Annotated in this window: 37 protein-coding genes (1 of these 37 running past the window's edge); 25 read left to right on the top strand and 12 right to left on the bottom strand. The window is 68.5% G+C overall.

The window, feature by feature from the left end:
* Positions 1-734 carry the 5' portion of a multidrug effflux MFS transporter gene (locus ABZT17_RS10385; RefSeq protein ID WP_356346291.1) on the bottom strand. It extends 565 nt beyond the left edge of the window, so only the first 734 of its 1,299 coding nucleotides appear in the window; its start codon is at positions 732-734; its stop codon lies off the left edge, out of view.
* Between the two features lie 88 nt (positions 735-822).
* Here ABZT17_RS10385 and ABZT17_RS10380 point away from each other — a divergent pair, with 88 nt between their 5' ends.
* Entirely contained in the window at positions 823-1,854 is a 1,032-nt protein-coding gene (locus tag ABZT17_RS10380) for a Gfo/Idh/MocA family oxidoreductase (protein WP_356346289.1), read from the top strand.
* Here the strand turns inward: ABZT17_RS10380 and ABZT17_RS10375 are convergent.
* Positions 1,841-3,484, bottom strand: a complete 1,644-nt coding sequence (locus ABZT17_RS10375; RefSeq protein ID WP_356346287.1) for an alkaline phosphatase D family protein — start codon at positions 3,482-3,484, stop codon at positions 1,841-1,843. The two genes, ABZT17_RS10380 and ABZT17_RS10375, sit on opposite strands and share 14 nt — an antisense overlap.
* Before the next feature lie 202 nt (positions 3,485-3,686).
* Here ABZT17_RS10375 and ABZT17_RS10370 point away from each other — a divergent pair, with 202 nt between their 5' ends.
* Positions 3,687-4,442 (top strand): SDR family oxidoreductase, encoded by a 756-nt coding sequence (locus ABZT17_RS10370; RefSeq protein WP_356346285.1) that lies wholly within the window; start codon positions 3,687-3,689, stop codon positions 4,440-4,442.
* Positions 4,443-4,697: 255 nt separating this feature from the next.
* Here ABZT17_RS10370 and ABZT17_RS10365 read toward each other — a convergent pair whose 3' ends face one another.
* Positions 4,698-5,837 carry a serine hydrolase gene (locus tag ABZT17_RS10365; RefSeq protein WP_356346282.1) on the bottom strand — a complete coding sequence of 380 codons (1,140 nt, stop codon included), beginning with the start codon at positions 5,835-5,837 and terminating at the stop codon, positions 4,698-4,700.
* Between the two features lie 200 nt (positions 5,838-6,037).
* Between ABZT17_RS10365 and ABZT17_RS10360 the strand changes: the two genes are divergently transcribed.
* Together ABZT17_RS10360 and ABZT17_RS10355 are read left to right on the top strand one after the other, a co-directional pair.
* Positions 6,038-7,525, top strand: coding sequence for an ABC transporter permease (locus ABZT17_RS10360; RefSeq protein ID WP_356346280.1), 1,488 nt, complete (start codon positions 6,038-6,040; stop codon positions 7,523-7,525).
* 114 nt (positions 7,526-7,639) lie between these two features.
* Positions 7,640-8,332, top strand: coding sequence for an ABC transporter ATP-binding protein (locus ABZT17_RS10355; protein WP_356346278.1), 693 nt, complete (start codon positions 7,640-7,642; stop codon positions 8,330-8,332).
* Positions 8,333-8,412: 80 nt separating this feature from the next.
* Here the strand turns inward: ABZT17_RS10355 and ABZT17_RS10350 are convergent, their stop codons facing one another.
* Positions 8,413-8,739 (bottom strand): nuclear transport factor 2 family protein, encoded by a 327-nt coding sequence (locus ABZT17_RS10350; protein ID WP_356346276.1) that lies wholly within the window; start codon positions 8,737-8,739, stop codon positions 8,413-8,415.
* A gap of 203 nt (positions 8,740-8,942) precedes the next feature.
* Between ABZT17_RS10350 and ABZT17_RS10345 the strand changes: the two genes are divergently transcribed.
* From ABZT17_RS10345 to ABZT17_RS10320, 6 genes are all read left to right on the top strand, one after another.
* Positions 8,943-9,509, top strand: coding sequence for a DoxX family membrane protein (locus tag ABZT17_RS10345; protein ID WP_356346274.1), 567 nt, complete (start codon positions 8,943-8,945; stop codon positions 9,507-9,509).
* A gap of 78 nt (positions 9,510-9,587) precedes the next feature.
* Complete coding sequence (locus tag ABZT17_RS10340; RefSeq protein ID WP_356346272.1) at positions 9,588-10,007, top strand: MazG-like family protein; 420 nt, start codon at positions 9,588-9,590, stop codon at positions 10,005-10,007.
* A 77-nt stretch (positions 10,008-10,084) separates the two neighbouring features.
* Positions 10,085-11,017 (top strand): PaaX family transcriptional regulator C-terminal domain-containing protein, encoded by a 933-nt coding sequence (locus tag ABZT17_RS10335; protein WP_356346270.1) that lies wholly within the window; start codon positions 10,085-10,087, stop codon positions 11,015-11,017.
* A gap of 199 nt (positions 11,018-11,216) precedes the next feature.
* Positions 11,217-12,821 (top strand): MFS transporter, encoded by a 1,605-nt coding sequence (locus ABZT17_RS10330; protein WP_356346268.1) that lies wholly within the window; start codon positions 11,217-11,219, stop codon positions 12,819-12,821.
* A 270-nt stretch (positions 12,822-13,091) separates the two neighbouring features.
* Positions 13,092-13,850, top strand: coding sequence for a DUF4232 domain-containing protein (locus tag ABZT17_RS10325; RefSeq protein WP_356346266.1), 759 nt, complete (start codon positions 13,092-13,094; stop codon positions 13,848-13,850).
* 315 nt (positions 13,851-14,165) lie between these two features.
* Entirely contained in the window at positions 14,166-14,855 is a 690-nt protein-coding gene (locus ABZT17_RS10320; RefSeq protein ID WP_356346446.1) for a DUF4142 domain-containing protein, read from the top strand.
* A gap of 263 nt (positions 14,856-15,118) precedes the next feature.
* Here ABZT17_RS10320 and ABZT17_RS10315 read toward each other — a convergent pair whose 3' ends face one another.
* Positions 15,119-18,187: an AAA domain-containing protein gene (locus ABZT17_RS10315; RefSeq protein ID WP_356346264.1), complete on the bottom strand. Its 3,069-nt coding sequence runs from the start codon at positions 18,185-18,187 to the stop codon at positions 15,119-15,121.
* A gap of 110 nt (positions 18,188-18,297) precedes the next feature.
* Positions 18,298-21,939: a BREX-2 system adenine-specific DNA-methyltransferase PglX gene (gene pglX, locus ABZT17_RS10310; protein WP_356346262.1), complete on the bottom strand. Its 3,642-nt coding sequence runs from the start codon at positions 21,937-21,939 to the stop codon at positions 18,298-18,300.
* A gap of 142 nt (positions 21,940-22,081) precedes the next feature.
* Here pglX (ABZT17_RS10310) and ABZT17_RS10305 point away from each other — a divergent pair, with 142 nt between their 5' ends.
* Both ABZT17_RS10305 and ABZT17_RS10300 read left to right on the top strand, forming a co-directional pair.
* Positions 22,082-23,491, top strand: a complete 1,410-nt coding sequence (locus ABZT17_RS10305; protein ID WP_356346260.1) for an AAA family ATPase — start codon at positions 22,082-22,084, stop codon at positions 23,489-23,491.
* The gene (locus tag ABZT17_RS10300; RefSeq protein ID WP_356346258.1) at positions 23,488-24,123 is read left to right on the top strand and encodes a hypothetical protein; all 636 of its coding nucleotides are present in this window, start codon (positions 23,488-23,490) and stop codon (positions 24,121-24,123) included. The genes ABZT17_RS10305 and ABZT17_RS10300 overlap by 4 nt, the downstream gene beginning before the upstream one ends.
* A gap of 23 nt (positions 24,124-24,146) precedes the next feature.
* On the opposite strand, the gene ABZT17_RS10295 is transcribed toward ABZT17_RS10300, so the two are convergent.
* Entirely contained in the window at positions 24,147-25,196 is a 1,050-nt protein-coding gene (locus ABZT17_RS10295; protein ID WP_356346256.1) for a hypothetical protein, read from the bottom strand.
* Between the two features lie 259 nt (positions 25,197-25,455).
* Between ABZT17_RS10295 and pglW the strand changes: the two genes are divergently transcribed.
* Entirely contained in the window at positions 25,456-30,159 is a 4,704-nt protein-coding gene (gene pglW, locus ABZT17_RS10290; RefSeq protein ID WP_356346254.1) for a BREX system serine/threonine kinase PglW, read from the top strand.
* Positions 30,160-30,227: 68 nt separating this feature from the next.
* Positions 30,228-33,914: a BREX-2 system adenine-specific DNA-methyltransferase PglX gene (gene pglX, locus ABZT17_RS10285; RefSeq protein WP_356346252.1), complete on the top strand. Its 3,687-nt coding sequence runs from the start codon at positions 30,228-30,230 to the stop codon at positions 33,912-33,914.
* A gap of 68 nt (positions 33,915-33,982) precedes the next feature.
* Here the strand turns inward: pglX (ABZT17_RS10285) and ABZT17_RS10280 are convergent, their stop codons facing one another.
* Positions 33,983-34,438, bottom strand: a complete 456-nt coding sequence (locus ABZT17_RS10280) for an ATP-binding protein (protein WP_356346250.1) — start codon at positions 34,436-34,438, stop codon at positions 33,983-33,985.
* Between the two features lie 186 nt (positions 34,439-34,624).
* Between ABZT17_RS10280 and ABZT17_RS10275 the strand changes: the two genes are divergently transcribed.
* The 4 genes from ABZT17_RS10275 to pglZ all read left to right on the top strand — a co-directional run bounded on the left by ABZT17_RS10275 (position 34,625) and on the right by pglZ (position 42,908).
* On the top strand, positions 34,625-35,497 hold the full coding sequence (locus tag ABZT17_RS10275) for a helix-turn-helix transcriptional regulator (RefSeq protein WP_356346248.1): 873 nt from the start codon (positions 34,625-34,627) through the stop codon (positions 35,495-35,497).
* Positions 35,494-35,697: a DUF397 domain-containing protein gene (locus ABZT17_RS10270; RefSeq protein ID WP_356346246.1), complete on the top strand. Its 204-nt coding sequence runs from the start codon at positions 35,494-35,496 to the stop codon at positions 35,695-35,697. Before ABZT17_RS10275 ends, ABZT17_RS10270 begins: the two co-directional genes overlap by 4 nt.
* A 169-nt stretch (positions 35,698-35,866) precedes the next feature.
* On the top strand, positions 35,867-39,835 hold the full coding sequence (locus ABZT17_RS10265; RefSeq protein ID WP_356346244.1) for a phage resistance protein: 3,969 nt from the start codon (positions 35,867-35,869) through the stop codon (positions 39,833-39,835).
* 67 nt (positions 39,836-39,902) lie between these two features.
* Positions 39,903-42,908 (top strand): BREX-2 system phosphatase PglZ, encoded by a 3,006-nt coding sequence (pglZ, locus tag ABZT17_RS10260; protein WP_356346242.1) that lies wholly within the window; start codon positions 39,903-39,905, stop codon positions 42,906-42,908.
* 69 nt (positions 42,909-42,977) lie between these two features.
* On the opposite strand, the gene ABZT17_RS10255 is transcribed toward pglZ, so the two are convergent.
* Both ABZT17_RS10255 and ABZT17_RS10250 read right to left on the bottom strand, forming a co-directional pair.
* On the bottom strand, positions 42,978-44,000 hold the full coding sequence (locus tag ABZT17_RS10255; protein ID WP_356346240.1) for a CBS domain-containing protein: 1,023 nt from the start codon (positions 43,998-44,000) through the stop codon (positions 42,978-42,980).
* Between the two features lie 17 nt (positions 44,001-44,017).
* A complete protein-coding gene (locus ABZT17_RS10250; protein WP_356346237.1) occupies positions 44,018-45,832 on the bottom strand; it encodes a DUF262 domain-containing protein in 1,815 nt (604 codons plus the stop codon).
* 211 nt (positions 45,833-46,043) lie between these two features.
* Here ABZT17_RS10250 and brxD point away from each other — a divergent pair, with 211 nt between their 5' ends.
* Positions 46,044-47,378 (top strand): BREX system ATP-binding protein BrxD, encoded by a 1,335-nt coding sequence (gene brxD, locus ABZT17_RS10245; protein ID WP_356346235.1) that lies wholly within the window; start codon positions 46,044-46,046, stop codon positions 47,376-47,378.
* Positions 47,379-47,401: 23 nt separating this feature from the next.
* The gene (locus ABZT17_RS10240; protein WP_356346233.1) at positions 47,402-49,540 is read left to right on the top strand and encodes a DEAD/DEAH box helicase; all 2,139 of its coding nucleotides are present in this window, start codon (positions 47,402-47,404) and stop codon (positions 49,538-49,540) included.
* Here the strand turns inward: ABZT17_RS10240 and ABZT17_RS10235 are convergent.
* Positions 49,515-51,023 (bottom strand): HNH endonuclease, encoded by a 1,509-nt coding sequence (locus ABZT17_RS10235; RefSeq protein WP_356346231.1) that lies wholly within the window; start codon positions 51,021-51,023, stop codon positions 49,515-49,517. The two genes, ABZT17_RS10240 and ABZT17_RS10235, sit on opposite strands and share 26 nt — an antisense overlap.
* Before the next feature lie 138 nt (positions 51,024-51,161).
* Positions 51,162-51,359, bottom strand: coding sequence for a DUF2399 domain-containing protein (locus ABZT17_RS10230; RefSeq protein WP_356346229.1), 198 nt, complete (start codon positions 51,357-51,359; stop codon positions 51,162-51,164).
* Positions 51,360-52,393: 1,034 nt separating this feature from the next.
* Between ABZT17_RS10230 and ABZT17_RS10225 the strand changes: the two genes are divergently transcribed.
* From ABZT17_RS10225 to ABZT17_RS10205, 5 genes are all read left to right on the top strand, one after another.
* Complete coding sequence (locus ABZT17_RS10225; RefSeq protein ID WP_356346227.1) at positions 52,394-53,728, top strand: transcriptional regulator; 1,335 nt, start codon at positions 52,394-52,396, stop codon at positions 53,726-53,728.
* Entirely contained in the window at positions 53,710-54,294 is a 585-nt protein-coding gene (locus ABZT17_RS10220) for a helix-turn-helix domain containing protein (protein WP_104786621.1), read from the top strand. Before ABZT17_RS10225 ends, ABZT17_RS10220 begins: the two co-directional genes overlap by 19 nt.
* Positions 54,295-54,472: 178 nt before the next feature.
* Positions 54,473-55,186, top strand: a complete 714-nt coding sequence (locus tag ABZT17_RS10215) for a ParA family protein (protein ID WP_086800016.1) — start codon at positions 54,473-54,475, stop codon at positions 55,184-55,186.
* The gene (locus tag ABZT17_RS10210) at positions 55,183-56,052 is read left to right on the top strand and encodes a hypothetical protein (RefSeq protein ID WP_356346224.1); all 870 of its coding nucleotides are present in this window, start codon (positions 55,183-55,185) and stop codon (positions 56,050-56,052) included. The genes ABZT17_RS10215 and ABZT17_RS10210 overlap by 4 nt, the downstream gene beginning before the upstream one ends.
* Before the next feature lie 135 nt (positions 56,053-56,187).
* The gene (locus ABZT17_RS10205; RefSeq protein WP_356346222.1) at positions 56,188-57,465 is read left to right on the top strand and encodes an IS701 family transposase; all 1,278 of its coding nucleotides are present in this window, start codon (positions 56,188-56,190) and stop codon (positions 57,463-57,465) included.
* Positions 57,466-57,671 lie beyond the last annotated feature (206 nt).

Here is a 57,671-nt window from a genome sequence, read left to right as displayed (position 1 = left end):
CCCGTCAGCATGAACCCGGAGAACGGCAGGTCGGCGAGGAGCCCCCGCATCGAGCGCAGGGCCTCGCCCACGCCACCGGAGTGCCGGTCGGACACCGGCAGCGTCTCGGGCAGTCTGCTCCACACCGCCCCGGCCAGCAGCAGTCCGACGACCGTCAGCACGGCGAAGACGCCCCGCCAGTCCGTCACCCGCAGGATCTGTCCGCCGATCAGCGGCGCCACGATCGGGGCGACCCCGCCGACCAGCATCAGGGTGGAGAAGAAGCGGGCCATGGCCACACCGTCGTAGAGATCGCGTACGACGGCACGCGCGATGACGATCCCGGCCGCGCCCGCGAGGCCCTGCGTCAGCCGGAAGGCGACCAGTAGCTCGACCGTCGGCGCGAAGGCGCACAGGGCGGTGGCGACGACGTACACCGCGAGCCCGGCGAGCAGCGGGCGCCTGCGCCCCCACCGGTCGCTCATCGGGCCGACCACCAGCTGTCCCAGCGCCATGCCGAGCAGACAGGCGGTGAGGGTGAGCTGGACGGTCGCCGCGGGGGCGTGCAGGGAGCGGGTGACCGCCGGCAGTGACGGGAGGTACATGTCCATCGCCAGCGGGGGCGTGGCGGTGAGCCCACCCAGGATGAGGACGACCAGCGGCCCGGTACGGCGCACGGCGGAACTGGCGGCCGGTCCCGTCTCCGGTCCGGCCGCCCGCCGTATGCCAGGTGTCGACGCCCCCTGCTCGGGCATGAGCCCCTCCCTTTCCGCGTGATTCGCCACCTATGCTCTCAGCTCGAACACGGTGCCGGGTGTCACAAGAGCGAGGGTGAGGGCTGCGATGGCTGCGGAGAAGGTGCGGTGGGGGGTGCTCGCGACCGGGGGGATCGCTGCCGCGTTCACGGCGGATCTGGTGGATCTGCCGGACGCGGAGGTCGTGGCGGTGGCCTCGCGGACCGAGGCCTCGGCGAAGGCGTTCGCCGAGCGGTTCGGGATCGGGCGGGCGTACGGGGAGTGGGGTGCGCTGGCCGAGGACGCGGACATCGATGTCGTGTACGTGGCCACCCCGCACTCGGCGCATCGGGCCGCCGCGGGGCTGTGTCTGGAGGCCGGGCGGAACGTGGTGTGCGAGAAGGCGTTCACGCTGAACGCGCGGGAGGCCGAGGAGCTGGTCGCGCTGGCGCGGGGGCGTGGCAGCTTCCTGATGGAAGCGATGTGGATGTACTGCAATCCGCTGGTGCGGCGGCTGAAGGAGCTGGTGGACGGGGGTGCGATCGGCGAGGTGCGCAGTGTGCAGGCCGACTTCGGGCTGGCCGGCCCCTTCCCGCCCAGCCATCGGCTGCGGGACCCGGCACAGGGCGGCGGCGCGCTGCTCGACCTCGGCGTCTACCCGGTCTCCTTCGCCCATCTCCTCCTCGGTGAGCCCTCCGACATCGCCGCGAGAGCAGTGCTCTCAGACGAGAGCGTCGATCTCCAAACCGGAGCACTGCTCTCCTGGGAGAGCGGCGCTCTCGCTTCGGTGCACTGCTCCATCATCGGCGGTACGGCCACCTCGGCGTCCGTCACCGGCTCGCAGGGCCGGATCGACATCCCGTACGGCTTCTTCTTCCCGGACCGCTTCGTGCTGCACCGGGACGGCCGCGACCCCGAGGAGTTCGCCGCCGACCCGGCCGACGGGCCCCGCAACAGCCTCAAGCACGAGGCACGCGAGGTGATGCGCGCGCTGCGGGCCGGCGAGACCGAGTCCCCGCTCGTCCCGCTCGACGGCACCCTCGCCGTGATGCGCACCCTGGACACGATCCGCGAGCAGATCGGCGTCCGCTACCCCGCGGAGGACGCCGAGCCGGTGGGGCGGCAGGTCACACCCGCCTGAGCCCCGGCGCCCCCGCCTCGGTCACGAAGGACGCGGCGGTGGAGATCGGGGCACCGGGCGTGGTGACGTAGGGGACGGTCTTGAAGTCGGCGCGCGCCCGCGCGTCGGTCAGGGAGACCGTCACATAGCCGCGCCGGCCGTCGTAGAACTTCAGGTGGGGGTTGGCGGTGGTGTAGGTGGTCCAGTTCGACGGCTTCTCGGTGCCGTTCTGGCCGCTGGCGATCGAGGTGGCCACGATCTCCGTGCCGAGGGTGCGGGAGGCCGGGTCGTCGAAGTCGTCCTTGATGTCGAAGGCGTACGCGACATGGACGTCGCCGCTGAGCACCATCAGGTTCTCGACGCCGGCCGCCTTGGCGCCGTCCAGGACGCGGCGGCGGGAGGCCGGGTAGCCGTCCCAGGCGTCCATGGAGACCTCGGCGACGGCGTTGAGGTCCATCTTGCGCTGGGAGAAGCAGACCTGTTGCGGGACGACGTTCCAGCGCGCGGTCGAGGTCTTCCAGCCGTCGAGCAGCCAGGCCTCCTGGGCCGCGCCGGTCATGGTCCGCGCGGGATCCTCGGACTCGGGTCCCGGGATGTGCTTGCCGTCGCCGTAGGCCTGGTCGGAGCGGTACTGGCGGGTGTCGAGGACGTCGAACTGGGCGAGCCGGCCCCAGAACAGTCGCCGGTAGAGCCGCGCGTCCGGGCCGACCGGGAGCTGGGGCATGCGCAGGGGCTGGTTCTCCCAGTAGGCGCGGTAGGCGGCGGCGCGGCGGATCAGGAACTGGTCCGGCGGAACGGCGTTCTCGGGGATGGAGCCCGCGTAGTTGTTCTCGGTCTCGTGGTCGTCCCAGGTGACGACGAAGGGGTGCATGGCGTGCGCGGCCTGGAGGTCGGCGTCGGTGCGGTAGAGGGCGTACCGCAGCCGGTAGTCGTCCAGCGTGCCGGTCTCGTGGTCGAAGAGCGCGGGGAGCGTGCGGTCGGTGTACTTGCGGGCACCGCCGGCCGCGTCGACGGCGTACTCGTAGATGTAGTCCCCGAGGTGGAAGACCAGGTCGACGTCGTCCTCGGAGAGATGGCGGTGGGCGGTGAAGTAGCCGTCGGTGTAGGCCTGGCAGGAGACGGCGGCGAAGGTGAGCGCGGGGGCGACGGCGTCGGCCGCCGGGGCGGTGCGGGTACGGCCGGTCGGGCTGAGCCAGGTGCCCGTGCGGAAGCGGTAGTAGTAGACGCGGCCCGCGTCCAGGCCCCGCACCTCCGCGTGCACGGTGTGGTGGAACTCGGGGTGCGCGGTCTCGGTGCCCTTGGCGACGGGCACGGCGAACGACTCGTCCAGGGCCATCTCCCAGTCCACGTCCACCGGTTGGGCGGGCAGTCCGCCGTCGGGCTGGTACGGGGCGGGCGCGAGCCGGGTCCACAGGACCACGGAGTCCGGCAGCGGGTCCCCGGAGGCGACGCCCAGCGTGAACGGAAAGACGTCGATACGGGCCGCGTCGAGCGTGGCGGCGGCCGCTGCGCCGGCGGCGGGCAGGTCCACGGCGAAGGCGAGGGCGGCCGCCGCGGCCGTGAGGGTCAGAAAACGGCGGCGGCCGAGGTGGCGGGCGGCGGCACGGAGTTCCGGGCCCTGCCACTGCGAGCGATATTGAGTGATGGTCACACTTCCTCCCGGGACAGTTCAGGGAGGAAGCGGGCGGGAAGGCGGGGGCGACACGGGTTGCCGAGCCGATGGCACCCGGATGGCGGACGTCGTAACCGGTTACGGGACCTCTCCGCAACCGCACGCCGCAACCGGTCACGGGGATCCCTCCGCCCGAGCGGGGCCGGGAGCGGAGGAGGAGGCTCGCCTACGCTCCTGGGCCATGAAGACGAACTCGAAGGTCGCCGTCGTGACCGGCGCCGGGTCCGGGATCGGGCGGGCCGTCGCCGTGGAGTTGCTGGGTGCCGGGTGGGCGGTGGCGTTGGCGGGGCGACGGCCCGAGACGCTGGCGCGGACGGCGGGACTGGTCGCCGAGGGCGCCAGTGTCGCCGTACGGACCGATGTGTCGAAGCCGGAGGACGTCGCGGCGCTGTTCTCCGCGGCGGTGGAGCGGTTCGGGCGGGTGGATCTGCTGTTCAACAACGCGGGGACGTTCGGGCCCGGCGGGGTGCCGGTGGAGGAGCTGCCGTACGACGCGTGGCGGCATGTGGTGGACACCAACCTGAACGGGGCGTTCCTGTGCGCGCAGGCGGCCTTCCGGCAGATGAAGGAGCAGGACCCGCGGGGCGGACGGATCATCAACAACGGCTCGATCTCCGCCCATACACCCCGGCCGCTGTCGGTCGCCTACACCGCGACCAAGCACGCGCTGACCGGCCTCACCAAGTCGCTCTCCCTGGACGGGCGGCCGTACGGCATCGCGGTCGGGCAGATCGACATCGGCAACGCGGCCACCGATATGACGGCGCGGATGCAGACGGGCGCGTTGCAGGCCAACGGCGAGATCGCGCCGGAACCGGTGATGGATGTCGCCGATGTGGCGCGCACGGTACGGCACATGGCGGAGCTGCCGCTGGCGGCGAATGTGCAGTTCGCGACGGTGTTGGCCACCGCGATGCCGTACATCGGGCGCGGCTGACTCGATTTGCACAAGCGGAATTTGAACATCCGGACCATTGCGGCCGGTCATGAGCCTATGCTCAAATCTCCTACACAAGAGCTTCACACTTGGAGCAGTGAAGTTCCGTGGACCCGCGGGGCCCTTGTGGCCCTTGTGGCCCCGTAGAGCCAAACCGAGGGGGGAGGCGGCAGTCGTTCCACCGCATCGGGTGGGGGTGGATCTCGCGTGGGACCGCGAGGTACGCACCGGTGCGTGGAACGGCTGCCGCGAACGTCAATCCCCTTGCGGGCTCTCGCTCTTGCGCCGTCTGCGCAGCGCCCATCCGCCGGCCGCCAGCAGCGCGACCGTGCCGCCCGCGCCCTCCAGCAGACGCCAGGGCGAGGGGTCGTCAAAGCCTCCGGACCCGGGCGGGCCGGCCGCCGCGGTGGCCCCCTTCCCGGACGGCGTCACCTTCTTCCCGCCCTCGCTGAGCGGCTCGACCAGCGCGCCGACCGCACCCGCCGAACTCCCCTTCCCGAAGCCCCAGTCGAGCAGCGCGGCCGTCTCCTCGTAGACGGCGTTGTAACCGCTCTTGGGATGCATGACCGTCACCAGCAGGGTGCGGCCGCCTCGGGTGGCCGCACCGGTGAAGGTGTTGCCCGCGTTGCTGGTGTAACCGTTCTTGACACCGATCAGGCCGTCGTACGTCTTCACACCCCACGTGCCCGTCAGCAGACGGTCGGTGTTCTGGATCTGGAAGGTCTTCTTGCCGCCGGCCGGGAAGTCCGCGGTCCTCGTGTGGCAGTAGGCGCGGAAGTCGGCGTCCTTCAGACCGTGCCGGGCGAAGAGGGTGAGGTCGTAGGCGGAGGAGAGCTGGCCCTTGTGGTCGAAGCCGTCGGGGCTGACGACATGGGTGTCCAGGGCCTGCAGATCCTCGGCCTTGGCCTGCATCTCGGCGATGGTCTTCGCCATCCCGCCGTTCATGTGGGAGAGGACGTGCACGGCGTCGTTGCCGGAGCGCAGGAAGACGCCCTGCCACAACTGCTCGACGGTGTAGGTGATCCCGGGCTTGATGCCGACCAGGCTGGAGCCCGACGGGACGTCGGCCAGTTCGGCCTCGCTCACCTTGTGACGCTCGGCGCGGTCGAACTTCCTCAGGACCGTGTCGGCGAACAGCATCTTCAGTGTGGACGCGGGCGCGAGACGCTTGTGCGCGTTGAAAGAGGCCAGTACCTCTCCGCTGTCGCAGTCGGCGACCAGCCAGGCGGCGGCGGTGAGCTTCTTGGGCAGATTTGTGCCCTGAATTCCGGCGCGGGCGAGACGTGCGCCACCGACGACGGTGGAAGCGTGTGCGGGAGTCGCCGCGGCAAGCGGAAGCGCCGCGGCGGCCAGACCGAAAGCGGCACGCCGGGAGAGCGGAGGGGAACCGTGCATCCCGCGACCGTAACACCCATTGAACAGGCGTTTCCTGGCAGTAGCCCCTCTCCTGCTTAGGAATTACCTGTCTTACGAAAATTTGAAGGCGTACCCCGCTTTCTCAGCTCTGACACATCCTTTACTCAGTGCGCCTCAAAGGTTTCTCCATAGTTTGTGGCCGCGCCCACAGCGGGCGCCAAGAACCTTCGAGGAACGGGATGTTTGGCATCTATCTCAAGCGCGAACTGGGCCGCAGAAAGAAGGCGGCCCTGGTCATCGCACTGGGTCTGGCGCTCGGAATCGCACTGGTCATCACCGTCAACTCGGTGTCGGCCGGTATGACACAGGCTCAGGGCAAGGTCCTCAAGTCGCTCTACGGGCTCGGCACCGACATGACGGTCACCAAGGCGCAGTCGGCGCCCAAGGCCGGCGGCTCACAGGGCCCGAACTTCAAGTTCGACGCCAAGTCCAGCAGCAAAACGACGCAGAGCTCGGACCGGGTGATGACGCAGGGTGGTCAGGCTCTGGCGTCCTCGCTGGTCGCCAAGGTCGCCGGCCAGCAGGGCGTGTCCGCCGCGGTCGGCGCGCTCACCCTGAACGTGACCAAGGTCGACGGCTCCTTCACCCAGGGCAAGGCGAAGTCGTCCACGTCCGGCTCCGGTTCCGGTTCCGGCTCCCAGCAGGGTGGCCCCGGCGGCAACACCGGGAACAGCGGCGGCGGCCAGTCTCAGGTGCAGGGCGGCGGTGCGTCCTTCAACGTCAACTCCTACTCGGTGGCCGGAATCGACGTCACCAACCAGGAGCTCGGTCCGCTGGCCACCTCGAAGATCACCTCGGGCAAGACGTTCACGGCCTCGCAGACCGGCGCGAAGGTCGCCGTGATCAGCAAGTCGTACGCCAAGTCGAAGAAGTACAAGGTCGGTTCGACCTTCAAGATCTCCGGCACCACGTTCACGGTCATCGGCATCGCGACGCCCGACAGCGGCGAGTCCACCACGGACGTGTTCGTGCCGCTGAAGCTCGCGCAGACGCTGGGCGACTCCAAGAACAAGGTCACCACGATCTACGTCAAGGCGACCGACTCCCAGCAGATCGCGACCGTCAAGAAAACGATCCAGAAGAACATCTCCGGTACGACGGTCACCACCTCCGCCGACCTGGCCTCCACCGTCTCCGGCTCCCTGTCCACCGCCTCCGACCTGGCGACCAGCGTCGGCAAGTGGCTGTCCATCGCGGTGCTGGCCGCGGCCTTCCTGGTGGCGGCGCTGCTGACCTCCTCGGCGGTGTCCCGCCGGGTGCGCGAGTTCGGCACCCTGAAGGCGCTGGGGTGGCCGAGCCGCAGGGTGACCCGGCAGGTCGTCGGCGAGTCCATGGTCAACGGCCTGCTCGGCGGCGCCCTCGGCATCGGTCTGGGCCTCGCGGCGGCCTACGCGGTCACCGCGATCAGCCCCAAGCTGACCGCGCAGCTCGGCTCCTCCGGCGGCGGTGGCCGCATGGGCGGAGGCATGGGCGGCCCCGGTGGCGGCGGCCCCGGACAGCAGTCGGCCTCCAACACCATGGAGATCGCCCTCTCCGCCCCGGTCTCCCTGACCACCATCGCGCTCGCGGTGGGCCTCGCGGTCACCGGCGGTCTGATCGCCGGCGCGATGGGCGGCTGGCGGGCCTCCCGGATGAGGCCGGCGGACGCGCTGCGCAGTGTGTCGTAACCCTTTCCACCCCTTGTAACACCCCTTGAGCCGGGGCGCCGCCTCCGATCCCCCCGGGACGCGGCGCCCCATCCAACCTTTCGCTGTCTCTTGTCACCTTTTGTGGAGAATCCCATGTACAGACTCACCGGCGTCACCAAGCGCTACTCGCGGGGCAAGGAGACGGTGGAGGCGCTGCGTGGCGTCGACCTCACCATCGAGGACGGCGACCAACTCGTCATCCAGGGCCCCACCGGCGGCGGCAAGTCCACCCTGCTGCAGATGATCGGCGGCCTCGACCGGCCGACCGAGGGCAGCGTCGAACTGGACGGCGTCGACCTCGCGCGGGTCGGCGAGGCGAAGCTGACACGGCTGCGGGCCGAGAAGATCGGCATCATCTTCCAGTCCTTCAACCTGATCCCCACCCTGACGGCGCAGGAGAACGTCGAGACGGCGCTGGTCCCGCTGGGAGTGAAGCCGGCCGAGCGGCGCGAGCGGGCCGCCGAGGCGCTGACCTCGGTCGGTCTCGGCGAACGGCTCAGCCATGCGCCGTCCGAGCTGTCCGGTGGGCAGCAGCAGCGGGTCGCCATCGCGCGGGCGCTGGTCAAGAAGCCGAAGGTGCTGCTGGCCGATGAGCCGACCGGCAACCTCGACGAGGGGACCCGTGACGACATCATGGGGCTGCTGGAAGGGCTGTGGCGGGAGTACGGCCTGACGTTCATCATCGTCACCCATGACTCGTCGATCGCCCGACGCGCGCCCCGTCTGGCGACGATCAGGGCGGGGCAGATCACACTGACCGAGCAGCAGCCGTTCGTACAGCGCTAGTTGCGAGGCCGGGGGCGCGGCGCATCCCCAAGGGCTCGAAGGGCTCCAAGGGATTCGCGGGCTCCAAGGGCTTCGCGGAGTCAGGCCTGGCCGGTCTCGAAGCGGGCGATGCGACCGTCCTCGGTCACGTCGAAGCTCCACCGGGTGCGCATCTCGCCCCAGGTGTCGTTGCGGTAGTGGGCGAGGAGGGCACGGCCGCCCTGGGACTCGTTGTCGATGTCCAGGTGGCCGTTGGAGGAGAAGATCTCCCGGTCGATCCAATCGGCGAGGTCACGGTCGGAGCCGTCGTCCGCCATGGTCGCGTCGTCCGTGAGTACGGCCATGAACGCGTCGCGGTCATGGGCGTTGACGGCGGTGACGAAGGCGCGCACGGCCGGGTCGCTGAGTTTGGCTGGCTGAATCGTCATGCCAGCCAGACTCACACCGCTCCCCCGCGTCCGCCACCCGTACGGCTGCGTGGGCAGGCCGGTGGGGTGTGAGGAGTGGGACGGTGGAAACACGGCGGGGGATTGTTGGCGGCGCTTGTTTCGGATGCCTGTTTCTGGTGTCCGTCTCTGTTTCTGGTGTCCGTCTCTGAAGTCTGTTTCTGCTGTCTGTTCCGGGAGTCATCGTGAGTGCATACGACCGACGTGATCTGGGCCTGCTGCTGCTCCGGCTGGGGGCCGGCGGTGTGCTGGCTGCGCACGGTGCGCAGAAGCTGCTCGGCTGGTTCGGTGGCCATGGGATCGAGGGGACCGGCCAGTTCATGGAGTCCATCGGGTACGCGCCGGGCAAGGCGAGTGCGACGGCGGCCGGCCTGGCGGAGATGGGCGGCGGGACGCTGCTGGCGCTGGGCCTCGCCACCCCGGCGGCGGGCGCCTCGGCGGCCGGTGCGATGGCGGGCGCGGCCGCGGTGCACGCCCCCAACGGGTTCTTCAACCAGGAGGGCGGCTACGAGTACGCGGCCACCCTGGGCCTGGCCGCCGCCGGCCTCGCGGTCACCGGCCCCGGCCGGCTCTCCCTCGACCACGCCCTCGGCCATGTCCTCGACCGCGGCTGGATGGTGCCGACCGCGCTCGGGGCCACGGGGCTGGCGACGGCGCTGGTGGTCGGGGCACGGAACCGTCGGCTGCGGAAACCGGAGAAGGAGGGGGCGGCGGACCAGTTCGACGCTCAGGAGGCGTTGTTCGGGGAGTGAGCCTGACTGTCGGAGGGGCGGTTCTGGCTGTCGGGGGGCGGTCGTTCGCGCCGCGGCCGGCTGGGGCAGGCTGCGGCCATGACTGATCAGCCCACCGTTCCCGGAAACGCCGAAAACCCCGGAAACGCCGAAAACCCCGGAAAGCCGGGAAGCCCGGGAAAGCCGGGAAACGCTTCCTCCCTCGATGTCTGGTCCTCCATCGACGCCCTGTGGACCTGGCTCGACGCCAACCGTCCGCTGGACGACCGCGAGGGCTTTCTGCTGCGCGTGCTGAAGCTGTCGGAGGAGGTCGGCGAGGTCGCCGAGGCGGTGATCGGGGCGACCGGCCAAAACCCCCGCAAGGGCGTGACCCACACCTGGGACGACGTCCAGGGCGAACTGTGCGACGTGGTGATCACGGCCCTGGTCGCCCTGCGCACGCTCACCCCGGACGCGCGCGAGGTGTTCACCCGGCATCTGGCAGGGGTCGCCGACCGCTCCCTCGGCCCGTCCCGCTGACGCCCTCCGCCTCCCGCGCCCGCACCTTCCCGCTCCCGCACCCGCACCTTCCCGCTCCCCCGCTCTACCCTTGCCCCGTGACCAGCCCCGACCCCCGCGACCAGGCCTCCGGCGCTCCCCGTCCACAGTCGTTGATGCTGAGCTTCTTCGGGATCCATGCGCTCGGGCGGGACATCGCCGTGTCGGCGAGCAGTCTGATCGAGGTGTTCGGGCAGGCCGCGATCACCGAGGACGCGGTGCGGTCGACGCTGACGCGGATGGTCAAGCGTGGGCTGCTGGAGCGGCACCGCCGGGGGCGCAAGACGTACTTCGGGCCGACCGCGCGGGCGGCCCGGGTGCTGCGGGACGGGCATGACCGGGTCTGGCGGACCGGGGCGGTGAACCGGGACTGGGACGGCACCTGGACGCTGGTCGGATTCTCCCTGCCGGAGGCATGGCGCAGGGAGCGGCACGATCTGCGGTCCCGGCTGGTGTGGAGCGGTTTCGGGCCGCTGCAGAGCGGTCTGTGGGTGGCGCCCGGCGCGGTGGACGTGGCCGGCGTGGTGGCGGGGCTCGGCCTCGACTCATGCCTGAGGGTGTTCCAGGGCGCGACCGTCGTCGCCCCGACCGAGGCCCGTACGGTCCTGCACTCGGCGTTCGACGTCGACTCCATCGGCAAGGGGTACGAGGCGTTCATGACCCGCTGGGGCACGGGCGCCGGGGCGGGCTCGGGCGCCGGGACCCACGCCGAGGTCGGCGCCGGCGAGCCGGACCAGCCGGACCAGCCGGACCAGGCGGACCAGGCGGACCAGGCGGACCAGGCGGGGACGCTCGTACGGCAGCTGCTGTTGCACACCGACTGGCTGGACCAGATCCGCCAGGACCCGCATCTGCCGGCCGAGCACCTGCCCGAGGACTGGCCGGCCGCCGACGCGGAGGCGCTCTTCCGCGAACTGGCCCTCCATTACGAGGAGTTGGCCGAGCGCGAGGCCGCGAGCACGTTGGACATGATCGCCGTAGAGCCGGCTTGATCATGGCTTGAGCATCCGCCGGGGGCCCTCCACGGGACCCTCCACGGGGCCACCACGGGGCCACCACGGGGCCTCCGCGGGACTCCCTTGCTTGCGAATATTGGGCAACCCATTGACCGTCGTCGAAAAACTGCCCTACATTCGCAGCGTTTCTCGGCGCCGCCATCCCCCGACAAACCCGCTCAAAGGGGAGCCCCTCGTGTCCACCGAAACGCATACCGAACCCGACTCCACCGCCGCCGGACCGGCGTCCGGCGGCCTCCCCGTCGGCACCCTGATCGCCGGCTGCTTCGCGGTCTGCCTCGCCCAGATCGCCCTCGCCATGCCGGCCACCCTCAACGGCCTCTTCCAGGAGGACCTGCATCCCGTCGGCTCGCAACTGACTTGGATCTCGGACGCGTTCCTGCTGCCGGTGTCGGTGCTGGAGCTGACGTTCGGCGTCCTCGGCGACCTGTTCGGCCGCAAACGGCTGCTGGTCGGCGGTGGCGGACTGCTGGTGATCGGCGAGGCGTTGGCCGCCGCCAGCACCGGCATCCACATGCTCTGGGTGGGCCAGGCGATCGCGGGCCTCGGCGCCGCGGCCCTGTTCCCGACCTCCCTCGCGATGATCGCCGCGGGAACGCACTCCGCCCGCGACCGCGCCCGTACGATCACCATCTGGGCGGCCGCCCTGTCCAGCGGTGGTTTCGTCGCCCCGGTCCTGGGCGGTATCACCGGCAACTACGGCTCCTGGCGCTGGGCGTTCATCGTCGTCACGGGGCTCGCCCTCGTCAGCACGGTGCTCAGCCAGTTCCTCGCCCAGAACTCCAGTGCGCCGGAAGGCCGTTCACTCGACCTCGCCGGTCAGATCACCATCGGCATCGGCATGTTCGCCCTGCTGTACGCGGTGATCCAGGGCCCGGCGGACGGCTGGACCGCGACACCGGTGGTGATCGCGTACGTCGTCGCGGCGGTCTTCGTCGGCCTGTTCATCGTGGCCGAACTCCGCGCGGATTCCCCGCTGTTGCGGCTGGACCTGTTCAAGAACCGGGCGTTCGCGGTGGCTTCGTTCGTCGCGGTGGTCGGCATGTTCAGCTACCTGGGCACCGCCTACGCCACCAGCATCCGGCTCGGCCCGATCCAGCACCAGAGCCCCCTGCGCGGCTCGTTCGCCTTCATCCTCCTCAACGCCTGGACGCTGCTGCTGATGCCGCTGATCTCCCGGCTCCTGGAGAAGGTCAGCCCGCGCTGGGTGCTCGGCACGGGTCTGGCCCTGATGGCGACGGGCGACTTCATCGCGGCCACCCTCTCCGTCCACGACCGCGCGCTGACCTCGCTGATCCTCCCCATCGGCCTGGTCGGCATCGGCTTCGCCCTGACGGTCTCCTCGATCACCGCGACCGCCGTCAACACGGTCGAGGTGCACTACGCCGGCATGGCCAGCGCCTCCACCAGCCTGCTGCGGGACTTCGGCTTCACGCTGGGCCCGGCGGTGATCGGTGCGATCGCACTGAGCCGGGCCGCCGACGAGTTCACCCAGAAGCTCGCCTCGTCCGGCCTCTCCGCCCAGGCCAAGGCGGCGGCAGCGCAGGTCGCCGCCGAGGGCGGCCCGCTCGCCTCCAACTCGGTCCCCCCGCAGTCTCCGCCCGGCGGCGGCGTACCCATCGCCCTGGAAGCCCTCGGCAACGGCTACGCCATCGGCTACGTCGTCTGCGGCATCGCGGCCCTGGCCTGCTGCCTGCTCAGCGTGATCGCACTGCGCGGCAAGGCAAACGACGACGCGACGGTCGGCATCGAGAAGGAGGAGGCAACGGCGATCGCCTGACCGACCGCCTCCCTGCCACTGACCGCCGTACCACCGCTGACCAGGGGCCCGTACCGCTCCCCGGCGGCCCCACCGCGCGAGGCGGTGCCGACTCCCGACTCCCCGTCCGGCACCGCCTCGCCTCGTTTTCCCGTCCGTCACCGCACCGTCACGGATGATCCGCGTCTGTCACAGCCGACGCACAGCGGAAACCCCCGGCCCGGCAGCCCTGTCTAGATCGACGGGCGCAGGCAAGGACCGGCGCCCGGAAGAGCGACATCGGGGGATCCCATGCAGTACGTGAACAGGAACCGCATCCGCAAGGCCGCACCGGCGATGGCCGTACTCTCGGCGGCGCTGCTGGTGACGGCATGCCAGGCAGGCGGTTCGTCGTCCGCAGGCGACTCCCCCTCGAAGGCACCGACCAGCGCGGCCCCCTCCACGGACACATCGTCCAGCCCGACTTCGACCCCCACCACGACGCCCGTGAAGGCGTCCCCCGCCTCCGACACCCACTCCACGGGCTCCACAGGTTCGTCGTCAGGCTCGGGTACGGGTACGGGTACGGGTACGGGTTCTGGTACTGGTACTGGTACCGGTACGACGCCCAAGACCTGCGCCGCGACCGTCCTGACGGTCACCGCGCACCAGGCCGCCAACCGCCCCGTCGGCACCGGGACCGGCGCGGCGATCGTCGAGTTCACCAACACCTCCAAGCAGACGTGCACCCTGCAGGGCCACCCCACGGTCGCCGGCGCGGGCAACGGCTCCCCGGACCACAACGCCCCGCTGAAGGTGACCCCCACCGGCACCGCCACCCCGGTCAAGCTGGCCCCCGGCGGCAAGGCCCGCGTCAAGCTGACGTTCGTACAGGTGCAGGGCGAGGCGGACGGCTACTGCAAGTCCGGTACGACCCCGGTGACGTACCCCACCCTGGTGATCGGCCTCCCGAGCGCCGGCGCGCACCAAGTCGCCCTGGACGACGGGGTGTTCGCGGAATGCGACAACACGGTGACGGCGACGGCGGTGACGACGGCGCCCCTGTCCTGACGCAGGCTGGGCCACTGGCAAGTTCGACGGGCCGGGAAGAACCAGACGTGCGGGAATGGGCCTGCCTCTTCCCGGCCGCCGCTACATGGTCGACGGTGAGGCCCCCGCCTCCTAGGGCCTAACGGCCCTACTTCCCACTCACGGAACTGACGCCACATCAGACACTCACCACCGACCAATCTCTTTACCAACTCATGGCGAGCACAAGAGGTCCGCGAAAGCCCTGCGATCCGTAAGTACGGTGTGTGCGGGATCCGATGAACCGGATCAGGAGACACGGTGCTCGTTTCACGGAAGGCGGCGGGAACTCTCTTCATAGGTGGTGCGGTCAGCCTCACCCTCGGTTCCCTCCTCTATCCCGCCATGCTCGGAGTTCAGAAGATCAACAGCGCGCCGTCACGGATCGTCGCCCACCCGGCGACCGGCCCGGTGACGGCGGCAGACCGGGATTTCGTGGTCAAGACGCGCGCGGCCGACCTGTGGGAGTACCCCGTCGGCGAGAAGGCGCTGAAGAAGGGGACGACGAAGGCGGTCAGGAGCGCCGGGGAGCAACTGGTGGCCGGGGACGCCGCGCTGGACGCGGCCTGCCGTCAAGTCGCCGACCAGTTGGGCATCACACTGCCCAACCAGCCATCGCCCCAGCAGCAGGGCTTCGAGTCCCGGCTGAACGGCGAGAACGGCAAGCAGTTCGACACCGACATGGCCACCACCCTGCGCACGACGAACGGCCAGTTCCTCACCACGATCGCCGCCATCCGCACCACCACGACAAACTCCCTCGTCCGCGCTCTGGCCGACCGAGCCAACAACACCGTCCTGAACCACATCGCGGCAGTGGAGAAGACCGGCCTGGTCGACTTCACCCAGGTCCTCCCCCAGGAAACCAACTCCCCCAACCTCCCAGCCCAGTCCCTGACCCCACCACCAGCGATCGCAGGCCAGCCGGAGGTTGTCCTCACTCCGCCGGCGAACACCACGGTGTCGCCGAGTCCGACGGTGGGGTGAGGTGAGGCCCTGAAGGAGGACGCAACAGCGAGAGCACCTCCGTGAAGCCGACCCGGTCACGATCGGGCCGGCGTTCAACGAAAGGCGGCAGACGAGTCGGGCTGCACGCCCAGCACAGTGCTCGATCCGTCGACACGTGCTCTGGCCTGCACAGACTCGCTGCGGGACCGAGCGGCTCAAGCGCCTGCCACGGGCACGGCTGGGACAGGCACAGCCCGCCCTCTGCCAGAATCTGTTGGCTTCGGTCCCCCTTGTCATAACAATCAGCGCTTGGGACGCAGCCATCGCTCAAGCTTGTCCCGGGAGGCGCTGTCCGCGTCTACGTACCAGAGCTTGTTGTCCTCATCCCAACTGGCGTTGAGCTGTGACTTGGCCTCGTCCTTGTACCGGTAGGAGACGTTCAGATACAGACGGCCCCACACCACAGCCCCAACCTCGACCCCCTCTTCCTTGCCAGGGTTCTTGCCACCGCGACCCGTCCTCGTGCGCTGCGATTCATTCCGTGGCTGATAGACCGGCCTCTCCATACGCGCCTGCTCCATCACCTTCCGCGCCTGAGCGCACGACTCAGGATCTTCAAGTCTCATCATGAGGTCGGTCGGGCCCATGGCCGCCAGCAAGTTGAGAGAGCCGTGCCAGAGCACGGTGTCGTCCACCATGAAGACCTTCTCATGCATGCGCTCCCGATAAGTGACCGTGCATCCAACGGACTTGAGCTGGTCGACAAGGCTCTGGTGCCGTTCGGCCCCGGCCGGGTCCCGCTGCTCCTGTGGGGAGCGGGTGTGGATCACGATCTCGACGCCTGCTGCGGCTCGCGCCGCGAAGAGCCTCGTCCACTGGCGCACCCGAGTCGGTGACAGCAGGAAGGTGTATATGTCGATGCGGGTTGAGGCTCGTTCGATGTCCCAACGTACGGCACGGTCCACCTGGTCGGCGGGGAAGAAGGCCGGGCGGGTCAGCTCTTCCTGGGGCAGTCTGGCGAGGTCCGCCGCGCTTCTGATCGGGATCAGTTGATCCACGGAGAGGGTCTGGGCGTGCGCCTCCAAGTGATCGAGCATCACCCGCGCCTCGCTGCGCGCGGGCAGCTTCAGGCGCAGGAACTCCACGTCGGCGATCACGACCAGATGGTCCTGGGCACGGCTCAGGGCGACGTTCAGGAGTCGGCACGTCTGCGAGTCGAGTCCCGTCTCCTCGTAGAACCGTCCGAGGCGGTCACCGGAACCCGCCGCGGCGTCCAGCACGACGACGGGTCGCTGGCTGCCCTGGAAGCGGTGCACAGTGGCAACCAGACCCTCGTGTTCGGCTCCAAAGCGCTCAGTGAGGGTCTGCCCGAGGGCCTTGACCTGGTCTTTGTAGGGGGTGATCACCGCGAGACGGTCCGTCGCCCGTTCACCCGGCGGGACGTTCTGCCATTTCCTGCCCGGTAGCACGCCGTCGTACTGGAGTCCTCGTACGAGTTCGTGCACGACTGCGGTGTGCACGGGATTGCTGAGGTGGCTGGGGCCGGGAACTCGGTGTCGTGAGGTGTCGATCATCATGATCGGCGCATCGACGAGGGTGTTGAACGGGATGCGGCTAGTGTCGTCACGGCCGGTGGTCAGCGGGGCGTCGGGATAGGCCACCGCGTTCACGAGGGCACAGATCGACGGCCTCATGCGGTACTGGGTGTTGAGCGCGACGAGCCGAGGCTGCTGGAGGACGGTCCCTGCCGGGCTGACCAGCCCGGCGGCGCGGAAGGCATCCGTGGCCGACCAACGGCGGGCGTGGGCCCTGTCGTCCTCAGACGCTGCTCGGTCCTCGGGCGCCTTGGTGATGGCGGGCAGTTGCCGGAAGTCCCCGGCGACGACGACACGTTTGCCGGCCAGTCCGCCCACATACCAGGCGGACGGCAGATCGACCATGCCCGCTTCGTCGATCACTACGACGTCGGTGCGCTGGAGGAGGGGCCGGGACTGGACCGCCTTGGCCACGGTGGTTCCCACAACCCGGCAGTTCCTGCGTACGGCGTCCGTGATGCGGCGCAGCTCCGCCTCGGCCGCAACGATGCTCTGCTGCACGGCGTCGGCCTGCTTCACCAGGTCCGGGCGGGAGGGCAGTCCGGTGAGTGCGGAGGTGAGCCGTGTGAGGTCCGCCTTGATGCGGGTGATGTCGGCAAGAGCCTTGCCCTGGGCGGACTCTGCCGCCCTCTCGGCGCGCTCCGCCTCGGCAGCCTGCTGGTTGGCCGCCTGGAAGCCCGACACGGCAGCATCAAGCTTGGCCTGCTTCCGCTCGGCGCGCCAACCCGTTGGCTGCCCCATGTCCCTGATGCGAAGCGCGAGTTGCCCGGCCACGATCTGTGCCTGCCCGAATGTCTGACGAGCGCTCTGGGCAGCCTTGCCTGCCTTCTCATAAGCGGTACGGGCCGTGACGAGCCCCTCCTCGAGACCCCGCATCCGGTCGCAGAGCGCGATACCTTCACGGACGGCGGTCAGCGTGGCGCTCCATTCCGTCAACTGGCTTTGCAACTGCGCGGAGAGGCGGGCGGCGATGCGCTCCGGTTCCACGTACTCGCCGTAGCGGTCCCGCAGCGACTCGACGTCGATATCTCCGGCCCGCTGCACCAGACCGGCGCCGAATCCATTCTCCCCGGCCAATAGGTCACAGATCCGCTCGAGCGCCTGGTCGACCGCGACCTTCGTCGGGGCGAGGAAGAGGACGTTGAGTCCCTGCCTGCAGCTGCCTTCGACGATGTGGGCGATCACATCCGTCTTGCCGGTCCCGGGCGGCCCCCACACATAGGTGATCTCGCTGGCGAGGGCCTGCTCCACGGCCTGACGTTGACGCGAATTGAGTTTGAGCGAAGGCCAGTTGGCCACCCAGCGACCGGGATCACCGTCACGCGCGACTTTTGGACTGCCCCGTCCGATCATCCAGCCGGCGCTCTCCAGTCGCACCGGGTGGTTCTCCTCGCCGACCGCGGCCAGCCGTTCCGCCAGGACCCGCCAGGTGGCGGAGTCATCGACTCTGAGCTGTACCTGAGCCGGGCTCGGCCCCAGGTCGACCTGGGTGACGACTCGGAGCTTCTGCTGCGAAAGCGGTGCGGCTTCGGCCGGCGCCCAGGTGCCTCGCGACCGAGAGGCACGGATCAGCAGGGGCTTTCCGTTCAGGGCGACGGGCCAGCGTTTGCACTCGAATTCGTATTCGTACTTCTCCCCCGCCTCGGAGGTCCTGCGTCCCGCACGCAAGGACGCCTTCGGCCCGTTGCCACCGTCGCTGCGCAGCTCCGCCGCGACTTCCAGCCGGGCCGCATGTATCAACTCAGCAACCGGATGGTGCCGTTCGGCCCCCGTCATCCCGTGCTCCCCCCGTTCCCCGTCGGCCAGTACGTGACATGGCCACCTGGCGCGACTTTATGCCGTCATGGAAGGTCAGGATGCTGATCCGGCCAGGCGCGTGCAGGGCATCATGGGCGCTTGATCGTGTGGCGGCGCGGTCGCCAGGAGGTCAAGTCGTTCGTGCTGAGCCCATATGCGTTGAGCAGGTCTTCGAAGTGACGCTGGAGCAACTCGGTTTGACCGGCCTGGCCCACTGAATCCTCCTGGCCCTCCCACCGATGCATGGAGCGGAGCAGTTCCTGTACTCCGGCCAGGAGAGGGGTAATCCGGTGCACAGCCGGATTTGGTTGCCGACCCATGGCACTGATCAGATCCAGCAGAACGCGAACACGATCCGGCTCGCTCCAGCCAGCCCAACCGAGCACCAGACCGTCGCCTTCCTCAACGACATCGGCATAGGAGAGGAAGCGTTCCCTGGGAATGTCCAGCCTGCCTCGGATCGGCCAGTAGGACGCGCGCTGGAAATCGGCGCTCACGTACTTTGGCGGAACGGGAATCCCCAATGCCTCGCCCGTCTCGTCCTCGCGGCGCTGAAGCTCCCAGACCCGCTCCCACTGTGCGCGCTTGCGCAGTCCCGACTCCTTGTACCTCAACGCTGCCGCATACGGGACCTGCTCACCGTCCAGGATCGTGGCCAGCACATCTGCGAGCGTGGCATCGCGCCGTCCCAGGTGGTCGGCCGCGTAGAGCGCGGCTGCGGAGTGGACCTGGGCATCGTCGGCGAGTTGCCCTGCCAGTTCACCGATCGTGCGGGGGCGCGGATACCTCTCGCCGTTGCTCTCCTCGAACCAGAGTCGTTCGTCTTCGCAACGGTCGAGCAGCCACGTGCGCAGTGCTCGCTCCTCGCGCTTCTCCCAGGGCTCTGTCGCCCACCGTCGCTTGTACTCAGTGCGCTCGACGAGAGCGATCGCCTGATGGGACTGGATGGCATCGATTCTGGCCTGTACGACGTCCCGGTAGGCCGCCGGCCAATGATTCGGGATGCCCGTGACTGGTGTGACTTCGTGCCTGTCGAACCAGGACGGCCCCTCGAGCCAGGACGGCGAGGCCGTACCGTCGGCGACCTTGCGTGCCCACACGATCTCGAACGCGCGCTCCCCTGGCCTCAGCTCAGGGAGTGCGAAATCCGGGGAAGTAGTCAGACGGGCTCGCTCATCGGCCGACAGCAGTCCGTACGAGGCGTAGATGTCCCAGTCCAGTTCCTCCTGGAGGGCGACCATCTCATGGCGGGTCTGCGCGTATGCGGCTTGCGCAGCGTCCAGAACCTTCCGGCTGGGCAGGCGCCGACCCGCGAAGAAAGTACTCGGCTGCTGGGCGTCAAGGAGCCTGGCCAGTCTGGTCAGTTCCCGTGAACGGGCTCGGGGAGCGTCGTAGGGAAGCGGAAGCTGGAGAAGGGACTTCGCCGCAAAGCTGTAAGCACGTGCCCATTCCTTGCCCGCCGAGGAGAGGGTCACCCCGGCATTCCCCTTGTCGGGGCTGGTCTGCTTGAGCCAGAAACACGCCGTGGACGAGTTGAGGACTCCGAGGAGACCGACGTGCGCGTCCTCGCTCTCGTCGGCCGCCAGACGCAGTACGGGTGCCGTCCTGCTGAACGCCTCAGCGTCGTCTGCCTGCGCGAAGTGATTGTGCGTGGCCACTGCGGCAAACGTGATCATCGGGCCCTGCTGGCGTTCTGGGAGCCGGCGCCGCCAGGTCCACCAGGGCCAGGCCTGCGAAGATTCCCGCCGTCCGGGGGCCGTGCGGAGGATCTGTCGCATCGTCCAGAGGTGGCGCCCCCACGAGCTGCTCAGGTTCAGGGGAAGCGGTGAACCGTCCCCGTCGTAGGGAGCCAGGACTTCCGTTGCCGCTTCAGCACGCCAGTCCCGCACGACTTCCCCGGTGACAAGGCCGCGGCTCAGTCCGGACGCGTCGGGGTGTCGGTCGAACCACGGCCGGCCGAGATCAAAGACGTCTCGCTCCCCCGGGTCGGAGCCAGCTCCGACCGTCCCGGATACTACGTCGACCAATCGCCGCGGGGATTCCGAGAGCCGGTCCATGAGATCCGCCGCTCCGCCGCCCACCATGGGCCACGGGAATCGGCTGAAGCGGTGGCGGGGTTCATCTTCGACGCTCACCCATTCCGAGGTGCTGCCGGGCTGGTCGATGTGGTCGAGGATCGACTGCCACACAATTCCCTGGTCCGCCTGTTCCGGCAGTGTGGGCTCGCCGTGCACGCTGAACAGCGCCCGGACCGGGGCATCACGCATGGTCGGGTCATTGCGACCGACAAGAATCAGGGTCGGTGTCCCATGGCCCGGCACATAAGCGCCCGATGTGTCGATGACATGCGTCAGTCCGACGTAGGGGAGGAAGTCTTCGATCAGTTTCTCGCCGAAGTCCCGCTTAGTGAAGGAGCTGGACGTGTACTGCCCGACGTAGCCGCCGAGCACTGCTTCATTCTTACGCACAGCCAGCTGGAACATCCGCTCCACGAATGGGAGCGAAAGCGGAAATGCCCCAGTGGCCACATCATAGGACCGCCTATATGCGGCTCGTCTCGTCACGTCACGCACGGAAACATACGGAGGCTCCCCCACCACGACATGATAGGAATTCACTCCGAGAAGGTCGCAGGAGGCCGAGAATTCGGCAACATCTCCGGTCGTATGGAGCAGCTCGTCGGGCGCGCCACGGCCTTCCAGGAGGGCGTCCCCGACCGCCACATTGACCTCCCACCCCGGCATCTGCCTCAGCGGTCGTCGACCACTCGCCTGCACAGCAGCCATCAACAGCCTGAACCTCGCGATGTTCACGGCGAACGGATTCACATCGCAGCCATGGACGGAATTCAGGGCACGGCGGATCAACTCATCGTCCGTGGTCCCGGGGGCAACCGTCCGCCAGGCATTCAGCAGCCGCCCGAAGAGCCCGAGGAGGAACCCTCCCGAGCCGCAAGCCGGGTCGATGGATCGAAAGCCCTTGAGGCCGAAATCCGCAATAGCCGGATCCGCGGTGAGGTCCAGGATGAATTCCTCGATGAATTCCGGAGTCTGGACGAGCGCGTAGGCCTGCCGCGCTCCCTCACTGATGTCCTGATACAGCTCCCCGAGGAAACGGGTGTCGAGTTGCGGATCGGTGAAGTTGAATAGGAGGGAACCGTTCTCGTCTCGCTGCCGCCAGAAGGCGACCAGGCCTGCTGCCGCCCGCGGGGAGGGCGGCAGCTGCCAGAGGGGATTGTGCTCGCGGTCGAAAATGCGGTCCATCACAGGGTGGGACCGCGCCAGCTGCGTGAAGGCCTCGACCAGCCAGTCCCGGTCCTGTGGCTCCTCCCGCTCTGCCAGGCAGGCGCGCTGCCGTTCCTCCGCCTCTGCCAGGCGCCCGCCCGGCCCTGCGATGAACGGCCTGTCGATCAAGTCGTTGTCCTCGCAGTAGCGCACGAACACCGCGCCCAGTACCCAGGCGACCGCGACCTGCGTGATGCGTTCGTCGCGCCAGGCACCATACGTAGTGGCCGTACGACCGGCGGCCCTCTCCTGCTCGTATACGCCCCGCAGCCGGTCGCGATACTGGTCGACGTTGTCGCTGAGCTCGCGGAGATCCGTCTCCAGGATCCTCAGTTGCTTGCGCAGACCGGCCAGGAGCGCCGCTCTGTCCAGCGAGGGCGTCCCCGTATCGGCTCCGTGAGTCGGAGGCACCGCGGCGACCTCTCCTCCGTACATCGACGACTTCACGATCCACTGTCCTGTCGGACACATCCTGCCAGCTCTCGGGCCGGTAGCGCGGCTCCGTGGCCTGTCAGCGGCCCGAAGCGATCCGTCCGCAACCACCTGGCGCTCTATCATTCCTGTGCGCACCGGACCGCCGAGGGGACACATGCTGACACGACTCGAAGTCAGTGGATTCAAGAACCTGCTCGACCTCAACGTCGAGTTCGGTCCCTTCACCTGCATCGCAGGTGAGAACGGCACCGGAAAGTCGAACGTCTTCGACGCGATCCAGTTCCTGAGCCTGCTCACGGACCATTCCATGATCGAGGCCGCCCAGGCCGTCCGCGGGACCCATGGAGCGCTGCATGGCGACGCGCGCGATTTGTTCTGGAACGGCTACTCGGACGGCGAGCACCGGATGGAGTTCGCCGCGGAGATGATCGTCCCGGGTGAGGTCGAGGACGACTTCGGCCGGCTTGCCGAACCGACGGCCACTTTCCTCCGTTACGAGCTTCACCTCGGGTACCAGCCGCCGCAGGGCGGGGAGCGCAGCGGCAGGCTGACCCTGCTCCGCGAGGACCTCAATCAGATCAGGTCGAGCGATGCCCCCTCGCATCTTCGGTTCCCGCACGCCAGAGCCTTTCGAAGCAGCGTCGTCCGCGGTCGCCGGTCCGCCCCCTACATCTCCACGTCTCTCGAGGGGGGCGACCCCGTCATCCGCGTTCACGCCGACGGCGGCCGTAAAGGGCAGCCCCGTCCGGCACCTGGGAGACGAGCGGCCAAGACCCTGCTCTCCTCGATCAATCTGAACGACGACCCGACCATCCTGGCGGCCCGGCGGGAAATGCAGTCGTGGCGGCGACTTGCCCTCGAGCCCTCTGCCCTGCGCACGTCCGACACCTACCGGGACCCCAGCGACATGCAGCCCGACGGCCTGCACCTGCCGCGCAGCCTGGACCGGATCGCGCGAGAGAGGTTTCCGGACGACCCGGCCCGCGTCTACTCCAGGGTCGCGGGGCGCCTGTCGGATCTGTCCGGACTGCACGTCAAGACGCTGGACGTCGAAGCGGACGACACACGCGAGTTGCTGACGATCAAGCTCCATGAGATCGACGGCATGGTGCTCCCTGCGCGCAGCCTGTCGGAGGGAACCCTGCGCTTCCTGGCCCTGTGCGTCCTGCTCGAGGACCCGCAGGCGCACGGTCTGCTGTGCATGGAGGAGCCGGAGAACGGCATCCACCCGGCCAATCTCTCCGCCATGGTGGACCTGGTGCGCGATCTCGCGGTGGACCCGTCCGAACCAGTGGACGAGGACAACCCCTTCCGACAAGTCCTGATCAACACTCACTCCCCGGGTGTCGTGGAGCTCGTGGGCGCGCCCGATCTGCTGATCGCCGACACTGCGAGCATTCCCCGGGGCGTGGGCAAGGCGGCACGTGGCCTGCGATTGCGTCCGCTCGCCGGCACCTGGCGGGCCAGCGGCGCCGAGAAGGGCTACGGCACCAAGGCCGACATCCTCGCGTACCTCACACCTCCGCCGGAGGCCCGGCTGACCCTCGCGGGGAGCGCTTCGTGACGGTGCACGCCCTCTACCTCTGCGAGGGGTCCAGCGACACCGGCCTGAGCGACCACATCAAGGCGATCGGGGCGGAGGTGGGTCGCGAGATTCTTGTGACACTTCCCGAACTGGACCGGCTGCCGGACAAACCAGGCCACTCGGTCAGGGACAAGCTACGAGCTGCACAGCGACTCAGCGATGAGTGGCAGGCGTACGACCTCGTCGTCATCCACCGCGACTCCGACGGCAATCCCCCGGAACAGCGGCGCACTGAGATCGCGGAAGCGGTCGCTGAGGTGTGCCCTGACCTGGTGCACGTGCCCGTGATCCCGGTACGGATGCTGGAGGCGTGGCTGATTCTGGACCACGCGGCGATCCGCGAAGTGGCGGGAAACCCCAACGGCAAGGTGGCGCTGAACCTCCCTGGGCTGACGCGGGCCGAGTCGGCGAGAGACCCCAAGGCACTCCTCAAGCAGGCGATCGCCACCGCCAGCGAGGACAAGGGGCGCCGTCTGGAGAAGCTCCAGAAGCGCTTCCCGGAGAATCGAGCCCGCCTGCTGCAGATGCTGGATCGCGAGGGACCAGTCCAGCAGCTCGCGTCCTGGCAGGCGTTCACTCAGGACCTGCGTCAAGCGTTGGAGAGCCTCTGAAGGGGCCCCGAAACACGTCGCGGTCAGTCAGTCCCCCGGGACAGGCAGCGGACCACATGGGTCATGTGCTGGATGTTTCCCATGGTGTTCCATGTCTGGGCGTTGCCCGTGCCCTGTGCACCGGTGGTGTCGGCGCACTGCGCGTACCAGCGGTCGCCCGTGCTCGCGGCCGAGCCGCGGAAGTCGGGGAATCCGGTGATCCAGCGAGCCGCCTCACGGGTGACTCCGGTCTCGCCCCGTTTCTCGGCCCAGAACCTGGCGAGCAGGAAGGTGCGTTCCGTCGTGTACCGCAGCAGCCCGTAGCGGGACCGGTCGTCGTCGTCCGCCGATCTCAGCAGGTTGCGTGCGGCGAGGATGCCGTAGTCGCCGTAGCGGACGGACTGCGCGTACGGCCGCCGGCTCGCGCGTAACTCGTGCCAGGTGTCCCAGTCCGCTCGCTCGGCCTCGCCCCGGTCCCGGTCGAGCACCCTGTCGACCTCGTTCGGGAAGCCGCCTGCCAGCTGGGAGACGGTGCGCCATGCGGCGAGCGGAACCAGTGTGTCGAGCGCGCGCAGTGCTTCCTTGCCCGCGTCGGGACGGCTGAGCAGAACGGTCTGCAGGTCGAGGAGAAGATCCACTGGCACTCCGGGATCCAGTCGCGCGAGCAGCGCTCCCGTGCGTCCGGCGAGCTCGTCGTTCCAGGTGCCGGGCACCCGTATGCGGATTCCCAGGCCACCACCGCCCTCACCGGCGCATTCCACGGCCACAGCCTGGTGGGATGCCGGAAGGGCCGGGTCGGTGACGGGTCGCAGCGCCGTGTGGCGCCAGTAGAAGGGGAGCAGCTGTCCGTAGGGGGCCTGGTTGAGAGCGGCGTACGGCACGTCAAGCCATGCCGACGTGTATTTGTGGACGCCCGCGACCCGCCTGAGATCCTTCTCCACCGCCTCTTCGAGCTGGCCGGCGTCCTCGCCCTTGACGACCGGGAGCGTCCACAGCGGGGCCATCCGGTCACGGATCCCGGGGGCGAGCTTCTTGACCGCGGCCACCGCATGGGCCCTCGCCGGAAGGACTGGGACGTACAGCGGTCCGGACATGGCGGCCCCCTCCACAGTGCCCCGCGACTGTGCCCCGCGCTGATGTGAATCCAGCGTGACGAGGGAGGAAGGGGCTGAAAAGGGCACGATCCGGCCGCCAGGCCGGAATGCGCATGCTCACCTCAAGGAGAGCGTTCCTGCAGGACAACCGCACGGCCGGTGCACGCCCAGTAACATACGAAGGGCGTTTTCGCCGCCCGAGCACCTTTGGTCGGGGCGGCACGGCAGGAAGCTCAGACGATCAAAGCGGGGATCACGTATGCGGGACGGCCGGTGGGTCACGGTCACCGAATCCCAGTTCGAGCATGAGCGGCGGGGCCTGACGGCCATCCGCGAGCAGCTCGGGGACAGCGGTCCTTGGCGTGCCTGGTCCAATTTCACCTTCACCGCGGGCACCGGTCACGTCCGTGAGGTGGACCTCCTCGTGATCGCGCCGGGCGGGGTGCATCTGATCGAGCTGAAGGACTGGCACGGCTCGGTCGAGTCCCGCAACGGCACCTGGCTGCAGACCCAGCCCGGCGGGCGCCAGATCTCGCACGGCAATCCGCTGCACCTGGCGAACAAGAAGGCCAAGGAGCTCGCCTCTCTGCTGCGCCGGGAGGGCGTGCAGGTGTGGGTGTCGGAGGCGGTGTGCTTCACCGACTCCGCTCTGCGCAATCGCCTGCCCGCACACGATCAGCACGGCCTGTACACCGTGGACCAGCTCCTCCAGATGCTGGAGCGCCCGCCCGTCGACGAGCGTCGGCGTATCGACGCCCCCAAGTCGCGTGCCATCGCGACCGCGCTGGAGCGGATCGGGATCGCGCCCAGTGACGCCGAGTACCGGGTCGGGCCGTATCAGCTGGAGCGGAAGTCGTTCGACTCGGGGCCCACGTGGTCGGACTACCTGGCCCGCCACAGCGACCTCCCTGAAGCGGCCCGAGTTCGGGTCTACCTGCGCGAACGCGGCTCGGATGCCGAGCAGCGCGCCGCGGTGGAGCGGGCGGCGCGACGCGAGGCCGCGGTACTGCGTCGCTTCCGGCACCCCGGCGTCGTACAGCTGAAGCAGTACGACCCGTCGGGGCATCCGGCCGGTCCCGCGCTGATCTTCGACTACGACCCGCGGACGCTGCGGCTGGACGAGTACCTGGCGCAGTACGGCGAGAAGCTCGACGTGCTGAGCAGGATGGCGCTGGTACGTCAGCTCGCCGAGACGGTGCGTTCGGCGCACGGCCGGCGGATCTACCACCGCACGCTCGCGGCACGGGCGATCCATGTGATGCCGCGTCCCCGTGGCCGTGCGGCGGGAGCCGATGCCGAGGAGGCGGGCTGGCTCAACCCGTACATCCAGATCTCGGACTGGCAGGTCGCCGTGCAGCGCGACACCGGTTCGGGCGGGCCGGGCGGCGAGCGGTTCGCGCCCACGACCTTCTCCCGGGCGGGAGCGCATCTCGCGGAGGGCGCGGACCCGTACCTCGCACCCGAACTGACTGCTCCCAAGGCCGACCCCGTCACCCTGGACGTCTACGGCCTGGGCGTCCTCACCTATCTGCTCGCCACCGGCAAGGCCCCGGCCGCCAGCCAGGCCGAACTGCTGGCCCGCTTCGAGGCGGGCGAGGGCCTGCGGCCCAGCGCCATGGTGGACGGTCTGTCGGAGTACATCGACGAACTGGTCCAGGCGGCCACGGCCTACAGCGTCTCCGACCGGCTGACCTCGGTGGACGACTTCCTGGACATGCTGGAGGTCGTCGAGGACACCCTGACCGAGCCGGAGCGCCCGGCAGCGACTCCGGCTCCGGCCGCCGCTCCCGCCTCTGAGCCGGAACCCGCCCCCGAACCCGAGCCCGAGAAGGACCCGCTGGAAGCGGTCGCGGGCGATGTCCTTGCAGGCCGTTGGGAGGTCAGGCGCCGACTGGGCACGGGGTCGACCAGCCGCGCATTCCTCGTACGGGATCTGACGGCCGGCCCGGACGTGCGGTTCTCCAAGTCCCTCGCGGTCCTGAAGGTCGCCGTCTCGGAGCGGGCCGGTGAGGTGCTGGAGGGCGAGGCCGAGGTCATGGGCCGGCTGCGCCCCGACTCGCGGATCATCCGTCTGATCGAGCCCGAGCCGCAGCGCATCGCGGACAAGACGGTCCTGGTCATGGAGTACGTCGGCGACGAGCGCGAGGCCGACCCCGGCGAGTCCGGCGCCTCCCGCACCAGGCGCCGCGAGGAGACCGTCGCCCGGCAGCTGCGGGAGTCCGGCCGACTGACCGTGGACCAGCTGGAAGCCTACGGCGACTACCTCTTCGGTGCCGTCGACTTCCTGGAGGGCGAGGGCGTCTGGCACCGCGACATCAAGCCGGACAACATCGCCATCCGGGTCCGCCCGAACCGCACCCGCGAACTCGTACTGATCGACTTCTCGCTCGCCGGCTACCCGGTGAAGGAGACGGGCGCTGGGACGGACGGCTACCTGGACCCGTTCATCGGGGAACTCACCGAGCGTTCGGTGTACGACGCCCACGCCGAGCGGTACGCGCTCGCCGTCACCCTGCACGAGATGGCCTCGGGCGAGCTGCCGGTCTGGGGCGGCGGCCGGGTCTCGGCACGGCAGACCGACCCGGAGAAGGAGCCGTACCCGGCGATCGCCGTGGACGCCTTCGACCCGGCGGTGAAGGACGGGCTGCTCAAGTTCTTCCAGCAGGCGCTGCACCGGGATGCGACGCACCGCTTCAAGGACCTGAAACCGATGCGGGACGCGTGGAAGCGCGTCTTCCTGGCGCTGGACGAGGCGAAGCCGTCGTCTTCCTCCCGGCGCCAGCGTCCCGAGATCGCCGTCGGCGCGGGCACGGGCGCCGCGCGGGTGGAGCCGGTGATCGAGGCGGCCGAGGAGGAGACCGCCGAGCAGCAGCGCGACCGGCTGGCGAAGCAGGCGGAGCGTGCCACCTCGATCTCGGCGTCAGGTCTCGGCCCGGCCGCCGAGTCGTTCGTGTACGGCCTCGGCGTGAACACGGTCGGCGAACTGCTCGACCACAGCCAGCGCCAGCTCGTCAACGCACCCGGTCTCGGCGCCAAGACCCGCAAGGAGGTCCTGCGCCGGATCAAGCAGTGGCGCCAGCAGCTCGCCGAGCAGCCCGCCGCTCCGCTGACCCCGGAGGGCCGCAAGGACGCCAAGGAGGAGCTGACCCAGGCCGAGGCGGGCGCCGCCCTCGCGATCGCGGCGGGCGGCGGCGCGGCCGGCCTCCCCGACGCCGCCCTGCGCACGGTCAGCCTGGACGCCCTGGCGACGGTCTTCGTACCGGAGTTGAAGAAGGACGAGTCCAACCGCAACGAGTGCGAGATGGTACGGCTGCTGCTGCGCCTGCCCGACGAGCACGGTGAACTCCCCGACATCGGCGTATGGCCGAAGCAGAAGGATGTGGCCACGGCGCTGGGCCTCTCGGCCGGCCGCATCCCGCAGATGCTGAAGACCCAGCGCGGCCGGTGGAAGAAGCACCCGGCGGTACGGGCCCTGCGCACCGAGATCCTCGAACTGCTCCGCGACCTGGGCCGGGTCGCCTCGGCCGCGGAGGTCGCCGACGCACTGGTGGTGCGCCGCGGCACCCGGCTGGAGGAGCGGGAACAGCGCCGCGCGCTCGCCCTGGCGGCGGTGCGGGCCGTGGTCGAGGTCGAGCAACTCGCCCTGGACGAGAGCGAGTTCCGGCACGCGCCGAACCGGGAGGCGTCCGACACGGCGATGGGCGCGGGCCTGTTGGCGCTGGAGGTGGGCGAGGACGACGCCCCCGACACACCGTCCGCTCCCGGCCTCCTCGACTACGCGCAACGCCTCGGCAAGATCGCCGACCGGCTGGCCAAACAGCCGACCCTCCCGACGGCCACGACCGTCCTGGCCGAGCTGGGCACCGTCACACCGCCGAGCGCGGTGGTGGAGTGGGACGAGCGCCGCACGGTCGAACTGGCGGCGGCGGCCTCCCGCAACGCCGCCGCGACTCCACGCCTGGAGATCTACCCGCGCGACCTGCCTCTCGTACGAGCGCTGCGACTCACCCAGGCGGGCCTGGTCCGCGTCATCCCGGACCTGGAGCGTTCACGTCAGCCCGGTCTGACGGTGGCCGAGGTCCACGAGCGGGTACGGGCTCGCTTCCCTGAGTTGCTGGACCAGCGCGGCAGCCATGAGCTGCCGAGCGGCGGCCGTCTGACGACGGCGTTGCGGGAGGCGGGCTTCGACCTGGAGCTGTCCACACGCACAGGCACGCGTTCGCTTCGCTACCTGCCTCGCAAGCTGACGGACGCGACCAGCTTCCTGTCCTCCGGCGCCCGCCGTCAGGCGACGGGAACCATCGCCGCGCACCGCTACGCGGACGACACGGAGCTGGCGGAAGCGGTGTCCTCGGATGAGCGGCTGATGTCGTCGTCCCGGCGGGACGGCTTCCGGGTACTCACGGTCCGGACGGCGTGGGCAGGCGCGGCGGTACGGGAGTTGAGCAGGAAACGTCTCGGGGCGGAGGCGGTCTCGGTGACAGAGCTGTTCCTGGCAGCCCTGCACGAACTGGTGGAGCTGAGGCCCAAGCCGACCTGGGAGACCCTGCTGCGGGCGGATGTGGCGGAGCCCGGGTCCAAGGGGGCGATGAAGTTCGCGGAGTATGCGCGGACGGCTTGGGGGGTGGTGGAGCCTCGGCTCGGAGAGTTGGTGGGGGCTGGTGGTGCGGGGGTGGCTTCGGCCGGTGGGCCACTGCTGCTCACCGACGCCGGAGTCTTCGCACGGTACGACGCGATGGGCGTCCTGGACCGGCTGGCGGAGCGGTCCCGGCGGGGCGGGCGGGGGCTGTGGCTGCTGTGCCCGCAGAGCGACCCGACGCGACCGCCTCGGCTGGGGACGGTGGCGGTGCCGTACCAGGCGGGGTTGGGCGAGTGGATCGAGCTGCCGGACTCGTGGGTGGACAACAAGCACCGAGCTGCGGACGCGCCGGGCGGCGGGATGACGGACGCGGTCGGCGTGTGAAACGGGTGGACGGTGTGGCGAGCACCGCTCGGTCATGAACAAGCAGAAGAAGAGTGGAGACGTGTGACGTGATCGACCGCAAGAGCAAGGCGTTGCTGGCTGACCTGATCAAACGGGTCAAGGCGGTCGAGACGGACCTCGACAAGCAGGTCAAAGCCGTACCGGAGGTAGATGCTCGGCTGCGCGCGGAGTACGGCCGGGCACGGGAGCTGGAGCGTACGGCGGCGACCTGGAACGAGTGGCTCAAGGAGCGGGTGACCCAAGTCGCCGTGGCGTGGGTGCTGGGCACGGTCTTCGTACGCTTCTGCGAGGACAACGGGCTGATCGCCGAGCCGTATCTCGCGGGTCCTGAGCAGGAGCGCCAGGACCTGGCGGAAGCGCGGTACGCGCAGTACGTCGCGGACGATTCGGAGGACGCCGACCCGACGTTCCGCGGCTGGCTGGAGAAGGCGTTCGCGGAACTGGGTTCGGGGCAGGCCGGCAAGCTGCTCTTCGACCGCCGCCGCAATCCGCTGTACCAGATCCCCTTGTCTCACGACGGGGCACGGGCGCTGGTGGAGTTCTGGCGCGAGCGAGACACCGACGGACGCCTGATCCATGACTTCAGCGACCCGCTGAACGAGGACGGCACGGAGGGTTGGGACACGCGGTTCCTGGGTGACCTGTACCAGGACCTGTCGGAGGCGGCCCGTAAGACGTATGCGCTGCTCCAGACGCCGGAGTTCGTGGAGGAGTTCATCCTCGACCGGACGATGAGCCCGGTGGTGCGTGAACTGGGTTCACGATTCGGCGAGTTGAAGATGATCGACCCGACGTGCGGGTCCGGTCACTTTGTACTCGGCGCCTTCAAGCGGATGGTGAAGCTCTGGGCGGACCGGGTGCCGGGCAAGGATGCGCATGAGCGGGTGCGTGCGGCGCTTGATTCTGTACACGGGGTGGACCTCAACCCGTTCGCGGTGGCTATTGCGCGGTTCCGGTTGCTGATGGCGGCGATGGCGGCGGCGAATGTGCGGACGCTGGAGGAGGCGGGGCGGTACGACTGGCCCGTTCACTTGGCGGTCGGGGACTCGCTGATCAAGGCTCGGCAGCTTGAGTTCGGTGTGCGGGGGGCGGAGGGTCAGGGGGAGCTGGAGTTCAGCGCGGAGCAGAAGGACGAGCTTGCGGAGTTCTCCTACGCTACGGAGGATATTCACGAGCCTGAGTTCAAGGGGATTCTTGAGCAGGGGCGGTATGACGTGGTGGTGGGGAATCCGCCTTATATTACCGTCAAGGACAAGAAGCTTAATACTCTCTATCGGGAGCTTTATAAGTCATGCGCGGGGAAGTATGCCCTGTCCGTACCCTTCGCTGAGCGATTTTTCCAGCTCGCCAAAGTTGGCGAGCCGGATGGGCGTGGGTACGGGATGGTCGGACAGATTACCGCTAACTCTTTCATGAAGCGGGAGTTTGGAACCAAGCTAATCGAGGAGTATTTCGCACACAAGGTGGAGCTCACAGAGGTCATCGACACCTCGGGAGCTTATATTCCTGGGCATGGCACCCCGACTGTGATTCTGGTCGGACGCCGACGCGCTGGGAGTATGCGCGCAGAAAAAATTCGGACAGTGCGCAGCGTGCAAGGAGAGCCTGCCGCACCAGAAAAGCCTGAGAAAGGGCTGGTTTGGCAAGCCATTAAAAGCCAAATCGATGAAACCGGATCAGTTAGTAGATGGGTTACCGTAGACGACCTCGAGAGGGCGCAATATTTCGGCAAGCAACCGTGGGTCCTCGCCGATGGCGGGCTAGAACTTAACGGCCGCATTCAAAAATCAAGTCGCCAGAAACTAAAGGAGCTTCTCGCGCGCGACATCGGCTTCGCCAGCTTCCCTGGTCAAGATGACGCCTTCATCAGCACCCCATCAGCACTGCGCAGGCAACAGATCGCAGGAACACTGGCCAGGCCGTTGATCATCGGCGAAGTTGTTCGCGACTGGGGCACCCACTGCACGGAATCTGCTATCACACCCTATGCTTCCGACCTCTCTCCGCTCCCCTACACGCCTGACGCGCCTTGGGCTCGAATTTTGTGGACCTCAAAGAGCCACCTTCGATCGACTACGGATTTTGCGGGAAAGACGCAGGAAGAACTAGGGAAAGCCTGGTGGACATGGTACCGCTGGGTGCCCGAGCGATACCAGACGCCTCTTTCAATCACTTTCGCATTCGTAGCAACGCACAACCACTTCACGCTGGATCGCGGCGGAAAGGTGTTTAACCGTTCCGCACCTGTAATCAAGCTACGGGATGGAGCAAACGAAGACGAGCATCTACACATTCTCGGACTACTCAATAGCTCCACCACTGGGTTTTGGTTGAAGCAAGTTAGCCACAACAAGGGGCGCCCAGGTGCAGAGCAAGCTGGCGCTGATGAACCCTGGGAACACCGATTCGAGTTCACTGGCACGAAGCTCGAAGAACTTCCCATCCCCGCTTCCTTCCCTGCAGCCCTTAGCATGCAGATTGACACTCTGTCACAGGCGTTGAATCAGGTAAATCTCTCTGCAGGAACCACAACTGACGCAGGAGCGCCAACGCCTTCCTCCCTTCGGGCCGCAAAGGATAAATGGATCGGAATTCGCGCCGAGATGATTGCACTCCAAGAAGAACTGGATTGGCAGGTCTACTCGATCTACGGCCTTCTCGGAGAAGACCTCACAGCTCCGTCTTCCGAGATCCCAAAACTCGACTCGGCCGAGCGGGCATTTGCGATTATCCTTGCACGCGAGGAAGCCGAAGGAAAGGTCAATACAACTTGGTTTGATCACCACAACCACAAGTTCTCTCGAACCATCGAACTCCCTTCGCATTGGTCCGAGGCCTACAAAGCCGTCGTGCAGAAGCGCATCGATGCAATCGAAAGCAACCGCGCCATCGGGATGATCGAACGGCCCGAATACAAGCGACGTTGGGCCACTGATGGCTGGGACGCCGTTCAGCAGAAATCTCTGCGATCCTGGCTGCTCGACCGCGTCGAGAAGCGTGAGCACTGGTTCAACGAAGACGGGCAGCCCGCCATCCTCACCCGAACCCAGCTCACCGATATCCTCTCCCGTGACGAGGAGTTCGTCTCAGTCGCCGACTTGTACGAGCCCCGCACCGAGCTCGCCACCGTCGTAGCCGGACTCCTCGCCGAAGAACACGTCCCCTTCCTCGCCGCTCTCCGCTACAAGCCCGCCGCACTGAAGAAGCGCCAAGACTGGGAGCACGTCTGGGACCTTCAGCGCAAGGAGGACGCTGCCGAGACCGAGGCTGAAAGGCGGAAGATCCGGGACTCCCTCCGCGTACTACCGCCGAAGTACGCCTCGGCCGACTTCCTCAAGCCCTCCTACTGGCGAGCGCGCGGCAAGCTGGACGTCCCGAAGGAGCGGTTCATCTCGTACGCGACCGGGCCCATCAGCGGTACCCCCGAGTTGTTCGGGTGGGCCGGCTGGGACCACCGGGAGCAGGCGCAGGCCCTCGCGACGTACTTCACCGTGAACGAGCTGGCCACCGAGGAGATCACCCCGCTCCTCGCCGGCCTGCTCGAACTCCAGCCCTGGCTCGGCCAGTGGCACAACGAGTTCGACGGCAGGTACGGCGGCTCTCCCGCCGCCTTCTTCGCCGGGCATCGCTCGTTGTACCAGGGCCAGCACGGTCTGACCGACGACGACCTGCGCGCTTGGAGGCCACCGGCCGCCACCCGAGGTAGGGGCCGCCGCCCCGCAGCGAAGGACTGACCACCGTCCAAGCCCTGCCGAGGCACCGCACGCCAAGTGCCGTGCCCTGGCAGGGCTTTCGCACGTCCTCATCCAGCAGATCCCTGCTCGCGCGCAAGAAGTAATGCCACCCGCGGCGCCTTGAACTCTGCCCAAACCGTCTTCCCGATCCCGCCCTCCCGACCGCACACACCCCAGCGGTCGGCAAGCGCCTCCACCAACAACAAGCCGCGTCCGCACGTCTCGTCGTCGTCCGGCGTCCTCAGCACTGGGCAACCCCCGCCCGCGTCACTCACCTCCAAGCGCAGCACCTGTGTCTCCACGCAGTAGACGAAACCCACGCCGACCTGCCGGTCACTCGGCACAGGCACGCGCAACGCGTTGGTCACCAGCTCCGATAGCGCCAACTCGGCCGACTCCAAGACGTCTTGGCCTAGACCCCACTCACAGAGCACCGTCCGAAGCGCCGCCCGGGATCTCGGCACACTTTGACGGCAACGGGACAGTCGGAATGCCACTTCCTTCGAACCCGGACTCTCTGCCATGACGCTCCCTGAGGGTCGACAGCCGTTGATCAAGTCCCAGCACCACAGCTCAAGTTCCGCTGCGTTACGGACCAGCGCTCCGCAGCATATGAACTGGCGCAATATTGCACGGAGCCTGACAGCCCTGTTTCACTCTTTTGGGTAAGCGTCACGTCCTGCACGTCCGGCCTCTGGTAGGAGTCACACATGCCGACTGTCAAACCGTCCACCGTGCTCGGACGCCAACTCGGGGACGAACTGCGCAAGTTCCGCGAGGAGGCAGGTGTCTCCATGGCTGAAGCCGCCGAGCTGCTCGACTGCACCAAAGGAAAGATCAGCCGAATGGAGAACGGGCACGTTCCCATCCGCACCCCGGATCTGAACGCGCTCATGCACGCGTACCGGGTCGAGGGGGAGGAGACTCGCAGTCGCCTCGGCGCTATGGCTCAGCGAGCCAACCGACGCCGACGCGACGGTTGGTGGCATCAATACAGCTCTGTCCTTGGTGATTCCTACCGTGACCAGATCGAACTTGAGGCGATCTGCGACAGCGTCCGGACGTACGAGGTGCAGCTGATCCCAGGGCTGCTCCAGACCGCAGAGTACGGCCGCGCAGTGACGGTGGCCTCACGCGCCTGGAAGACACCAGCGGAGATCGACCAGTTCGTTCAAGTGCGGCTCGCCCGGCAGCAACGGCTCACCGACGAAGACCCGATGACGCTCTGGGCGGTGTTGGCAGAGGGAGCCCTTCGCCAACACGTTGGCGGCCCGACAGTGATGCAAGCTCAACTTGAGCACCTCGCCACCATGGCCGAGCGCGCCAACATCACTGTCCAAGTACTGCCGTTCTCGCGCGGCGCACACTCGGGTATGTTCGGCCCGTACCTGCTGCTGAGCTTTCCCCAGGTGACGTCGCTCGATCTCGTACTTACGGAGACCCCAACCGGCAACATCTGGATGGAGCGTGAGCCGGAAGTCGCGTACTACCGCACACTCTTCGACGACGCGCGCACCACAGCGTTGCCTCCGGCGGAATCACTCACGCTGATCCGCCGTATCGCCAAGGAGTACCGAGCATGAGCCAGGATCATCACATAGTGCCCGCAATCGCAGGAGCGGCATGGCGTGCCAGCAGCTACAGCGGCGGGCAGGGCAACTGTGTCGAGATCGCCAAGCACATCCCGGCTCTCATCCCTGTCCGCGACAGCAAGCACTCCTCCGGGCCGGTGATCGTCTTCACCTCCGACGCCTGGTGCGCTTTCGTGGCCCACCTCAGCTGAGCCAGCGGCTCCGGCATCCCTCCACACCAACCGTCCCGCTCGCCTCGGCGCCCCGCACTGTCACCCCTCCCAGTTACGATCTGATATGGCCCCGGGCCCCGAACAACCCCAGAAACCCCCATAAACAGGCACAGACACACCAAACCACCCCAGGAGACGCGAGCCCCCCATGCCCCCGACCCCCGCCACCGCTCCCCTCCTCCGCGATGTCATTGACATCAAGCCGAAGATCTCCACCTCCGACTTCGTCCTGAAGCTCGCCGAGGCGGTCACGGCAGAGGGTGCGGCGAACGCGCTGCGGGATTACGTCGTCACGGAGCGTCTCCTCGACAACTTCGACGAGGCTCTGGGGCTGATCAAGGCCGCACTCGATGGACACACGTCGAAGGCCGCCTACCTCCACGGGTCCTTCGGTTCCGGTAAGTCCCACTTCATGGCGGTATTGCACGCCATCCTCCGAGGCGACCCCACCGCCCGCGCCCGGCGCGACTTCGATCCCGTACTCGCCAAGCACGAGTGGCTCAGCACCGAGCGGAAGAACTTCCTCCTGGTCCCGTACCACATGCTCGGCGCGAAGTCGCTGGAGCAGCGGGTGCTCGGCGGGTACGTCAGTCATGTCAAGAGCCTCCACCCGAACGCCCCGACCCCGCAGGTCTACCGAACCGACGCCCTCTTCGAAGACATCCGCTCGCACCGGACGCGGATGGGAGACGACAAGTTCATCGAGGGGCTCGCCGGAGCCGACGCGGATACCGTCGGCGGCGACGGAAACGGTGAGGACGAGTGGGGCGACTCCTTCGCCTGGACCTCCGAGCTGCTGGAGACCGCCCTCGCCGCCGAGGAACTGGACGGCGGCGAGGTCAACCTCGACCTCATCAACCCGAGCACCCCGGCCGAGCTGCGCGCAAAGCTCGTACACGACGCCGCTTCCACCTGGTTCCCAGGCTTCGCCAAAAACGCCGCCGAGGACGAGCACGGGTTCATCTCGCTCGACGCCGGGCTCGCGGTGATCGCGGAGCACGCGAAGTCGCTCGGCTACGACGGTCTGATCCTCTTCATGGACGAGCTGATCCTCTGGCTCGCGAACCGGATCCACGACCAGAAGTTCGTGTCGCGCGAGGCCGACAAGATCACGAACTTCGTGGAGGGCGCCGACTCCCGGCGGGCGATTCCGATCGTGTCGTTCATCGCGCGCCAGCGGGACCTGCGCGAGCTGGTCGGCGAGGAGACCTCCGGCGCGGCCGAGACCGCGATTCAGGACAGCCTCAATCTCGCCTCCGGTCGCTTCGACAAGATCACCCTCGAGGACCGGAACCTGCCGCAGATCGCCCACGCCCGCCTGCTCAGGCCCAAGGACGCCGAGGCGGCGGACAAGCTCAACGCCGCCTTCGCCAAGATCAAGCGGGTCGGGCCGCAGGTCTGGGACGTACTCCTCGGATCGGACGAAGGGACCACCGGCGCAGACGAGCAGTCGTTCCGGCTGACGTACCCCTTCTCCCCCGCCTTCATGGACACGCTCGTCCACATCTCCTCGGCGCTGCAGCGGTCCCGTACCGGTCTCAAGCTGATGGGGCAGCTGCTCGCCGATCACCGCGACGATGCCACGCTTGAGCAGCTCATCCCGCTCGGCGATCTGTATCCCGTGATCGCGGACGGCGGGGACAAGCCCTTCGTGGACGCTCTGAAGGTCGAGTTCCAGACCGCCGACAAGCTGTACCGGACCAAGCTGCGGCCGTATCTCCTTGGTACGTACGAAGTCACCGAGGAGGACGTCGAGCGCTACACGCACCGCCGCGAGTCGATCACGGACCCGGTGCTGCTCGGTCGGTGCAAGAGCTTCGTCGGCGACAACCGGCTGATGTGCACGCTGCTGCTCTCCGCGCTCGCGCCCAGCGTGCCCGCGTTGCGCGACCTCACCGTACGGCGGCTTGGGGCGCTCAACCACGGCTCGGTCGTCTCCCCCATCCCCGGCGCCGACGTCGGGCTGATCAAGGCGAAGGTCGGCGAGTGGGCCGCGCAGTTCGCCGAGATCAAGGCGACCGGTACGGACACGAATCCGGGCGTGCGGCTCGAACTCGCCGGCGTGGACGTGGACTCGGTCATCGCCAACGCCAACGTCAACAACAGCCGCGGCAACCGGCGCACGCTCGCCAAACGGCTGCTCGCCGAGGAACTCGATCTGGACCTCCAGGACCGGCTGACCGCCGACGAGCTGAACCTCGTATGGCGTGGGTCCCAGCGGACGGCCGAGGTCGTCTTCGGCAACATCGCCGACCCGGACGACCTCCCCGATCACGACTTCCAGCCCAGCCAGGACGGGCTGTGGCGGCTCATCATCGACCTGCCGTACGACGAGGGCGAGTACGGGCCGAGAGACGACGCCAACCGGATTCGCGGCCTGCGCGAGCGGCCTGGCACGCATCCGCAGACCGTCGCCTGGATGCCCACCCATCTGTCGGCCGCGCGGTTCAAGGACTTCCAGCGCCTCGTCGTCATCGACTACGCGCTCGCCGACCAGCGGCGCTTCGACACCCAGTACGCCCAGCACCTGAACGCCGACAACCGGGCGCGGGCCAAGGCACTCCTCGAAGGGCAGCGTGAGTCACTCACGCAGACCGTGAAGGCCGCGTTCAAGCAGGCGTACGGGCTGGCCGACAAGAAGGCGTCCGACGTCGACGTGTCCTTCGTCGATCACCTGGAAGCCCTGCCCGAGGTACCCGAACTGCGGATCTCCATCGGGCAGTCGATGCGGGACGGCGCCCGGCACATCGTCTCCAAGCTGCTGGCCCACCAGTTCCCGGCCCACCCGGACTTCGATCCGGACAACACCCGCACCGCGGTCAAGCCCAGCGACGCACGAACCGTGTTCGGGCTCGTCCGTGAGGCCGCGGAGGCATCCGACCGGCAGGTGGAGAACTCGGGCAACAAGGAACGCGCCCTGATGCGGCGGATCGCCGAACCGCTCGGCCTCGGGCAGCAGAAGGAGGCGTACTTCCGGCTGTCGAACCGGTGGGCCGAGCACTTCGCGCTGATGGCCCGCACCGACGGCGGGGTCGGCGATCTCAGCGTCGCCAAGCTCACCGAGTGGATCGACCGGCCCGAGCGCATGGGCCTGGAGCCCTTCCTCGCCCACCTCGTCATCGCGGCGTACGCGGAGCTGGACGACCGGGTGTGGGTGCGCGGCGGTGCGGTCCTCGACCCCTCCCCGGAGCTCTCGGCGATCAGGCCGCAGGACGCGCTGCGCTCCCAGCCGCTGCCCGAGGAGGAGGTCTGGGACGAGGCGCTACGACGGTACTGGGACATCTTCGGTGTGGAGGGCGGGGAGTCCAAGCCGCCGACCCTGCGCCGGGGGCGGCTGGTGAGTCAGTTCGCCCGGCAGATCCTGGCCAAGGCCCGGCAGTTCCGGCCGCACGCGGACGATCTGCTGAAGCAGCTCGAACGGCACTCGGTGTTCCTCGCGCTCGACGGCGGCGACGAGTCGGGGCGGCTCGCGCTCGCCCGCCGGTCGCGAGACCTGCTGGACGAGCTGGCCGGCCTCGACCAGGGGCCGGCGGGCGGCACCGCCGCGGCCAAGCAGATCATCACCGCCTTCGCCGCCTTCGACCTCGGCTCGGCCTCCGCCAGCCGCTACGGTGCCTCGGTCAAACAGGCCCAGGCCGTCGCCGCGGCGCTCGCGGGCGCTAGCTGGGACACCTTCGAGCTGGTGGCGAACGGCGGCCCGGAGGGCGAGGCGGTGCTCGCGCAGCTGCGCAGTGCAGCCAACGCCGACCAGCGGACCGTCAACCTCAAGGACGCCCTGGAGCAGGCCCGGGTGTCCGGGGTCGCCGTACTCAAGCGCAACCAGGCGGCCGGGGCACCGGCCCGGCCCGCGACCCCGGTCGAGCCCGCTCCGGGTCCGCGGACGTCGCCAGGTACGGTCGACCTCAACACGGCGAGCAGTCACCCGCAGGTGCCTACTACTCAGCCCTCCCTGCCGACCCCCGGGACGGCGGCTACCGGGCGGCGTGCCGCGCGCCGCTCGGGCGGGGGGCGTACGAAGGCGTCCCGGGCGCTCGCCGAGCTGCATGCCGAGCTCGCCGAGCTGGCGGCGGCCGAGCCGGACGCCACCATCGAGATCAGCTGGCGGGTCGTGGAGTGACGGCAGTGAAGGCCTCGGGCGTGACGGGTGCGGCGATGCGGATGACGGAAACAGGGCGGGCGGGCGCGTGACCTCGGCGACGATCACCAGCGCGGTGCGGCTCAATGCCGCCACCATCACCCAGTACCTGAACTCCCAGAAGTCCAGCCTCACCCCGGAGAAGCGCCGGGTGGTGCTGCTGCGCGCGGCCCCCGTCTGGGACGGACCGGCACAGCTCACGTGGGGCGACGGACGGCAGGCCCGCATCGCCGTCGGGCCCTCACCGCTCGCGGTCTACGAACTGGCGTTGAACCATCGGGAGGCCCGCGCCACCGGGCCCGGCGGGCCTGACGTCCTCGTGGTCCTCACCGACCGCGAGGAAGCCGAACTCGGACCCGACCTGCTGTCCAAGGTCCACCGGCACCGGGTCAGCGCCGTCAACATCTGGGACGTCGTCCGCGAGGCCTTCGGCGCCGACGCGCCCGACCACTGGCTCTCCGAGGAGAACTGGGCCGCCGAGTCGCTCCTCGACGCCACCCCGCCGGGCGGCTGGCCGCGGCTGGCGGGCGGCACACTGTCCCGGCGCGAGGCACTGGCCGCCCTCACCATGCGCCGGCTCGGCATCGGCCGCTACGACCCCGATGTCGCCTCGGGCGAGGTGACGGGCACGGACGGGCTGGACGTGCACGCGCTGTTGCGCTGGACCCTGCAACCCGGCGGCCCGGACCGCTATCTCGCACTGCGGGCCCCCGAACGTGCCGGCCTCGCCCGGTTCCTCGGCGAGGACGAGCAGGTGGGGCTCACCGGGCGGGCCCTGATCGCCCTGGTGAACGCCGAACACGGGCCGGACGCCGTCGCGTTCGGGCTCGTGTGCGGGGCCCTCTGGCGGGACACCGCGATCCCGGACGCCGCTGGTGGGCGGCGCCCGCGCGGCCGGAAGCGGACGGGCGGGGGCTCCGCGCCCGGCGGGGATTCCCTGGACGCCGAGGACTACCGCGCGCGAGGGCGGGCCGAGCGCTGGCTCGGAGACGAACCGCCCGCCCACGGTGAGGCCCTGGACCTGCTCATGGCCTCCTTCGGGCGGGCCTGCGAGGAGTTCGTGTCCGCGCTGCTGTCGACCGGCCGGTCGGAGTTCGACGAGTCGGCCGCGACCGCCACGCGGATGAGCAGCATGGCCCTGGACCGTGCGGAGTCACTTGTACGGCAGTTCGGTGCCGAGCGGGCTGCCCGGTCGAGTCACCTGCTCGCAGCGGGACTTGAGGCCCGCTTCGCCGCCGTCGGACGCGCCCTGGCCGCCGCCGATCCGCAGCTGATCGCCCGGTCCGTCAGCGCACTCGACGACCACGGGCTCGCCCAGGACACCGACGCCCGGACACGTATCGCACGCGCCCGCATGGCGCAGCGGCTCTCCCAGTGGCTCGCGGGCGACCCGCCCGTCTCGTCGGCGAACGTGGCGGCGGCCATCGGCCGTCAGATCACGGAGACCGGCTGGGTGGACCTCGCACTGGAACACATCGAGGCGGGCGGTGAGAGCGAGCCGACACTGGGGGCCGCATACGACACCCTGTGCGCCTCCGTCCGGTCGCGCCGCCGCGAGATCGACCGGAACTTCGCGCGTGCACTGGCCACCTGGACCGCGGACGGCGGAACACCGGGCGCGATGCTGACTGTCGAGTCCTTCCTCCCCCGGGTGGTCGCCCCGGTCGTGAAGTCCGGGGAGCGCGGGGTGCTCCTGCTCGTCCTCGACGGGATGAGCGCGGCCATCGCCTCGGAACTGGGCGAGGAACTCCGCGGCCACTGGGTCGAGTACGACCCCCTCGCCGACGCGAAGGACCCGGCACGGCGCCGGGCCATGGCATCCGCGCTCCCCACCCTCACGGCGGTCTCGCGGACCTCGCTGTTCGCGGCCGAACTGACCTCGGGTACGCAGGCCGACGAGAAGCGGGCCTTCCCCGCCCACCGGTTCTGGGGGGATGCGAAGGCCGCCGTCTTCCACAAGGACGACCTCCGGGCCGAGACCGCCGGTGAGCCTTTCGGCCCCGAACTGCTCGCCGCACTCACCGACGAGAACACGCATGTGGCGGTGGTCCTCAACACCGTCGACGACCGGCTGGCGAAGGAGCAGAAGCTCGGCGACGGCGCCTGGCGGCTCCGCGACATAGGGCAGCTCCGCGAACTGCTCCGCTATGCGGCGCTGCAGGGCCGTGCGGTGATCCTGACCAGCGACCACGGGCATGTCGTCGACCGGCACGGCACCCGGCTGGAGGCCGACGTCCCGTTGTCGGCCCGGCATCGGGAGCCCGGAGGCAAGCTCGCGGACCCGGAGGTACTGCTGGCCGGGCCTCGCGTCGTCGTACCGGAGTCCGAGTCCGGAGACCGGCGCGGCGGCGAGATCGTCGCCCTCTGGGACGCCGACTCGCGCTACACCGCGCAGAAGGCGGGCTATCACGGCGGTGCCTCCCTCGCCGAAGTCGCCATCCCTGTACTGGCGTTCCTGCCCTTCGGTGCGCAACCGCCCAAGGGCTGGCGCGAACTCGGTGACCAACAGCCCTCCTGGTGGCGTCTCGACGTCACGTCGGCGCAGCTCGGACAGCCGGTGCCGGCGGTTGCGGCGCCCGTGGCCGAGCGCACCGCATCGCCGACATCGCCGGTGAACCAGTCCGCACAGGACGCGGTCGAGATCGTGGCCGGCCGCGACTCGCTCTTCGACATGGTGCTGGTCCCCGCCGAGAAGGACTCGCTGCTGTCCGTCACGGCCGTCCCCGCGGATGAGTCGGCCTCTCCGAACGACGCTGTGATGGCCGCACTCCTGGCCTCGGAGATCTACCAGGCCCAGGTGCAGGTGCTGGCCCGTAAGCGCGAACTGCCCCGGATGGAACAGGCAGTTCGGGTGCTGCTGGAGGAGAGCACACTGCCGACGACGGCCCTGGCGCAACGCGTCGGTCTCCCGGCGACCCGAAGCGCGGAGGGATTCTGCGCCGTGCTCCGGCAACTGCTCAACTACGACGGCGCACAGGTCCTGGAGACCCTGCCGGACGGCCGCACACTGCGGCTGCACACCGGCCTGTTGAAGAGTCAGTTCGAGCTGGGCTGAGCCTGAGAAGGGCCGTTGGCCGAGCGGGCGGTGTGGGACACGCTGCTCGGCCAACGCCGTGTGCAACCGTCAGACGAGCTGGCGGAGTATCCGCAGGAACTGCCCCAGCTCTTCGAGCGACTGCTGTTCAAGCGGCTCTGGGGCGAAGTGCGCGATCTTGTTGCGGATCTTGCGCACCTGGTCGAGCTGATACACGAACTGGACCCGGTTGACCATGGGCCAGCCGAGCGCAGGCCAGTTCTGGTCCGCCATGGGCCGCAGTGACTCCTTGACCTGCTGGCCATCGAGCAGCTTCACATAGTCGCCGAACTGCAGGTCCGAGATCTTTCCGGTCTGGCGATTCTTCGGCTGTACGGCCTTGATGGCCTCCGGGTCGATCGCGGCACCGAGGCACTTGCGGAGCAGGAACTCGATCTCCCCGACGATGAAGAACGGCCTGGCAGTCGCGTCGAAGCGCTCCGTGATGTCCGCGGACGTCACGATCCCGCTGAACCGGCCGTCGTTGCGCCGGACCAGCACGTAGCCCTTCTCACTCACCAGGGGCAGCGCGGCGAAGAAGTTCTGGTGTTCCTCGACCACCGGGGGGTCGTCCACCATCGCGTTCGCCAGAACCCGGTCGACGTTGGCCTTCTCGTACATCCTGGCCACCGAATTCCAGGTGACGGCGCCGCACAGCTTCGTCGTCCCGTCGATGATGGGCAGCTGGGAGTAGTCCTTGGTGCGCATCAGATAGGTGGCCTCGGACAGCTGGGCGCTCGACGGCAGCGACTCCAGTCCCGCGCGCGCCGCGGGAATGTCTCCGATGCGAAGGGGATGCTGCGGAAGCAGGCCGGACGCCGGCTCTTCGCTGGGCTCCTCGTCGGATTCGGCGTCGTCCGGTGGCGTGACCGTCTCGAGTGCCACCACGTGGACGGCGATCTGACGTCCGCAGGTGGCGAAGGACGGAACGGTGGAGAGCCCGACGTCCGTGAGCGCCTGCGAAATGGTCAGTACGGCCTGGTCGTCGCGACGGCGGGTGCCGAAGAGGGCGAGTAGGTCGGGGACGGGAATCCTCGTGCCCTTGAGCGCGAGCAGGGCCTCTTGGGTCGGCATGATGGGCATGGCGGCGATCACCGGGCGTAGGAGTCGTCGAAGTCACGGAACACGGTGCGCTTGCCCATGGCGGACCGCACCAGATCGAGGAGTTGCTTCGAGCGGTCCTCGTAGAACCGCTGAAAATCCCCCTCGTACAACGTCGACGGCTCGATGAGATGCGTCGCGACAACGTCATCGAACCACTCGGCACGCAGGCCCGACTCCAGCATCAGCGGCTTGAGGTAGGCACTGGGCGGGCCCGTCATGCTCCGGCTGGCCCGGTACGACAGTGGCGTCTTGTTGACGATCGAGCCCGCTCGTGACGCGAAGGCCGGGTACGACTTGGCAATCCAGGACTTCGGGAAGATCTGCCGTACGTCGACGCCGTGGGCGACCAGCTGGCCGGGGCTGAGCGGTGCCTCGGTGTAGTACCAGTCGACGGCGCCCTGCTTGACGAGCAACGCGTAAATGCCCTTGTACGCGGCGCTGTTGCGGGTGGTCAGGGTGTCGAGCCGGTCGGAGACGAAGACGGCCTCGGCGACGGTGTCGGGGTCGCCGCCGTTCCCGCGGATCCAGGCGATGAGCTGTTCCACGTCCCGTGGGAACCGGCTCTCGATCGAGCCTCCGTACATCTCACCGAGCACACCGTTCCAGTACCACTGTCCGATGCGTTCCTCACCGGCCCCGGTGTCCGTCTCCTCGCCGAGGATGGCGCGTACGGCGGCAAGCGGTACGAGCTGGGTGCGGTACGGCAGATCCGCCGACTGGACGATGCACTGCCGTTGCAGGAAGGCGCCGACCCAGGCGAAGGCCTCCGCCAGGCGCGGGGCAAGTCGTGTGAAGTCGTCGAGGGGAAGCTCCAGCAGGTCGCGTCGTTTGCAGGAGAGGGAGCTGCTGAGGCCGTCGCGCTTGCGCTCCCAGGTGCGGACGAGCGCGATCGCCTGCAGGAAGTCGCTGCTGCTCAGACCATCCTCGACGCCCGCTTCCATGCGGCCAAGCACGGGATACGTGGACGTCAGTTCCGATTTGATGCGGTACCACGCCTCGGGAAGGCGGTAGTACTCCCCGAACTCCGCCACATGCGCCTGGTTTCCGGCGTAGGTGGCGGTGAGCAGCTCGAAGACGTTCAGCGGGACGCCTCCAGTGTTCACCCGCTCGAAGACGGCGCACACCGCGTCCATCGTGGTGGAGGCCTTGAGGTTGATCATCGGCACGTCGAACGACTGGACGTGATTGAGGACGTGTTCCTCGAACTGGGACCAGATTTCCCAGTTCGCTTCGTCCACTTTCACGAATTCGCGATGCCAGGCATTCATTCGCGCCGTGTCGAACACCAGATTGAGCGGAAAATGACCCGCTGCGCACTCCAGTTGCCGCGTACTCAGATCCAGTACAACCTTGCGCGCGAAGTCCTTCCTGAGCGTCCGGTCCTCGGGCACGGACACGATCGCCTCGTCACGGTCGGACGGAGTGCCGATCGCCTTGGCGATGTCGATGTAGTACCAGCGCCGCAGATCCTTGCCTCGGGCATCGACGGTCTCCACCGGCTGGTCGCGCCTGAGGGCTTGATACAGCGAGGTCATCCGCTGCTGACCGTCGAGCAGCAACAGGTCCGGCACCGTGCCCTCGGGAACCTGCGCACCGCTCAACGGGCGCGGCCTGAAGGGCGTACCCCCGCCCGTCTGGAGCGACATAACCACACCCAGGGGATAGTTGAGCGTGACCGTCGCGATCAACGCCCTGATCCGCTCGTCGTCCCACTTCCACTCGCGCTGGAAATCAGGCAGCTGCAAGGATCCCGACTCGACCTGCTTGAGCAGTTCCTTGAGCTTCGGGCTGTCGAGCGACACGCCACGCTCCCCCTGTTTTAAACCCCATTGACGGACAACATATTGCATCAAGCCGCTCTGATCGTCGTCAAGGAATCAAGGAATCCGCACGCTTATAGATCGCCTGGATCGCTCGCGGATCGCCCGGAATCAGCCATCCCGAATAGTTCTGGACACTCCTGACCGCTCAACCCCAGCCACGCGGCCCTCAACCGGATGGAAGACTGGTGGCGTGAGCACAGACCGGCCGTCCCGCCCCTCACCCGTCAGCGCCGCGCGCCGACGGGATGTGATCGACGCCCTGCGGCGCGGAGCCGTACCCGAGAGCGGGCTCGACCTGCTGGCGACCGGCCTGGATCGCTTCGAGACGGCGCTCGACGCGGAACTGTCCGCGGTGGCGGAGGGAGCCTCGGTCTTCAAAGCCGTCCGCGGCGAGTACGGATCCGGCAAGACCTTCTTCACCCGCTGGCTGGGCGAGCGTGCCAGGCGCCGGAATTTCGCGGTGTCCGAGATTCAGATCTCGGAGACGGAGACGCCGCTGCACCGGCTGGAAACGGTCTACCGGCGACTCACGGAGCGGCTGGCCACCCCCGGTTTTCCGCCGAGCGCGCTCCGACCCGTCGTCGACGCCTGGTTCTACAACCTGGAGGACGACGCCCTCGCCGCCGGGGCCTCGGAAGAAGGTCTTCCCGAGGCGGTCGAGCGGCTCCTGACCGCACGCCTGGCGGAGGTCTCCCGGCACGCCCCGTCCTTCGCCGCCGCGCTTCGGGGATACCGCGCCGCGCTCGCCTCGGGTGACGAGGCCACCGCGGCGGCCGTCATGGCATGGCTCGGCGGCCAGCCACACGTGGCGGCCGCGGCCCGCAGAGTCGCCGGCGTACGAGGGGACCTCGACCACTTCGGCGCGCTCGGTTTCCTGCAGGGGCTGCTCACGGTGTTGCGTGACAGCGGCCACGCGGGTCTGTTCCTCGTACTGGACGAGGTGGAAACACTGCAGAGAGTCCGCTCGGATGCGCGCGACAAGGCGCTCAACGCCCTGCGGCAGCTCATCGACGAGGTGCACTCCGGGCGTTTCCCGGGTCTCTACCTGATCATCACGGGCACCCCCGCGTTCTACGACGGGCAGCAAGGCGTGCAGCGCCTGGCACCACTCGCCCAGCGGCTGGCCACCGACTTCACCACCGAACCCCGCTTCGACAATCCGCGCGCGGTGCAGTTGCGGCTTCCCGGTTTCACCAGGGACTCGCTGATCGCGCTCGGACAGACCATCAGGGATCTGTACGCCGAAGGGTCCGCGGCTCCTGAGCGGATCGTGGCGATGGCCGACGACAGCTACGTGGCGGATCTGGCGACCGCGGTCGGTGGTGCTCTGGGAGGCAAGGTCGGGGTGGCACCCAGGCTGTTCCTGAAGAAGCTGGTCGGTGATGTCCTCGACCGCATCGACCAGTTCGAGGACTTCGACCCCCGCAGGCACTATGCGTTGACGGTCGCCGCATCCGAGCTGACGGAAGTCGAAAGGAACGCCGCCGCCCCCGGCGCGGACGACGTGGAACTGGAACTGCCGTGACAGCACGACAGGATGGAGGCGAGGTGGGAGAGGGCGAAAGGTCTGACCCGCTGGACCGGTTGCACCCCGGTCTCGTCCACCACATCGTCAACACCCTCGGCTGGCCGGACCTCCGACCGCTGCAGAAGGAGTCGGTCCTCCCGCTCATCGACGGCGCGGATGCCGTGCTGCTCGCCCCCACAGCCGGCGGGAAGACAGAGGCCGCGTCCTTTCCGCTGCTGTCGAAGATGGCGCAGGAGGGCTGGACCGGCACCTCGCTGCTCTATGTCTGCCCCCTCAAGGCCCTGCTCAACAACCTCCTGCCGCGCCTCGAGACATACACCGCCTGGCTTGGGCGGACGACGGCGCTCTGGCACGGCGATGTGACGCACTCTCGCCGTAAACGCATTCTCCGCGAGCGGCCGGATGTGCTGCTGACCACTCCGGAGTCACTGGAAGCGATGCTGGTCAGCGCCAACGTCGACCACCGGGCCTTCTTCTCGGGGCTGCGGGCGATCGTCGTCGACGAGGTGCACGCCTTCGCCGGGGACGACAGGGGCTGGCACCTGCTCGCCGTACTGGAACGCCTGGAACGCGTCGCGGGGCATCCCGTACAGCGTGTCGGACTCTCCGCCACCGTCGGCAATCCCGAGCAACTGCTGCACTGGCTCCAGGGTTCGGGGGCCGGGAAGCGCACGGCCCGGGTCGTCGCTCCTCATCTGCGTGACGCCTCCGCGCCCGTCCCCTCGCCCGGGGAAGTCGAGCTCGACTACGTCGGTTCCCTGGACAACGCGGCAAGGGTCATCGCCGCCCTGCATCACGGCGAGAAACGGCTCGTGTTCTGCGAATCGCGCCGCGAGGTGGAGGAACTCGGCGCGAGTCTGCGCGCCAAGGGGGTGACCACCTTCCTGTCCCACGCCTCGCTCTCCGTCGACGAGCGCAGACGTGCCGAGGAGGCGTTCGCCGAGGCTCGCGACTGTGTGATCATCTCCACCAGCACGCTGGAACTCGGCATCGACGTGGGCGACTTGGACCGAGTCCTCCAGATCGGCGCACCGGGCACCGTCGCCTCGTTCCTGCAGCGCATCGGCCGCACCGGGCGACGGCCCGGATCCGCCAGGAACTGTCTCTTCCTCGCCGTGGACGAAGCCGGGCTGTTGTCTGCGGCAGGCCTGCTGCTGCTCTGGGCACGCGGCTGGGTGGAGCCGATCACCCCGCCTCCCGCGCCCCGGCACATCGCCGCTCAGCAGATCCTCGCGCTGTGCCTGCAGGAACACCGGGTCGGCGACCGGTTGTGGCAGGAGTGGTGGGGCGGCATCGGCCCCTTCGGCCCGGCCGCCGAGCCGGTGATGCGCCATCTGATCGAGCAAGGCTTCCTCGACCGGGACGGCGGCTTGCTGTTCATCGGCCCCGAAGCCGAACAACGCTTCGGCTACAGACACTTCATGGACCTGACGGCGGTGTTCACCGCGGCTCCCGAGTTCACCGTGCTGTCCGGCCGGACGGAGATCGGCACAACGGATCCCGCGCTGCTCACCGACGAGGTCGTCGGCCCTCGACGTCTGCTCCTGGCCGGCCGCAGCTGGCAGGTCACGTACATCGACTGGTCGCGGCGGCGCTGTTTCGTCGAACCTGTCGAGGGCGGCGGCAGGGCGCGCTGGGGCGGCATCGGATTCACGCGCACCGCCTCGTACGAACTCTCCCGCGCCGTACGCGAGGTCCTGCTCGGCTCTACGCCTCCGGTCAAGGTGACCCGGCGTGCAGAAGGCGCGCTGGCCCAGGCCCGGGAACGATACGGCGAGACCGTCCATGCCGGCGGAACCGTGGTGACCCGTGGTGGTCCGGACACGAACGTGCGCTGGTGGACCTGGGCCGGCAGCCGGGCCAACGCCACTCTCGCCGCCACGCTCACCTCGGTCGCCGACCCGCTGCAGCGCCCGACGGACGCATACGTGAGGCTGCGCGAGGACATCACAGCGCAGGAGTGGCGAAAGCCCGCCACGGAGGCCGCGGAACACCTCTGTCTGCCCTCCGTGGACCCCCGTGCCGTAGCCGGGCTGAAGTTCAACGCGGCACTGCCGCCACGTCTCGCCGAGGCAACCGTGGCGGCACGCCTGGCCGATCTGGACGGCGCGACCGCCAGCCTGCGAGAGCCCGTCAGATTTGTTCATCCCCCCGATTGAGCAGCTCCTCGTATGTGCCACGGCCGCACAGCCCTCGGTGGTACTCGACATGCTTCTCGTCGAGGTGGTGCTTCGGGTCGCGTCTCAGGGTCCACAGGTGCTTCCCGTCCCTGCTGCGCCGCACGTTCCAGTCCTCGTCGATGAACAGGAACAGCTTGTCGAACTGGACGTGATGGTTAGGGCAGAGGCACAGCAGGTTCGACAGTTTGTCCGGCCCCTCGTGCGGACTGCCCACACCTTGGATGTGCGCGGCCTCGCTGTAGTGACTGAAGCGAGTTTCAAGGGCTTCCCCGCAGATCTGGCACTGGTGCTCGTAGATCCGTTTGACCTCTTCGGCGAGGCGTGGATCCCGGTCGGGCCGCGATCCGTTCACCTGCCGGCGCCCTCTTCCCTCGGACGCCTCCTCCCCGGTCTGCTGCCCGTTGGTCTCGTCTCCCGGCTCTCCGCTGGCGTTCGCGTACCCGGCGAGACCCACGCGCTCCAGCAACTCCTCCTGATCGACACCCGAGAGATAGAAGCCGCGCAACAGGCCGATCGCCTCAGCGCGCGTGAGCGGCTTCTGCAAGAGCCTGGCAACCTCCGTCTTGAGCCCGACCGTGTCCTCGGTCTCGGCTTCCCAAAGTCCAGTGCGGCGGAGATGGCCGAGGGTGTGCTCGAGCGTGAAGTTCACATCGCCCACGCCGAAGTCCAGCAGAAGAGGGCCGAGCTCCTTTGCACAGACGTCCCGCGGCACCAGGCGGCTCTGTCCGGAAGCCAACCGTCCAATGGCCCAGAGCAGAGTGAGTGACACATCGCGCGTGGCCTCCTGCTCCGAAATCCCGGCGTCCAGGGTGCCGAGGGCGTGCAGCAGTTCGTCGCGCCGCATCGGCGGGGCGGACTTGGTCTTCTTCGCTGCGGAGGGCTGTGGGGCCTTCACTTCCTCCCCAGCGAGCAGGTTGTTCAGGAGGCCCAGATGGCGTTGCCGTGAGGCGGCCGGAATGAGGGTGAGGCTGCGCAGGTCATCCCGATTGACCAACTCACGGAGGAGCGGGGCGGCCGGTACATCGAACTCGACGATGTCGCCCAGAGCCATGACGTGCTCCCACGTCTTCTGCCCCTCCTCGGCTCCCCACACCGCGGCTGCCAACTCGCGGTTCTGCAGCAGGCCCAGAATACGGGCCTTCGCTATGAACTTCCCCTTGTCGTAGAACAGGACCTCGTCGCCGACTTTTTGGTCCCGAATGCAAACAGCCTTGACATGCCAGGGCGTATCACATGGGCTTGCCCCCCACAGCCGTGCCACCCCGTCAGGGAAAATACCTTTCAGCAGTTCCGCATGCCCGCCCAGGACATGCCCGTACTTTTCGAGCCGGATTCCCTGCCGCACCGAGTGCTCGAAGTTCTGAGGCCCACGCTTGGGGCGCCCACCACGGGGCTGCAACACCCACTGAACCGAACCAGGGTCGAAGATCGCCTGAGCACCATAACCGTTCCCCATAACCATCAGCTTTTCATACTAATGAGAGCTGTTGGTAAGGGCACAGCCGCAGGGCTACCTCAGATCGCCCAACAACGGGTCCAGTGCAGCCTCCTCATGCAGTGCGACGCCCAGGACATCCATCGCCGGGGCCAGTTCCGCGTCCTACGTCGCCTCGACCAGCGTGCCGGTGAGGGGAAGTGACGGCGTGCCATGCAACTCCGCCCGTGTCACGAGGTGCTCGTAGTCTGCCGCACCCATACGCCAGGGGTCCGCCTCATAGCGCCGCATGACTCGGTTGGCCAGGGCGATGCCCGGCCGGTCGAACTCATGATAGGCGAAGGCACAATCGGCAACGGCCAACGCGTCCAGGGCGTGAGAACGACCGTTGTCGCGCTACCCAGCTACAGATCAAGGGGGTGCTGCAGCCAGCATCCGCTGCAGCCTCCACCACACGTGGGCGAGCACATCCGGCACGGACAGGTTCGCGAGCAGCGTGCCGGTGGAAGTCGGGGAAATCCGGGAAACAGCTGGCTCACGCAATCCCGGCCGAACGTCCGGTATCCGCCGCGGGGAAGGCTACTTCACTCCAGGTCCGACCACGAGACGTCTGTCCAACCCGCCGTAGCGGCCCCTCGTACTAGCATCAATCAGTGCGCCAACGGCTTGCCCAGTGCACAACGCGCGCACATTTCGGGAACTCTCGGGAACTCCTAGGCAGAAGTGGGAAGTGCCCCAACATGGAAAGGACCCTGGCCAGGTCAAGAACCTAGGCCAGAGCCCTGCCAGCAGACGAGTCGGGCTGTACGCCGGGTATTCCTGACGCACCCTTCTGACCTGCGGCTTCGCGGATCGGATCGGCTGTGACCTGCTAGGTCGGGTTGCAGAGGCGACCGGAGGCAGTCAGAGGAAACCGCTCTGATTCGACCCCGATTCGAACCGAGCTGCTCGGAGCCGATCAGAGGCAATCGCCCTCTGTTTTGGTCCGAGTCGGCCCAGGTCAGACGGCGTTGATCAGGCTGTGGACCCGCTGACGGCACTCGGAATCGATCTCGGTCGAGCCGCGATGGGGACGCCTGCCTCCAGCACCGCAGCCAGGCATACGAATGCCTCCAGGATGGCCATCCTGGAGGCTTCGCTGGCACCGATTGGAGGTCGGTACCGGACACCACCCGTGGTTTTAGCGGGCCTGGGTGGCGTCTCTGTCCTTGCGGGACGGCTCCACAGTGCCACACAGCACCCACCAGACAGGTTCTCTCCGACGGCCATTTCACCCAGGCGAGCGACTGGGTCTTCACTATCTACCTACGGCTGCAGCCGATCTCATTCTGCTCGGGGATCTCACCGGTCGCTATGCGGCGGGCAGTTACAGCAGGCTCGCCTCCGACGGCCAGAGCGTGTCCCTGCGCGGGAACCGTCAGGGCGCGGCCGAACACGGGCACCGGATCACGGCGGCCATCGCCTGCCATGTCGCTCGCGCTGGCGGCACCGTCGAGCAGCTGACGCAGCTGTTGCTGCACCCCGATCACGAAGGCGGGCGGCACGCCCGAAGCATCGCGCTGCGCTCCGGGCAATCGCGTGCCCTGGCGTACATCGGCCGGGTGTGGGCCAGTGCCTCGGCCGCGGTCAGCCGCACGAGGGTGCTGGAATCGCGGCACCACGCGTACGAGGTGCTTGCCGCGCTGCGCGACCGCATCGAGACGACGCCCTGGCGTGGGGAACGTGGGCGGACCGCACTGCGGGTCCTGCGGGCGCATCTGAACTTCGCCCAGATCGCGGGCGGTCCCCTGCACCACGCCAGCGAGCGGCAGACCGCGGAGGAAGCGGGGATATCCCGCACGACCCTCCGGGTCGTCTACGAGACCGTCCTCAAACCATGGGGCTGGCTGCGACGTCTGCGCGTCGGCCACGGCCGCGAGGGCTCGACCTGGTATCTCGCCGAGGGCAGCGCCGACCGCCACAGCACCCCCGTAGCGCAATCTCGTTTCCGAACCACTCAGTACCCCCCCGACCTGGCACTTGAGGAGTGGCCCACCTCTGAGACGGGCACAACGGCCGACCTCGACTCCACCGTCATCGGCCGGCTGATGGGCCACGACGCCTTCGCCCACCGCGGGCTCGGCAGCGCCGCACTGGTGGTCATCGGTGCACTGCACGCCCGGCCAGCGCAGACGGTCGCCGAGCTTGTCGGCTCGTCCTCCGTCTCCCGCGCCACCCTCTACCGCGCCTTGCGGCGCCTGGCCGACCACGGCCTGGTCCACCACAGCGGTGAGACCTGGACCCTGGCACCTCATGCCTTGGAGGGCTTCGGTGACCGCCCCCTGGAGGCTGCGGCCGAAGAGATCTCCGAGCCGGCCCGCGGCTGGGACGCAGTCGCGGTGCGGCACGGGACCGCGGGCGTCGCGTCCCGGCGCAAGGCGGTGCACGCCGCCGAGCGCACGGCGTACCAACGGGCGCTGGAGTGGCTGTCGGAGCACCGCAGCAAGGCCGTGGTGATCGTCCGCGACGGGCGCCAGATCGTGATTCCCGCGCCACGCCCCGACGAGGTTCCCACCGCGTGGCACGCCCCGGACGGCTGTGTCCTCGATCCGGTCACCGGCCGCGCCGTACCCGACTGGCGGATCGCCACCGATGGACGGCTGATCCTCATCACCCCCGCCGACCAGCGCAGTTACGACGAGCTGGCCGCCGCCCATGCCGAAGCCCGCAGCGAATGGGAGTCCGCAGCGTGAACCCACCCCCTCCACCCACGGCCGATCACGACGATCAGGTCACCGCGCAAGCACTGCGGGAGCAGTACGAGTCCGGCTCTACCGTGGACCAACTCGCGGCGAGCAGTGGCCTGTCCTACGGCACGGTCCTCAACCGGCTGCACGAGGCCGGGACCGAGATGCGCACCTCGTGGCAGACGCGCAGGCTGCGCGACGGGCAAGCCCGCCGCAACCTCGCCGCCCGGCTGCGCCGCCTCTACGAGCAACAGGGCGCCACACTCGCGGAGTTGGCCGTAGCCGGATCCGTGACGCGACGTGCCGCGCGGCGGCTGCTGATCGAGGCCGGTGGCACGCCCCGCACCACCCTGCAGACACTGCGCATCCGCTCCGCAGCCGATGCCGCACGGCGAACGAAGCTCGCGGAGTCTTTGCGGGCGCGGTACGAGGCTGGCGCCACGGTGCCGGACCTGGCCGGCGAGTGCAACTACTCCGTCGGCACCGTCTACCGGCTCCTGCACCAGGCAGGCACCCACATGCGCCCCAAGCACAACCACGGCCCGGCCCGCACCCCGAGGAAACGGTCATGAGCGCCCTCAAACGGGTCCCCGGCCAGGCCCGGCAGGTCACGGGAGCGACGGCGGGCCATCCCGAATACAGCGCTGCTCGGGGTCCTCCTTCGCCCACGCTCAGCAGCCGCCGAACGTCGGCCTTCTCGCCGACGCCCGCACGTCAACGCACCTTTCCGATTCAGGAGATCAAGCACTCGTGAGTGAGAACACCCGTACCAAGACCCTGGCCGCGGCCGCGGCCAGCGCCTGGGACGCCTTCGTCATCGTGGTCGGCATGCTCAAGGGCGGCACCGGCAAGACCACCTCCGCCTGGTTCATCGCCCTCTACTACGCCGTCGTCCTCGACCTGCCCACCCTGCTGCTGGACGCCGACGCGACCAGCCAGTCCGCCTACGACTGGTTCAAGGTCGCCCAGGCCGCCGGCTTCGAGATCCCCCCCAACCTGGTCATCGAGCGCTACCCCTTCGATGACATTGCCGAGTACATCCGCACCAAGCGCGCCGAGTTCGGCGCGATCGTGGTCGACGCCGGCGGCGGCAGCGCCCGCATCTTCCACGAGGCTGTTACCGAGGCGAACCTGCTGCTCGTGCCGGTCGCCCCCACCAAGATCGAGCGCCGCAAGCTGGTGGCCACGTTCGACGAGGCCGAGCGCGCCGCTGCCCGCAATGAGCGCGGCGTCACCGCCCATGTGGTGATGGTCAAGGCCGACGACCGCACCAGCCTGCCCAGCCGGGCGAAGCAGCAGCTGCTGGAGCCTGCCGAGGGCGAGGGCATCGGTTCGGACCGCGACGAGGCGTTCCCGCTCGCCGAGACCACCATCCACTCCTGGGTGCACTACATGGAGGCCTTCGGCGAGGTCCCGACCGAACTGAGCGAGTACGCCAACCTGATGAAGGAGCTGACCGCATGAGCGAGAAGAACGACAGGCCGAAGCCTCCCGCCCGCCGCACCGGCGGGCGGGCCCTGGGCGGGGCCAAGAAGACGGCCCCGCCGCCCTCGCCGCCAGCCGCCGAGCTCACGCCCGAACAGTTCGCCGCCGAACAGGCCGACGCCCAGGGCGAAGGGCATCCGGCCGCCGAACAGGCCGACGCCCAGGGCGAAGGGCATCCGGCCGTCGATGAGGCCGAGGCCCAGCGGCCTTCCACGGCCCCCGTGGAGACCGGGGCGCAGGGTAAGCCGACCGTCGACGCCGTACTGAGCGCCCCCGTGCAGGCACCGACCGCCCAGCGGGATCACCCGGCCGCAGGAGTGCCCGCCATGCAGTCTGCTCACTCTGGGCATTCGACGCATGGGCACGGGCAGTTCGCGGCTCATTCTGCCGTGCCCGCAGCGCCCGCGGCTCAGTCCACACAGCTGATCGAGCAGGTTCCGCAGGCCGGTCTGTCTCACGCCATCCCCACGACAGCTGGGGTGCTACCGACCGCCGAGGTTGCCGTGCGGCACGCCGTTTCTCCGGTCCCGGGCGGTACGGCCTTCCCGGTGAGGAGCGATGTTGCGGTATCTCACCAGGAGCAGAACGCGCGATCGGAGGCAGCACCCAGCGAGGGAGCCCCGTGGGCTCAGGGACCCGGCCGCCCCAAGGACATTCCCAACACAGCTGCCGTTCTCAACCAGCGCATCATCACGCGCGAGAGCCTGGACTCCTCCGTGCCGACCGCGCTGAAGCTGAAGAAGCGCATCAAGCGCTTCGCGCTGGACAACGAACTCGACCACCTGCCCATCGGCGACATCGTCTCGGTCGCCCTGGACGAATGGCTCACCGCCCGCGGCTTCTGACACGCCATACGGCACACGGGGTGGCCGCCACTTCGCTGAATGCGCGGCCGCCCCTTCCGCCGACTATCCCGATAGGCCACTAGTAGGACTCCGTTAGGTCTTCCTGTCGGGTCTGTTCGGGAGCATGGTGGGTGTGTGGACGCACACGAAGTGAACCGTGCTCGGGCGAAGTTGGCGTTATTCGTCGCTGATGTGTTCGCGTCGGTGCCGCGCAAGGACCAGCGGGCCAAGGGCGACTGTTATCTGCGGGGGCTGATGCTGGACGGGCGGCGCAAGTCGATCCAGCCGATGGCGGAGCGGCTGCCGGACGGCAACGAGCAGAACCTGCAGCAGTTCGTGAACCAGTCGACCTGGGATCCGCTGCCGGTGCGGCGGCGGATCGCGCAGCGGATGGTGCCCCAGGTCGGCCCGGATGCCTGGGCGGTCGACGATGTGTCGTTTCCCAAGGACGGCCGGATGTCGGTGGCGGTTGCGCACCAGTACTGCGGTGCGCTGGGCAAGCAGGCGAACTGCCAGGTCGCGGTGAGTGTGCACGCGGTCTCCGACACTGCGTCCTGTCCGCTGCAGTGGCGGTTGTTCGTGCCCGAGGAGTGGGCCGACGATGCCGCACGGCGGCAGAAGACCGGGATGCCGCAGGAGGTCGGGCACCGGCAGAAGTGGCGTCTGGCCCTGGACAGCCTCGATGAGCTGGCGGGATGGGGTCTGGTGCCGCCGGTGGTGGTGGCCGACGCGGGCTACGGGCAGAACGCCGACTTCCGCGACGGCCTGAGCGAGCGGGGCATTGGATATGTCGTGGCCGTCCGTTCGGACGTGACCGTTCACCCACACGACGCGCAGCCCACCGCCCCGGTGTGGTCCGGGAACGGCCGCAAGCCGCAGCCCCGTTACCGGGACAAGCCGTCCTCGGTGGCCGTTGTGGCCGCGGGCCAGGGACGACAGGCGTTCACCGAGGTCACCTGGCGTGAAGGCTCCCGCGGGCCGATGCGCTCACGCTTTCTTGCGGTGCGGGTGCGGCCGGCCGGAGTCAGGGCCCGCCGCCTGGCCCAGGCCGCCGCCACCGCGCGATACGGCCACTGGAACGGCGTCCTGGCCGAGGTGACACTGCTGGTCGAATGGCCCGAACAAGCACAAGAACCCACCGACTACTGGCTGTCCAGCCTGCCCGCCGACACCCCGCCGGCCGAACTGGTCCGCCTGGCCAAGATCCGCTGGCGCATCGAGCACGACTACCGAGAACTCAAGCACGGCCTCGGGCTGGACCACTTCGAGGGCCGTTCCTGGACCGGCTGGCACCACCACGTCACCCTGGTCACCGCCGCACACGCATTCCTCACCGAACAGCGGCTGGCCCCAAAAGCCGATACAGCGGACTCACCCTCTACCAGACCCTCGACGCCCTCCAAGACCTGCTGAACTGCTGGACCGGCACCTGCACCACCTGCCACCGCCCCCTGCCCAGAACATCCACCACCAGCCAGAACCCAAGAACCCGGGCAACCTAACGAAGTCCTACTAGGCGGCTAATACTCCAGCAGGATTTCGCTGTCTGACCTGGTCTTTTCGCCGGGTGGCGGGAGTGTAGCGGGACTTCGATCGTGCGGGGGCGGTCTCACGGAGAC

Source organism: Streptomyces sp. NPDC005648 (assembly GCF_040605395.1).
Lineage (GTDB): Bacteria > Actinomycetota > Actinomycetes > Streptomycetales > Streptomycetaceae > Streptomyces.
This window is presented reverse-complemented; position numbering and strand designations above follow the sequence as displayed.

Coding starts and splice junctions, on each gene's coding strand:
- ABZT17_RS10380 (WP_356346289.1), top strand. CDS start 823: ATGGCTGCGGAGAAGGTGCGGTGGGGGGTGCTCGCGACCGGGGGGATC.
- ABZT17_RS10210 (WP_356346224.1), top strand. CDS start 55,183: ATGAGCGAGAAGAACGACAGGCCGAAGCCTCCCGCCCGCCGCACCGGC.
- ABZT17_RS10280 (WP_356346250.1), bottom strand. CDS start 34,438: ATGGCAGAGAGTCCGGGTTCGAAGGAAGTGGCATTCCGACTGTCCCGT.
- ABZT17_RS10295 (WP_356346256.1), bottom strand. CDS start 25,196: ATGTCCGGACCGCTGTACGTCCCAGTCCTTCCGGCGAGGGCCCATGCG.
- ABZT17_RS10270 (WP_356346246.1), top strand. CDS start 35,494: ATGAGCCAGGATCATCACATAGTGCCCGCAATCGCAGGAGCGGCATGG.
- ABZT17_RS10355 (WP_356346278.1), top strand. CDS start 7,640: ATGTACAGACTCACCGGCGTCACCAAGCGCTACTCGCGGGGCAAGGAG.
- ABZT17_RS10340 (WP_356346272.1), top strand. CDS start 9,588: ATGACTGATCAGCCCACCGTTCCCGGAAACGCCGAAAACCCCGGAAAC.
- ABZT17_RS10265 (WP_356346244.1), top strand. CDS start 35,867: ATGCCCCCGACCCCCGCCACCGCTCCCCTCCTCCGCGATGTCATTGAC.
- ABZT17_RS10235 (WP_356346231.1), bottom strand. CDS start 51,023: ATGGTTATGGGGAACGGTTATGGTGCTCAGGCGATCTTCGACCCTGGT.
- ABZT17_RS10220 (WP_104786621.1), top strand. CDS start 53,710: ATGGGAGTCCGCAGCGTGAACCCACCCCCTCCACCCACGGCCGATCAC.
- ABZT17_RS10275 (WP_356346248.1), top strand. CDS start 34,625: ATGCCGACTGTCAAACCGTCCACCGTGCTCGGACGCCAACTCGGGGAC.
- ABZT17_RS10360 (WP_356346280.1), top strand. CDS start 6,038: ATGTTTGGCATCTATCTCAAGCGCGAACTGGGCCGCAGAAAGAAGGCG.
- ABZT17_RS10365 (WP_356346282.1), bottom strand. CDS start 5,837: ATGCACGGTTCCCCTCCGCTCTCCCGGCGTGCCGCTTTCGGTCTGGCC.
- ABZT17_RS10315 (WP_356346264.1), bottom strand. CDS start 18,187: ATGACGGGGGCCGAACGGCACCATCCGGTTGCTGAGTTGATACATGCG.
- pglW (WP_356346254.1), top strand. CDS start 25,456: ATGCGGGACGGCCGGTGGGTCACGGTCACCGAATCCCAGTTCGAGCAT.
- ABZT17_RS10255 (WP_356346240.1), bottom strand. CDS start 44,000: ATGCCGACCCAAGAGGCCCTGCTCGCGCTCAAGGGCACGAGGATTCCC.
- ABZT17_RS10370 (WP_356346285.1), top strand. CDS start 3,687: ATGAAGACGAACTCGAAGGTCGCCGTCGTGACCGGCGCCGGGTCCGGG.
- ABZT17_RS10305 (WP_356346260.1), top strand. CDS start 22,082: ATGCTGACACGACTCGAAGTCAGTGGATTCAAGAACCTGCTCGACCTC.
- ABZT17_RS10350 (WP_356346276.1), bottom strand. CDS start 8,739: ATGACGATTCAGCCAGCCAAACTCAGCGACCCGGCCGTGCGCGCCTTC.
- ABZT17_RS10325 (WP_356346266.1), top strand. CDS start 13,092: ATGCAGTACGTGAACAGGAACCGCATCCGCAAGGCCGCACCGGCGATG.